Here is a 56,828-nt window from a genome sequence, read left to right as displayed (position 1 = left end):
CGAAGGAGAACAGCACACCGAGGACGAGGGCGAGGACGGCCGCGACACCGGCCATCTCGAGGGTCGCGAGCGCGCCGCGGCCGAGCGAGCGCCAGACCTCGAGGTCGTTGAAGACGTCCCAGCGGCTCAGGTCCCAGAGTCCGGGCTGCACGGCGCCGTTGGCGCTCGCCTTCGGGGCTCCCAGGGCGAGCACGAGGGCGACGACACCGACGGCGATCACGGCGACGCCGACGTAGGAGATGATGCGGGACATCCGCCGGGCCTTGGGGCCTGGCGCATCGTAGAGGACCGAGGTCATCGGAGCACCGCCACTCTCTTCTCGACCCGGCCGGCGATGATGCCGAGGGTCACGGTGATCAGCAGGTAGAAGACGGCCACCGCGAGCAGGATTGCGAGGACCTGGTCGCCGCGGTCGTTGGTGACCTGGCGGGCGGCGCCGAAGAGTTCGAAGACGAAGAAGGCGCCGGCGACGGAGGTGTTCTTCGCGAGGGCGATGAACACGTTGATCAGGGGCGGCACGACCATCCGCAGCGCCTGCGGCAGGATCACGAAGGCGAGCGACTGGCCGAAGCCGAGCCCGATGCTGCGGGCGGCCTCGGCCTGGCCGACGTGCACGCCGTTGATACCGCTGCGCACGGCTTCGGCGACGAACGGCGAGGTGTAGACGGTGAGGCCGATCGCTGCGAGCGTGAAGTAGCCGGGCGAGAACTGCAGGTATGGCAGCAGGAACGCGCAGAAGAAGAGGATCAGGGTCAGGGGTGTGTTGCGGATGATCTCGGTGTAGACCGTGGCGAAGCCGCGGAACGAGCCGATGGGCGAGATGCGCAGGCCGGCAACGATCAGGCCGAGAATGAGTGCGCCCACCCCGGAGATGACGAGCAGGCCGAGGGTGTTTCGAAAGCCTTCGAGGAAGACCGGCAGGTTATCGATGACTGCGTCCATGCCTCAACTCCTCTTCTATGTCTGTGTCTGTGGGTGTCGGTGGGTGCATTCGAACGCGAGGCCGGGCGGATGCCGCATCAGGCATCCGCCCGGCGTCGCGCGGGTTCTAGTAGCGGTTGATGGTCGGCGGGGTGGGGGTGTCGAGGACCTTGCCTGCGGTGGCCTCCCAGGCCGCTGCCCAGGTTCCGTCGGTGAAGGAGGCGTCCAGGGTGTCGTTGATGAAGGCGCGGAATTCGGTGTCGTCCTTCTTCAGCCCGATGCCGTACGGCTCCTTGGTGAATGGCTTGCCGACGACCTCGAATTCGCCGGAGTTCTGGTCGGCGAGACCGGCGAGGATGACGTTGTCGGTCGTGACCGCGACGACTTCACCGCTGCGCAGCGGGCCGAGGCAGTTGGAGTAAGTGTCCGTCGCGATCACGTTGGTCGTGTACGCGGCGATGTTCTTCTCCGAGGTCGAGCCGCTCACGGTGCAGACCGGCTTGCCGGTGAGGTCTTCTGGCCCGGTGATCTTGTTCGGGTTCCCGGCGAGCACGAGCAGGTCCTGTCCGGCTTCGTAGTACGGGCCGGCGAAGGAGACGACCTCCTTGCGCTTGTCGTTGATCGTGTAGGTCGCGATGACAATGTCGACCTGGCCGTTCGTGATGAACGGTTCCCGGTTGGCCGACACGGTCTCGACCCAGTTGATCTTGTCCGCTGCGATGCCGAGCTTGGCCGCGATGAGCTTGCCGATCTCGACGTCGAATCCGACGGGGCCGTTCGGGCCCTTGAGTCCGAACAACGGCTGGTCGAACTTGGTGCCGATGGTGATCTTGCCTGCTTCGGCGAGCTTGGCCATGGTCGTGCCCGGCGCGAACGTCGGGGTGGCGGCGACGGGGGCCGCAGAGGGGGATGCACCGGAGTCGGTGCAGGCGCTGAGCGTGAGAACGCTCGCGAGGGCAATGGCAGAAATCACTAGACCTTTATTGAGTCGCATGGTGTCCTCCTGGGTGCTGTGTGCGGGGATCGCCGGTCGTGTGACCGGCAAGTACTGCGGGAAGAGGATCCTCAGTGCGCGAGGATCTTCGAAAGGAAGTCTTTGGCGCGGGTGGTCTGCGGGTTGGTGAAGAAACGGTCCGGGGTCGATTCCTCGACGATCTCGCCCTCGGCCATGAAGATGACCCGGTTGGCGGCCCTGCGGGCGAAGCCCATCTCGTGGGTGACCACGATCATGGTCATTCCGTCGTTGGCGAGATCGATCATGACCTCGAGAACCTCGTTGATCATTTCGGGGTCGAGTGCGCTCGTCGGCTCGTCGAGGAGGATGACCTTGGGTTCCATGGCGAGGGCCCTGGCGATCGCGACGCGCTGCTGCTGGCCGCCGGAGAGCTGGGCGGGCATCTTGTGGGCCTGGTCGGCGACGCCGACCCGCTCGAGGAGGGCCATCGCCCGGGTCTCGGCGTCGGCCTTGGACAGCCCGCGCACCTTGATCGGCCCGAGGGTGACGTTCTGCAGCACCGTCATGTGCGCGAACAGGTTGAACGCCTGGAAAACCATGCCGACGTCGGCCCGCAGCCGGGCCAGGCCCCTGCCCTCTTCGGGAAGGGCCTGACCGTCGATCGTGATGACGCCGGAGTCGATCGTCTCGAGGCGATTGATCGCCCGGCAGAGCGTGGACTTGCCCGACCCGCTCGGGCCGATGACAACGACGACCTCGCCACGGGTGACGACGGCGTTGATGTTCTTGAGGACGTGCAGCTCGCCGAAGTGCTTGTTGACATCGGTAACGACCACGAGGGGCTCGCCCCGACGCACCGTGATGTTCGACGTAGCCGGCGTGGGATCTGTAGGCTCCATATCCCCCAATCTAGGGGAAATTGTTAGCAGCGCAAACCAATCCGCACGCCGGCGGGCCCGGTTCCCGCGACTAGCTGCGCTGCGCGAAGGCGCTTTCGTACAGGCAGACGGATGCCGCGGTCGCGAGGTTCATCGACTCGGCGTGGCCGTAGATCGGCACGGTGATCGAGCGGTCGACGAGGGCCAGGTCCTCATCGGTCAGGCCGCGGGCCTCGTTGCCGAACAGCCAGGCCGTCGGCGCGAGAAGGAGTCCCTCGTTGCGGGCGGCGAGCAGGTCGGTGCCCTTGATATCGGCGGCGAAGATCTGGAGGCCGGCGAAGCGGGCGCGCTCGCGGACGTCGTCGAGGGTGACGCCGACGGCGACGGGCAGGTGGAAGATCGAGCCCGTGGACGAGCGCACGACCTTGGGGTTGTAGAGGTCGACGCTGCGACCGGTGAAGATCACGGCGTCGGCACCGGCGGCATCCGCTGCCCGGATGATCGTGCCGGCGTTGCCCGGGTCGCGCACCTCTTCGAGGATCGCGATGAGCTTCGGTTCCTTGGCGAAGATCTCCTTGACCGAGGTGGGGAACTGGTGGCAGACCGCGACGAAGCCCTGCGGGGTGACGGTGTCCGCCATCGTCTCGAGGACCTGCTCGGTGACGAATTCGACGTCGACGCCCGCATCGACGGCGGTTTCGGCGATCTCGGGGTGGCGCTCAAGGGCCGTCGGGGTTGCGTACAGCTCGACGACGAGCTCCGGACGGAAGTTCAGGGCCTCGGCGACGGCCTGCGGGCCCTCGAGAAGGAACAGCCCGGTCTCGGAGCGCGCGGCCCGGTTCGACAGCTTCGCAACGGCCCGCACGCGCGGAGAACGGGGATTATCTAACATGCTCCCAGCCTACTTGCCGGGGCTGTGGCGGCGCGGTTGCCGCGCTGACAGCCGGCCATAGCCATCTCATAGCGCCGGCATAGCTGGCCCATGGACGCACTCGGCAAGCTCAAAGGATCAACCTTTGGAGGAGCCATGACCGGCCACATCGTTCCGGGTCACGTGACCCGCCCACCCGTATCCGTGCCGCGCACATCCGGCGCGACCACAGGGTCCAGCACGTCCGGCGCCGCAGCGCCGTCGACGGCGCGCCGCGGACTGATCGCCCGGATCATTCTCGGAGAGCGCACGGACGCCGCCTGGATCCGGCCGTCGTTCTGGGCGCTCCTGATCGTCACCGGCCTGCTCTACCTCTGGAACCTGAGCGAGAGCGGCTGGGCGAACAGCTTCTACGCCGCCGCGGTGCAGGCAGGGTCCAGGAGCTGGACCGCCCTGTTCTTCGGATCTCTCGACTCCTCGAACTTCATCACCGTCGACAAGCCGCCGGCATCGCTCTGGGTGATGGGGCTCTCGGCGCGGATCTTCGGTTTCTCGAGCTGGAGTGTGCTCGTGCCGCAGGCGCTGATGGGCGTCGCGGCCGTCGCCCTCGTCTTCGCGACCGTGCGGCGCAGCCTCGTGGCCTTCGGCCAACGGCTGGGCGCCGTCGGCGGGCTCGTGGCCGGCGCGGTGCTCGCGTTCACGCCCGCCGCGGCGCTGATGTTCCGCTTCGACAACCCCGATGCACTCCTGACGGTGCTGATGACGGCTGCCGCGTACTGCGTGGTCCGCGCGCTGCCCGCCGCGAGCTGGCGCTGGCTCGCCCTCGCCGGCGTCGCCCTCGGCTTCGCCTTCCTGACCAAGATGCTCCAGGGCCTCCTCGTGCTGCCGGCCTTCGGCCTCGCCTACCTGCTCCTGGCGAATACGACCGTCTGGCGCCGCCTCGCACACCTCGGCGTCGCCGCGGGCGCCCTCGTCGTGTCGGCGGGGTGGTGGGTGCTCGCGGTCGCCCTGTGGCCGGCATCCGCTCGCCCATACATCGGCGGGTCCACGGACAACACCGTGCTCGACCTCGTCTTCGGCTACAACGGCCTCGGTCGGATCTTCGGGGCGACCGCAGGCGGCGGCGGAAACGCGGGGGGCGGCACGACAGCCGCGGCCGGCTCGAGCTTCGGCGGCGCGACCGGGCTCAGCCGCCTGTTCAGCAGCGAGATGGGCCTCGAGATCTCGTGGCTGCTGCCGACGGCGCTGCTCGCCCTGGTCCTCGGTCTCTGGGCCACCCGGAAGCGGCACCGTACCGACGGCGCCCGCGCTGCTCTCGTGATCTGGGGCGGCTGGCTGCTCGTGACGGGACTCGTCTTCAGCTACATGAGCGGCACCATCCACCCGTACTACACCGTCGCCCTCGCCCCGGCGATCGCGGGCCTCGTCGGAACCGGCGGCGTCGTGCTCTGGCACGGCCGTTCGCACTGGTTCGGCCGGCTCGGCCTCGCCGCGATGATCGCGGCCGCCGGTGCCTGGGGCTTCGTGCTCCTGTCCGAGAACGCGGACTGGCTGCCGTGGCTGCGCTGGACGCTGCTCACGGTGACCCTGCTCGGCGCGGCCGGTTTCGTCGTCGGTGCCGCATTGAGCTGGCGCCGCCTCACGACCGTCGCGGTTCTGGTCGGCATGCTCGGCGGCCTCGGCGGGAGCGCGGCATACGCGATCGCGACGGCTTCGGTCGCGCACAACGGCTCGATTCCCGCTGTCGGTTCTGTCTCGTCCTCGAGCGGAATGGGCGGCGGCGCGGGCGGCGCGATGGGCGGTGCCCCCACCGGCGACGGCGGCGGCACGAGGCCCGATGGCGGCACGGCGCCGGACGGCGCAGGCGGCACTCCCCCGACGGGAGGCACCGGCGGTCCGGACGGCTCGGGCACGACCGGAACGACGGGCACCGATACCGGCTCCGGCACGAGCGACACGGGCACGGATGCCGCGGCGAACGCCGGCGACTCCGGCTCCGCTCCCTCCGGCGCGGGTTCGGATTCCGCGACCTCGTCCGAGCTCACCGCCCTGCTCACGGCCTCGACGGCTCGCTGGGCCGCGGCGGTCGACGGATCGCAGTCCGCTGCGACGCTCGAACTGTCCACCGGCGTCGCCGTGATGGCGATCGGCGGCTGGAGCAGTGACCCGACGCCGACCCTCGCCGAGTTCCAGGCGTACGTCGCGGCCGGTGACGTCGGCTACTACATCTCCGGAAGCCAGGGCGGCGGCATGGGCGGCGGCGACAGCACCGCGACGGCCATCGCGACCTGGGTGGCCGCGACATACACCGCGACCACGGTCGGCGGCTCGACGGTCTACGACCTCTCGACCCCCGCCGCCTGACCCGGTTCCGGGCGCGGGAACGCAAAAACGGGAGTGGGCCCTGGGGCCCGCTCCCGTTTTGGGTGATGCGGAGTGCTGGTGGAACGAACTGCTCGCGAACTGAACGGCGCTGAAGCGTGAAGGCTAGGCCTTGACCTTCGGTGCGGACGTGTCGGCGGGCAGTGCTGCCTTGGCGCTCTCGACGATGGCGGCGAAGGTGGCCGCTTCGTTGACCGCGAGGTCGGCGAGGATACGACGGTCGACCTCGATGCCGGCCAGGGCGAGGCCCTGGATGAGGCGGTTGTAGGTCAGGCCGTTCTGGCGGGACGCAGCGTTGATCCGCTGGATCCACAGGCGACGGAAGTCACCCTTACGTGCACGACGGTCACGGTAGCTGTAAGTGAAGGAGTGAGTGAGCTGCTCCTTGGCCTTCGTGACCAAACGGGAGCGCTGGCCGCGGTAACCCTTGGCGCGCTCGAGGATGACGCGGCGGCTCTTGTGAGCATTGACCGCTCTTTTTACTCTTGCCATTTTCTTGTTCCTTTAGGGGTACGGGGTCTAGCGACCGAGAAGCTTCTTGATGACCTTGGCGTCGGCCTTGGCCAACACCTGGTCGTGGTTCAGGCGGGACTTGCGCTGGGTGCTCTTGACCTCGAGGTTGTGGCGCAAACCGGCCTGCTGCTTCATGATCTTGCCGCTGCCGGTTACCTTGAAGCGCTTCTTAGTCCCGGAGTGGGTCTTCATCTTAGGCATTTTTTTCCTCCTGTTTCGCTGCCTTATCAGCAGCTCTATGTGCATTGGCCTCTGCCTTGGCCTCTGATTTGTTCTTCAGTGGGCCAATCACCATGACCATGTTTCGACCGTCGATAGTCGGGCTCGATTCGACCGAACCGAATTCCGCGACATCCTCGGCAAATCTTTGGAGCAGTCGTACGCCCTGGTCGGGACGGGACTGTTCACGGCCACGGAAAAGAATCATGGCCTTGACCTTGTCGCCGGCCTTGAGGAAGCCTTCGGCGCGTTTGCGCTTGGTCTCGTAGTCGTGCGTGTCAATCTTGAGGCGGAACCGAACTTCCTTAAGAATGGTGTTCGCCTGGTTGCGCCGGGCCTCCTTGGCCTTCTGCGCAGCCTCGTACTTGAACTTGCCGTAGTCCATGATCTTTGCGACCGGCGGCTTGGAGGTAGGGGCAACCTCGACGAGGTCCAGATCCGCCTCCTGTGCCATGCGCAGTGCGACGTCAATGGCCACGACCCCGATCTGCTCGCCGGCGGGGCCGACAAGACGGACTTCAGGGACGCGGATACGGTCATTTGTACGGGGATCGCTGATGCGTCTCTCCTTCTCTCATGCATCGTGACTACAGCCAGGCAACGGATGCCGCCTGGCGACGAAGAGAGGAAAATCGCGTGCGAAATGGTGGAGCGTTATTGCTCAAACACTGCGTACGGCACCCTGTCTACCTTCGCGCCACTGTTTCCAGTGCCACGACGGCGGAGTGCAAACAACCCGGTAACCTTTGTGAAGCGGTATGCGCGGGTGGGAGATTATCCACTTTCGTACCGAGATAAATACCTCGGAGCCCGGACGAGTCTAACAGAGGAATGCAGTGACCAGTAGCACAAGCCAGGATGCCAGCCAGGAAACCCGCGATATCGCCGATGTGGCCGCCGTGGAGATCATCACGACGGCGTGCGTGCACCTGATGAGCGCCGCTGCGGTGAAGTGCGGGCTCGCCGACGACCCCGACACGCAGATCGACCTCGACGAGGCCCGGAAGCTCATCAACGCCCTCGCCGGGCTCGTGACGGCGGCCGCCCCCGACATCGCCGACATGCACGCGCGGAGCCTGCGCGACGGGCTGCGTTCGCTGCAGCTCGCGTTCCGCGAGGCCTCCGCGATCCCGGACCCGATCGGCGCGGGCCCAGGCGAGAAGTACACCGGCCCGGTCAACTAGCCCGATCACCCTTCCCTGAGGTGTCGCATATCGACGTTCCCGCGACCCGCGAACGTCGATATGCGACACCTGAGCCGGCACGTCAGGTCTGGCAGCGGGGACACCAGTAGGTGACCCGCTGCTCGAGCTCAGAGCTGCCGAGCGTGCCCTGGCGGATGCGGGTGCCGCAGCGTCGGCAGGGCCGGCCGGCACGGCCGTAGACCCAGGACTGTTCGCCGCGGCGGGCGGAACCCGTGGTGATTCGGTCGGTTCTGCCGCGGTTCGCGACGATCAGCCGGTGCGCGAGGTCGACGAGACCGGCGACATCCGTCACGTCGGCCACCGGCCGGGTGGGCAGCACGCCCCGCAGGAAGCAGAGCTCGTTCACGTACTCGTTGCCGAGACCCGCGAGGTTCGCCTGGTCGGCGAGTGCGACCGCGATCGGACGCTCGGGCCGGTCCTCCAGGCGGCGCACGGCCTCGGCGGGGTCCCAGTCGGCGCCGAGCAGGTCGGGGCCGAGGTAGTCGAGCCTGGCGCCTTCCTCCCCGATGGGCAACACCTCGAGCACCCCGAGTTCGAAGCCGACCGCGATCCAGTCGGCCGTCTCGAGCACGGCCCTGGCCTGGAAGGCCGGCCGCTTCCAGGCCGAGCCGTGCCGGTAGAGGTGCCAGGCGCCCTCCATCTTCAGGTGTGAATGGATGCTGGCCTCCCCCACCCGGATCAGCACGTGTTTGCCGCGACTCGTGACCTCGTGCACGGTGTCGCCGGTGAGATCGACGGTCGCATAGGCCGGCACGCGGATGTCGCAGCGGGTCAGGACGGCCCCGCGCAGCGCCGTGTCGAGGTTGTGCGCGGTCAGCCAGACGGTGTCGCCCTCAGGCACGGTCGGCCTCAGGCATGCAGCTTCAGTCCCTTCGGCGTCACGCCGAATCCGGCGGCCTGGAGCGCGCGGCCGAACGGGGTGCCGATCACGAAGGCGCCATTGACCGTCTCGACGCCGAGTTTGGCGATCCGGCCGCTCGTCACCGTGGCGGCGAGGGCACCGGCCGCGGCCGCGAAGAGTGCGTCACGGGCGGCGGCGACGTCGGCACCGATGGGAGCACCAACGGCATCGTCGGCATCGGCGCGGTTACCCGCCGGCACGGCGCCGGCGTCGACATCGTCGGCCCCTCCGACCTGGCTTCCGTCGAAGGCGAGCACGGTCTTGCCGCCGCGTTCGACGTAGAGCGCGAGGGCGCCGTCGACGAGCACGACGATCGCGCCGGCCTTCCGGGCAGCACGGTGAGTGGTGCCGGCCGGCAGGGCCGGCCACGGCAGCACGGCCCCGTACGGGTTGGCCGGGTCGGTCGCGGCGAGCGTGACGACGACCGGCGCCCCCTGCCCTGCCGCGGCGGGACCCGCTCCCCGGCCACCGTGCGCGCCGGACTCCGACTCGGTGAAGGAACGCAACCGGTCGATCGTTCCGGCGGTCGCGAACTGTGCGGCGCCGAGCCCGTCGATGAAGTAGCCGCGCCGGCAGCGGCCGGATTCCTCGAAGCCGCTCAGGGTGCGGTAGACGAGCGCGAAGCCGCCGGTGACGCCCTCCCCCACGACGGCGCCGCGGGTGACGACCCCGTAGCGTTCGAGCAGGGTCTCGCCGAGGGCATGGGCGCGGCGGGTGGGTGAATCGTCGGCGACAGGCACGATCGACCAGCGGCCGGACACCGTCGGCGGTCCGCCGCGCAACGGCATCGCCGACCGGGCAAACCCGCGGCCGCCGTGCAGGCGTGCCCGAGGCACCGCCCTCCGGGTGCTGTGCGCCGTGCGGCCTCCGGAAAGCAGCGCCCGCACCGGGGCGAAGGTGTCGTTGCCGACGAGGCCGGCCCAGACCAGGTCCCAGAGGGCGTCGGCGAGGAGCACGTCGTCCTGGCTGCCGACCGCGTCGGCGAGCTGCCGGAAGAAGAACCCTCCCCCGCCGCCGAGGGTCGCGAGCACCTCGCGCTGCAGCTCCGTGGTCTCGACGAGGGCTGGCGGCGGCAGGGTGAGCGCGGCGGTCTCGGCGAGGTACAGGCTGATCCAGCCGTCGTTGCCCGCGAGGGTGCCTGCCCCCGCCCAGAGCACCTCGCCCGCGTTGGTGAGTTCGTCCAGCATCGCCGGCCGGTAGTCGCTCACCCGGGCGGGCAGCACGAGCGATTCCCAGGCGGACGCCGGGATGCGGGCCCCCTCGAGCTGTTCGATGACGGATGCGACGCCGTCGACGCCGCGCAGCCGTCCGCCTACATGTTGCCAGGACGGCAGGAACCGGCCCATCGTGATTTGATCGACGGGCTCGACCTCGTGGCGGAGCGCCGCGAGGGACCGCCTGCGGAGTCGGCGCAGAACCTCGGCGTCGCACCATTCGCTGCCGGTGCCGTGCGGCCGGTACTCGCCCTCGATCACCCGGCGGGTGCCGGCGAGACGTCGCAGCGCCCCGAGGGCGACGACCGGACCGAGACCGAAGCGGTCGGCGACATCCGCCACCGTGAACGGGCCGTGCGTCCGCGCGTACCGGCTGACCAGGTCGCCGAGCGGGTCTGGCACGGCCTCGGTGAAGGCGGCGGGCACCCCGAGCGGCACCGGAACGCCGAGGGCGTCGCGAAGCCGGCTGGCGTCCTCGATCACGGCCCACCACTGGCGGCCGGCGAACCCGGCCCTGAGTGCCCTGCGTGCGGCGACGAGCTCGAGCAGGCCGGTTTCGGCGTCGGGGTCGTCCTGGGTATCGAGCCGGGCGGCGACCTCCTCGGTCGTGAGGGGCCCGAGCTGGCGGAGGAGGTCGGCGATACCCTCGACGCCCCGCGCGTGCCGGTCGGCGGGCAGGCGCTGGAGTTCGGCATCCGTCTGCTCGATCACGGCGGGGTCGAGGAGCTCTCGCAGTTCGACCCTGCCGAGCAGCTCCGCGAGGAGGCTCGAGTCGAGGGACAGCGCCGTGGCCCGGCGCTCGGCGAGCGGTGAGTCGCCCTCATACATGAACGCGGCGACGTAACCGAAGAGCAGGGTGCTCGCGAAGGGGCTCGGGGTCTCCGTGCGGGTCTCGACGAGGCGGATCGTGCGGCTGTTGATCTTGCGGGTGAGGTCGAGCAGGGCCGGCAGGTCGTACACGTCCTGCAGGCATTCCCGCACGGTCTCGAGGATGATCGGGAAAGTGGGGAACGTGCGGGCGACCTCGAGCAGCTGGGCGGCCTTCTGCCGCTGCTGCCAGAGCGGCGACCGGGTGCCGGGGTTGTACTTCGGGAGCAGCAGGGCGCGGGCGGCGCACTCACGGAACCGGGCGGCGAAGAGGGCGGAGCCGCCGACCTCATCGGTCACGAGCTGCTCGATCTCCTCCGCCTCGAAGACGAAGAGTTCGGCGCCGGGCGGTTCGGCGTCGGTGTCGGGGATGCGCGCGACGATTCCGTCGTCGCTTGCGACGCACCCGCCGTCGAGCCCGTAGCGTTCCCGCACCCGGGCGGCGACCGCGAGCGCCCACGGCGCGTGCACCTGCATGCCGTATGCGGAATGCAGGATCACCCGCCAGTCGCCGAGTTCGTCGCGGAACCGTTCGACGACGAGGGTGCGGTCGGTCGGCAGCTGGCCGGTGGCCGCGCGCTGGTCGGCGAGGAAGACCAGGAGGTTGTTCGCGGCGCGCTCATCGAGCCCCCCGGCCGCGCAGCGGACCCGGGCGGCGGCCTCCGGCAACGCGGAGACCTCCCGGACGAAGGCGCCGACGGCCTCGCCGAGTTCCGCCGGCCGGCCCAGGCCGTCACCCTTCCAGAACGGCAGCCGCCCCGGCTCGCCGAACGCCGGGAGCACGAGCACCCGGTCGTGGGTGATCTCCTGGATCCGCCAGCTCGTCGTGCCGAGTGCGAAGACGTCGCCGACCCGGGATTCGTAGACCATCTCCTCGTCGAGTTCGCCGACACGACGCCCTGTGGTCTGCTCGCCGCCGACCATGAAGACGCCGAAAAGCCCGCGGTCGGGAATGGTGCCGCCGCTTGTGACGGCGAGGCGCTGCGCGCCGGGACGCCCGGTGAGCAGGCCGGTGTCGCGGTCCCAGACGATCCGGGGGCGGAGCTCGGCGAACTGGTCGGAGGGGTACCGCCCGGCCAGGAGGTCGAGCGTTGCCTCGTATGCCGAGCGGGGCAGGCCCTGGAATGGGGCGCTGCGGCGCACGATGTCGAACCAGTCCTCGGCCTGGATCGGCTCGAGCGCCACCGCCGCGACGGTCTGCTGGGCGAGAATGTCGAGCGGGTTCGATGGCACCGCGATCGACTCGATCAGTCCGGCGACCATCCGCTCGGCGGCGACGGCGGCGTGGATGAGGTCGGCACGGTGCTTGGGGTAGATGACGCCGCGGGAGATCTCGCCGACCTGGTGCCCGGCGCGGCCGACCCGCTGCAGCCCGCTCGCGACAGAGGGCGGAGACTCGACCTGCACGACGAGGTCGACGGCACCCATGTCGATGCCGAGTTCGAGGCTCGACGTCGCGACGACGCAGCGCAGCCGCCCGGCCTTGAGGTCCTCCTCGATCATCGAACGCTGTTCCTTGCTCACCGAGCCGTGGTGCGCGCGGGCGAGCAGGGGCTCGGCCCCTGCGCTCTGGCCGCTCGCTCCCATCAGGTCTGCCGGCGGCCGCGCAGGGCCCGCTGAACCGCGTGCTGAGCCTTCACCGACTGAGCCCGCACCGTCTGAGCCCGCACCGGCTGCGCCCGCTGCAGCGCCCTCGGCAGCGGATGCCGGTGCGACCCCTGCCCCGACCGGCGCGAGCTCGCCCGCGGCCTGCTCCGCGGCATCCGCCAGGCGCCCGGCGTAGATCTCGTTGAAGCGCGCGGTCAGTCGCTCGGCAAGGCGGCGCGAGTTCGCGAAGACGATGGACGAGGAATGCGCGAGCACCTCGTCGACAATGGCTTCTTCGACGTGCGGCCAGATCGAACCGGCCTGCGGCGCGGCGGCCGCTGTCGACCCCTCCCGTTCGGGAACGGGGCCCAGCTGCGTCATGTCGTCGACGGGGACGACGACGCGGAGGTCGAAGCGCTTGCCCGCGGCAGGATTGACGATCTGCACGGGGGCGGCGCCGCCGAGGAACCGGGCGACCTCCGCGGCCGGGCGGACGGTCGCAGAGAGACCGATCCGCTGCGCCGGCCGCGCGAGCAGCTCGTCGAGGCGTTCGAGAGAGACGGCGAGGTGGGCGCCGCGCTTGCTCGACGCGACGGCGTGCACCTCGTCGATGATGACGGTGTCGACACCCCGCAGGGAGTCACGGGCGGCGGAGGTGAGCATCAGGAAGAGCGACTCGGGGGTCGTGATCAGGATGTCGGGGGGCGTCTTGACGAGGCTGCGCCGGTCGGCGGCCGGGGTATCCCCCGAGCGCACGCCGACGGTCACCGTGACCGGACGGAAGCCGAGCCGGGCCGCCGCCTGGGTGATGCCGACGAGCGGAGCGCGGAGGTTCCGTTCCACGTCGACGCCGAGCGCTTTGAGCGGGGAGATGTAGAGCACCCGGGTGCGCGGCAGCGGGGCGGCGACCGTCCCTGCGGCATCCGTGGCCGCGGAAGACTCAGGGGCCGGCGTCGCCAGCCGGTCGATGGCCCACAGGAAGGCCGCGAGGGTCTTGCCCGAGCCGGTCGGGGCCACGACGAGCGCGTGCGAGCCACGGGAGATGGCGTCCCAGGCGCCGAGCTGGGCCTCGGTCGGCGCGGCGAAGGCCTGGCCGAACCAGGCCCGGGTGGCGGGCGAGAATCTCTGCAGGACCTCGGTCATCTCTCCATCTTCCCGCCCACCCCTGACAATCGGCCCCAGCGACCGGCCCGGTCAGCGTGACGCGGCGAGCTGCACGCGCAGGGAATCGACCTGGGTGGCGATCGTGTCGCTCGCCGACCACCGCGCGGCGAGCCGGGCGAGCGTCGCGTCGAGTTCGGCGCGGGTCAGGCCGTCGACGAGCTCGAGGCGCACCACGAGCTCTGGCCCGGCGAGCCGGCCGAGCGGGTCGCCGGCGGAGAGCGCGACGCCGAGCACGCTCAGCTCGCTCGTGATCGACGCCGCGAAGGCGTCGGCGACGGCGCGGCTCGCGTAGCTCGGCGTCCAGGGCTGGCCTTGCGCGATCGCCCACAGGGCCGGCCTCCGCACGACATATTCGGTCGGCGCGGTCGGGTCGAGCACGACGAGGTCGGTGTTCTCCTGTGCCGCGGCGAGGGCGATCCGGATGCCGTCGGCCGGCACCGGCCGCGCCGCACTGTTCCACGCGGCCATGGCTTCGGCCGAGGTGAACACCGGGAGCACGTTCCGACCGTCCGGTCCGGCGACCGTGATGACCGAGAGTTCCTGGGTCTTGTCGACGAGGAGACCGGCGTCGGTGTGCCCGGAGTCGCCGAGCGCCGTCACGAGCGGGATCAGCAGCCGGGACGAGCGGATCGCGTCGACGACGGCCTCCTCCCCGGACTCCCGGTCGCGGTAGCGGGCGAGGGCGGCGAGGAGGTCGAGCGGGGCCGATCCGTCGTCGTCGGCGTGGTCGTTGGCTTCGAAGGCACGGCCGGCCCAGGGCTGCCCGGCGGAGTCGGCAGGGACGCCGGCGCGACCGGGGCCTCCCTGGCCTTCTGGGCCCCCGGGGAGGCCGGTCGATCCGAGATTAACGGCCGGCGACATCCAGGGCCTCACCGAGGGTGAAGGCGCCGGCGTAGAGCGCCTTGCCCACGATCGCGCCCTCGAGTCCGAGCGGGACCAGCTCGCGCAGGGCGACGAGGTCGGCCAGGCTCGAGATGCCGCCGGAGGCGACGACGGGACGGTCGGTGTGCGCGAGCACCTGCCGGAGCAGGTCGAGGTTCGGACCCTGCAGAGTACCGTCCTTGGTGACGTCGGTCACGACGTAACGGGAGCAGCCCGCTTCCTCGAGGCGGGCGAGCACCTCCCAGAGGTCGCCGCCCTCCTTCGTCCAACCGCGGGCGGCAAGGGTCGTGCCGCGCACGTCCAGGCCGACGGCGACCTGGTCACCGTGTTCGGCGATCACGCGGGCAGCCCAGTCCGGGTTCTCCAGGGCCGCCGTGCCGAGGTTGATCCGGCTGACACCCGCGCCGAGCGCCGCCTGCAGGGAGGCGTCGTCGCGGATCCCGCCGGACAGTTCGATCTTGACTCCGGAGACCTCGCGGATGACCCGGCTGATCACGTCGGTGTTCGTGCCGCGCCCGAAGGCCGCGTCGAGATCGACGAGGTGGATCCACTCGGCGCCCTGCCTCGCCCAGTCGAGGGCGGCGTCGACGGGGTCGCCGTAGTTGGTCTCGGTCCCGGCCTCGCCCTGGGTGAGGCGCACGGCCTTGCCGTCTGCGACGTCGACAGCCGGGAGCAGGACGAGGCGGGGGGTGGTTTCAGTCACGGTAGTCCTCAGATCAGGGATGGGTGCGGCCGGGCCGCCGAACAAAAGCGAGAGGGGACGGTCAGTCCCGCAGGGTACCGATCCAGTTCTTCAGCAGGCGGATGCCGGCCTCGCCCGATTTCTCCGGGTGGAACTGGGTCGCGGAGAGCGGTCCGTTCTCGACAGCGGCGAGGAACGGTCCGCCGTGTTCCGCCCAGGTGAGCCGGGGCCGCGGGAACGGCGGCGTGACCTCGAGCGTCCACTCCTGGGCGGCGAAGGAGTGCACGAAGTAGAACCGCTCGTCCTCGATGTCGGCGAAGAGGCGCGAGTCCGGGTCGGGGGTGACGGTGTTCCAGCCCATGTGCGGCAGGATCCTGGCGGGCAGCTGGGCGACGGTGCCGGGCCATTCGCCGAGTCCCTCGGTGTCCGAGCCGCGTTCGACGCCGTGCTCGAACAGGACCTGCATGCCGACGCAGATGCCGAGCACCGGCCGTCCCCCGGCGATGCGGCGGTCGACGATCTCGTCGCCGCGCACGGCGGTGAGGGCGCTCATCACGGCGCTGAACGCTCCGACGCCGGGCACGACGAGGCCGGAAGCCTCGAGGGCGGTGCGGCGGTCGCTCGTCAGGGTCACGTCGGCGCCGGCGAGTTCGAGGGCCTTGACGGCCGAGTGCACGTTGCCGGTGCCGTAGTCGAAGACGACGACGCTCGTCACAGGGCGCCCTTGGTCGAGGGGATGCCGGAGACGAGCGGGTCGTAGGCCTTGGCCTGACGGAAGGCGCGGGCGAAGGCCTTGAATTCGGCCTCGGCGATGTGGTGCGGGTCACGGCCGCCGAGCACGGTGACGTGCACGGTGAGGGCTGCGTTGAATGCGATCGCCTCGAAGACGTGGCGCACCATCGAGCCGGTGAAGTGTCCGCCGATGAGGTGGAACTCGAAGCCGGCAGGCTCCCCGGTGTGCACGAGGTACGGGCGGCCGGAGATGTCGACGACAGCCTGGGCGAGGGCGTCGTCGAGGGGCACGAGCGCGTCGCCGTAGCGGGAGATGCCTGACTTGTCTCCGAGCGCCTGCCGGATGGCGAGTCCGAGCACGATGGCGACGTCTTCGACGGTGTGGTGCACGTCGATCTCGATGTCCCCCGACGCGCGCACGGTGAGGTCGGTCAGCGAGTGCTTGGCGAACGCGGTGAGCATGTGGTCGTAGAACGGCACCGAGGTGTGGATGTCGGAGACGCCGGTGCCGTCGAGGTTGATCGTCAGGTCGATGCTCGACTCGCTCGTCTCCCGCTGCAGGTGCGCGATGCGGGCCTGTGCGGTCGATGACTGTGCGGCCGGTGACTGTGAGCTCATGCGGCTAGTTTATTGGCCCGGGCGGTTACGCGTGGCCCAGTGCTTCGAGGGCGTCGAGGAATACGCTCGTCTCGCGCTCGGTGCCGGCCGTGACCCGCAGGTGGCCGGGGATCCCGACGTCGCGCACGAGGATGCCCTCGGCGAGCAGCGCCTCGAAGGTTCCGCGCGGGTCGGAGACCCCGCCGAACAGCACGAAATTGCTCCAGCTCCGCAAGGGGCGGTAGCCCAGCCGGTGCAGCTCGGTGACGAGGCGGTCGCGCTGGCCGCGGATGTCGTCGACCATGCGCAGCATCTCCGGCGTGTGCGCGAAAGCGGCGACGGCCGCGGCCTGGGTCAGCGCGGAGAGGTGGTACGGCAGGCGCACGAGCCGCAGCGCATCCGTCACGGCCGGGTCGGCGGCGAGGTAGCCCACCCGGGCCCCGGCGAATGCGAAGGCCTTGCTCATCGTGCGGGAGACCAGCAGGCGTTCCCTGCCGGGCAGCAGGGTGAGAGCGGATGCCGTCCCCACCGGAGCGAATTCGGCGTAGGCCTCGTCGACGACCACGATGCCGTCACAGGCGTCGTAGACGGCGGCGATCACGTCGAGAGAGAGCGGGGTGCCGGTCGGGTTGTTCGGGGAGCACAGGAAGACGAGGTCGGGATTGACCCGGTTGACCCAGTCGACGGCGCGTTCCGGGGTGAGTTCGAAGTCGGCGTCGCGGTCACCGGCGACCCAGCGGGTTCCGGTTCCCGAGGCGAGCAACGGGTACATCGAATAGGTGGGGGCGAAACCGAGGAGGGTGCGTCCCGGCCCGCCGAAGGCCTGCAGCACCTGCTGGAGAACCTCGTTGGAGCCGTTGGCCGCCCAGATGTTCTGACGGGTGAGACCGTGTCCGAGGTAGCGGGCCATCGCCTCGCGCAGTTCCGTGAATTCCCGGTCCGGGTACCGGTTGATCCCCCGGATAGCGGCGGCCAGTGCTGCGGCGATGTCGACGGCCACGTCCTCGGGGATGCCGTGGGTGTTCTCATTCACGTTGAGCGCGACCGGCACGTGCAGCTGCGGCGCCCCATAGGGAGTGAGCCCGCGAAGATTGTCGCGGAGGGGCAGGTCGTTGAGACTGGTCACTCCCCCCATGTTACCGATGGGCCTCAGCACCGGCGGGTCATATTGCCCGTGGTTCAGTATTTGGCTTGCTCAGTACTCCGGTGGTTCAGTATCCGGCTTGCTCAGTATCCGGCTTGCTCAGTATTCGGCAGGGAGAGCCAAGCGCTGGCCCGGCTGCACGCTCTCGGAGGGCAGCTGGTTCAGGTTGACGATCTCGGCGATGACCTCGCGCGGATCGGCAGAAGGGGCGATGCGCTCGGCAAGCTGCCACAACGACTGGCCCGACTGGATCGTGACGTAGTCGAAGGTCGTCGCACTTCCACCCGCGTCGGCGCTCATGCCGCTGCCGCTCAAGGTGCTGCCGTCTGCGGCGGCGAGGCCGCCGTTGAGGGCGAGGGCAAGCGCGCCGACGACGAGGGGGACGCCGGCGATCGCGGTCAGCACGGCACGACCGCGCCGGGTGATGCGCAGCCGGGTGTGCGCCCCCGGGACCAGCTCGATTGTAGTGCTCATGTCTGCCTCCTGTGTATTCGTATCCGGCTCTCGGCCGGGAGAGCCGGATACGAAGCTATGTTCCGAATATATATTCGATTGTTCGAACAATCAAGACTTTCTCTGGTTATTATTGGGGTGAAGTACACGACACACTCGAATGAATGTCTGCACTTCGCCCCAGGCTGGTTACAGTTTCGATTGACTGGTGTGAACTCAACCAGCGACCACTGACATTCGGATACGGTCGCCTCACGGCATCCACCGGGGCGACCGCCCGCCACCGCCCACCGCCACCGACAGGAGCGACATCGTGACCCAGGACAGCGTGACCCCGGACAGCGAGACCCCGGACAGCGAGACCCCGGACAGCGTGACCCCGTTCGCCGGCAGTTCCCCCGAACGAGGCGGAACACGTCGGAGGAAGAGCCTCAGCGACAAGCAGCGCGCGATCATGGACGTGATCCAGCGCTCTGTCGGCCAGCGCGGCTATCCGCCGAGCATGCGGGAGATCGGTGACGCCGTGGGCCTGTCGTCGCTGTCGAGCGTCACCCACCAGCTCAACCAGCTCCAGCTGAGCGGCTACCTGCGCAGGGACCCGAACCGGCCCCGGGCGCTCGAGGTCCTGATCGAGCTGCCGCAGTCGCCGGAGGACACCGCGGCCGGCGCCGCCGAGAACTTCCAGCAGGGTACCCCGGTGGGCGACGCGGCAATGGTGCCGCTCGTCGGGCGGATCGCGGCCGGTGTTCCGATCATGGCCGACCAGCAGGTCGACGAGATCTTCCCGCTCCCGCGCCAGCTCGTCGGCAAGGGCGAGCTGTTCATGCTCAAGGTCGTCGGCGAATCGATGATCGACGCCGCGATCATGGACGGCGACTGGGTCGTCGTCCGCCAGCAGAAGACCGCGGAGAACGGCGAGATCGTCGCCGCGATGCTCGATGGCGAGGCGACGGTGAAGGTCTTCCGGCAGCGTGACGGCCACACCTGGCTGCTGCCGAGGAACACCAACTTCGAGCCGATCCTCGGTGACCACGCCGAGATCCTCGGCAAGATCGTCGCCGTCCTGCGTTCCCTGTAGCTCCCTGTAGATCCCCCGTGCGCGCCAACTGCGCCGCTTCGCGCCAGGCAAGCCTGGCGCGAAGCGGCGCAAACGGCGCGTCGCGCGCGGCGGGTGTTCGCCGCGAGGAGGATCAGGCGAGGGCGGGCACGCCTGCGGCGAGGCGGGCGCGCACGATGCGGGTCGCCTCGATCATGTTTCCGAGAGACTCGACCGTCTCCGCGTAGCCGCGGGTCTTGAGCCCGCAATCCGGGTTCACCCAGACCTGACCGGCCGGGATGGCGGCGACGGCACGGTCGAGCAGCTCCGTCAGCTCGGCAACGCCCGGCACCCGCGGTGAGTGGATGTCGTAGACGCCCGGGCCGATGCCGTGGTCGAAGCCATTGGCCTGAATGTCCGTCACGACCTCCATCCGGGAGCGGGCCGCCTCGATGCTCGTCACGTCGGCGTCGAGAGCGCGGATCGCCTCGAGCACGACACCGAACTCGGAGTAGCAGAGGTGGGTGTGGATCTGGGTGGCGTCCCGCACCCCGGCGGTCGCGAGCCGGAACGAGCCGACGGACCAGTCGAGGTAGTCTGCGTGGCCGGCCTTCTTGAGCGGAAGCAGTTCGCGCAGGGCCGGCTCGTCGACCTGGATGATGCCGATTCCGGCGGCCTCGAGGTCGGCGATCTCGTCGCGGAGGGCGAGGGCGACCTGGCGCGCCGTCTCGCCGAGGGGCTGGTCGTCGCGCACGAAGGACCAGGCGAGGATGGTGACCGGGCCGGTCAGCATGCCCTTGACCGGCTTCGCCGTCAGCCCCTGCGTGTAGGTCGACCAGTCGACGGTGATCGGCTTCGGGCGGGAGACATCGCCCCACAGGATGGACGGGCGGGTGCAGCGGCTGCCGTAGGACTGGACCCAGCCGTTCTCGGTGACCGCGAAGCCGTCGAGGTTCTCGGCGAAGTACTGCACCATGTCGTTGCGCTCGGGTTCGCCGTGCACGAGCACGTCGAGGCCGATCTCCTCCTGCAGGGCGACGACCCTGGCGATCTCCGCGCGCATCAGGTCGCGGTATTCGGCGTCGCTGAGCACTCCGGTGAGGAAACGGGCGCGGGCACGGCGGATCTCCCCGGTCTGCGGGAAGGAGCCGATGGTCGTCGTCGGCAGGAAGGGCAGCGCGAGTGCGGCCTCCTGGGCGGCGAGCCTGTCGGCGTAAACCCCTCGGCTGTACGAGGCGTCGGTGAGCTCCGCGGCACGGGCCCTCACGGCACCGTCGCGGACGCCGGGGGCGGCGCTGCGGGCGGCGAGTGCGCCGGTCGCAGCGTCCAGTTCGGCGCTGATGGCCTCCCGTCCGTCGGCCAGGCCGCGGGCGAGGGTCACAACCTGGCCGACTTTCTCGTCGGCGAATGCGAGCCAGCTCACGAGTTCGGCGCCGAGCGCGGTCTCGTCCGCGACGGTGTGCGGGACGTGCTGGAGGCTCGTCGAGGTCGAGACGGCGATCCGCGGCGACAGTGCGCCGGCCCCGGTGACCTGAGCGAAGGCATCCGCCAGGTCACCGCGCCAGATGTTGTGCCCGTCGATGACACCGGCGACGAGGGTCTTCCCGTCCAGCCCTGGGGCGGTCTCGGGGAGCGTGCCGCGGACGAGATCAAGGCCGATGGCCTCGATCGGTGCGCCGGCGAGCACGGGCAGGGCGTCGTCGAGGCTGCCGTAGGGGGCAGCGACGAAGATCGCCGGACGCTGGGCGAGGTGCCCGAGGGTCCCGTACGCCCACTGCACGGCGCTGAGGGTCTCGGCGCGGGGCACGTGGATGCTCTCGCTGACGAGGCCGGGTTCGTCGAGCTGCACCCACTCGGCACCGGCGTCGGCGAGGCGCTGCAGCAGGGTCGCGTACACCGGAATGAGGTCATCGAGCCGGTCGAGGGGCTCGAAGCCCGCAGGGGCTTCGTCGCTCGGCTTGCTGAGCAGCAGGAACGTGACCGGGCCGACGATGACGGGCCGGGTCAGGAAGCCGGCGGCGCGTGCCTCCTCGAATTCGCGCACGATCCGGTCGCTCGAGAGGGAGAACTCCGTTTCCGGCCCGATCTCGGGCACGAGGTAGTGGTAGTTCGAGTCGAACCACTTGGTCATCTCGAGCGGGAGGCTGTCCCCCTCGCCGCGGGCGAGGGTGAAGTATCCGGCGAGGTCGATGTGCCCGTCGGCGTCGACGAGTCCGGCGAAGCGGGCGGGCACGGCGCCGACCGTGCAGAGCGCGTCGAGCATCTGGTCGTAGTAGGAGAACGACTCCGGGATGGCGGAGTCGGTGCGGCCGAGGCCGAGGGCGGCGAGGCGGTCGCGGGTGGCCTGACGGAGTCCGGCCGCAGCGGCCTCGAGTTCGACGGCGCTCGATGTGCCGGCCCAGAAGGATTCGACGGCCTTCTTGAGTTCTCGGCGCGGGCCGATGCGCGGATAGCCGAGGATCGTGCCTGCGGGGAACGGGGCAGTGCTGGTCATAACGTTTCCTTTGCGGTTGGGCGGTGCAGCGGATGCTGGCGGGTGGTGTGTGGGGCGGATGCCGCGGCGTGCAGGGTGCTTTCGGGCGCGACGGAAACCCGAGGCGCCCGTATGGCGGTCGGTGGAGCGGGAGCGGCGATGGCGTCCGGGGCGGGGCGGGGCGCCAGGCCGGGTTACACGATCGTGGGCAGTGCCGTCGGCGTCCGGACCGGAGCCGGCGCGCCGAGCAGGCCGCAGCCGTCGAGCACCTCCAGTACGGTCTCGTGCTGATTGAAGGCGTAGAGGTGCAGACCGGGCGCTCCCCCGGCGATCACCTGGCTGGCGAGGTCGACGGCGTGCTGGATGCCGATCTCACGCTGTCCTTCCTTGGTCGGTTCGATCTCGAGCCGGATGGACAGGTCTGCCGGCATCTGCTCACCGGAGAGTTCGATGATCCGCCGCAGCCTGGCCGGGCTGGTCACCGGCATGATGCCGGGCAGGATCGGGAAGAGCACTCCGGCTTCCCTGGCGCGCTGGACGAAGCTCAGGAAGTGGTCGGCGTGGAAGAAGAGCTGGGTGATGCCGAGGTTCGCGCCCGCGGCCTGCTTGGCGAGCAGGGTGTCGATATCCTGCGCCGATGAACGTGACCGGGGGTGGCCGTTCGGGAACGCCGCAACGGCGATCCGCACCTTCTCGTGGCCGGGCTTGACGGCGCGTGCGGCGGGGATACCGGGGATGATCGTCTCGCGGTACGGGGACTTCTCGGCCTGAACCCGGTGGATGAGCTGCACGAGTTCGGCGGCGCTGCCGAAGTCGCCGAGGAACGCCTCGCCCTCCTTCGTGCCTGCCGGGGGGTCGCCGCGGAGGGCGAGGAAGCTGCGCACTCCGGCGTCGAGGAATTCGCGGATCAGCCGGTTCGCCTCGTCGTGGGTGGAGCCGACGCAGGTGAGGTGGGCCATCGCTTCGACGTTCGTCGTGCGGAGGATTCGGCTGAGAACGTCGAGCGAGGAGCGGCGTGAGGATCCGTTGGCCCCGTAGGTGACCGAGAGGAAGTCGGGGCCCGCCGCTGCGAGATGGTCGATCGTCGTCGCGAGAGCGGATGCTGCGGCATCCGTCTTCGGCGGATACAGCTCGAACGAAAAGGGGATGCGCCGTGTGCGGGCGGAGTCCGTTGGAGTGGACATTCATTCCTCATTCGACAGTAGCCAGTGTGTGCACTGAATGGCCGGGCGGCCGCGGACCGCCAGAAAGCCTTGGCGGGTGTTCGCGGGCGGGTGCCGGGCTCGGCTGTCGCTCCATGCCGGCGGAAGAAATCCGCCGGCAACGATTGAAGAAAACTCTAGCAATCCCTTAATCGGATTGCACGAGTGTGACCGTTCGTTACCTGGTTCAGCTTGCGACGGCGGGCACGGCGGCCGCCGGTGCGACGGCGAACGGTGCGAACTGGGACTGGATCTCCGTCGTGACGAGGGCGCGCACCCGGGTGCCGGTTTCGGCGTAGTCCGTCGTGAGCACCGTGCCCTGGGCGTGCAGCATCGCGATCAGGTCGCCACGCTCGTAGGGAATGAGCAGGTCGAGTTCGATGGACGGGCGCGGAAGCAGTCCGGCGATCGCGGCGAGCACCTCGTCGACGCCCTCACCCGTGCGGGTGGAGACGAAGATGCCCTTCGGCCAGAGGCCGCGCAGCACGAGACGATCGTCGTCCGTGACGAGGTCGCTCTTGTTGAAGACGACGAGCTCAGGGATCTCCCGGGCGCCGACCTCACCGATGACCTCGCGGACCGTCGCGAGCTGGCTCGCCGGGTCGGGGTGGGAGGCGTCGACGACGTGCACGATGACGTCGGCGTCGGCGACCTCTTCAAGGGTCGACCGGAAGGCCTCGACGAGTTGGTGCGGCAGGTTGCGGACGAAGCCGACGGTGTCGGTCAGCGTGTACAGCCGGCCGTCGCTCGTTGTCGACTTCCGGACGGTCGCGTCGAGCGTGGCGAAGAGGGAGTTCTCGACGAGCACGCCGGCCCGCGTGATCCGGTTGAGCAGGCTCGACTTGCCGGCGTTGGTGTAGCCGACGATGGCGACGGAGGGCACGGCGTTGCGCTTGCGGTTGGCGCGCTTGGCCTCGCGGGCCGGCTTCATGGCCAGGATCTGCTTGCGCAGCCGGGACATCCGGGTGTGGATGCGACGACGGTCGAGTTCGATCTTCGTCTCGCCGGGGCCGCGGGAACCCATTCCGGCACCGGTTCCGCCGACCTGGCCACCGGCCTGGCGCGACATGGAGTCACCCCAGCCGCGGAGGCGGGGCAGCAGGTATTCGAGCTGGGCGAGTTCGACCTGCGCCTTGCCCTCCCTGCTCTTGGCGTGCTGGCTGAAGATGTCGAGGATCGTGGCGGTGCGGTCGATGACCTTGACCTTGACGACGTCCTCGAGGGCGCGCCGCTGGCTGGGCGCGAGTTCGGTGTCGGCGATGACGGTGTCGGCGCCAAGCGCCTTGACGATGCCGGCGAGTTCCTGCGCCTTGCCCTTGCCGAGGTAGGTGCTCGTGTCCGGGGTGGCGCGGCGCTGCATGAGGCCGTCGAGCACGGTGGCGCCCGCGGTCTCGGCGAGGGCAGCGAGTTCGCGCATGGAGTTCTCGGCGTCCGCGACGGTGCCCTGGGTGTAGAGGCCGATCAGGATGACGTTCTCGAGGCGCAGCTGCCGGTATTCGACCTCGGTGACGTCCTCGAGCTCGGTGGAGAGGCTGGGAACGCGGCGGAGGGCGTTGCGGTCTTCGCGGTCGAGCTGGGCGCCGTCATGGCCGTCATCGTGTTCGTCGGCGCGGGGCTCGGCGTCGAGGGCCTGGGCGCTCCCGCTGCGGAACAGGGAGTAGCCGGCGGCCTTGGAATCGGCACTGGCAAGGACCCGTGCCACAACGTCGTCGTCCGGGGTTTCAACTGGTTCAATCATTCCTTTAACCTTACTTCCTCGAAGAGCGGTAGGTTCCCTCTATGCCCTCCGACCATTACTTCACCCCTGCCCCCGACAGCAAGCTCAGGCTGCAGCAGGTGACCGTGCACCTGGGCGGTCAGGCGCGGGAGGTCACGACCGCCAATTCGGTGTTCAGTCCCGACCACATCGACACGGGCACCAAGGTGCTCCTCGAGAACACGCCGGCGCCGCCGCCGGGGGGCGACTTCCTCGACCTCGGCTGCGGCTGGGGTCCGATCAGCTTCCACCTCGCGCTCGCTTCGCCGCGCGCCACGATCTGGGCGGTCGACGTCAACGAGCGCGCCCTCGACCTCGTACGGCTGAATGCCGAGAAGCTCGGGCTGACGAACATCACGGCCGTCACACCCGACCAGGTTCCCTCGCACGTGCAGTTCCGCACGATCTGGTCGAACCCGCCGATCCGGGTCGGCAAGAACGAGCTGCACAACCTGCTGAGTAGCTGGCTACCGCGCCTCGAGCCCGATTCGGATGCCTGGCTCGTCGTGCAGCGCAACCTCGGGTCCGATTCCCTGCAGCGCTGGCTCGACGGCGAACTCCCCCACGACTTCGCGGTCTCCCGCTTCGCGATCAGCAAGGGCTTCCGGGTCCTCCGCGTCAAGCGCCACGGCGACCCCACCCTCTAACCGCGAGAGCACTCCCCCGCTGAGCCCGCGCCCGCAAGGTTCCGCGAGAGCGGAGATATGGCCCTTTCGCGGACCGCGAAGGGGCCATATTCGTACTCTCGCGGCAGGGACGGGCGAATCCCCGACCTGGGGGCCTTGGTCAGTTGAGGCGGAAGACGCCGTCGTAGACGAGCTCGGCCGGCCCGGAGAGCGCGACGTGCTCGCCGTCCTCTGCAGGGAACATCCGCACGCCGAGCGTGCCGCCGGTCACCTCGACGCGCCACTGGTTCGGGGCTCCCGCGCCCGCCCAGTGCCGGGTCGCGAGGGCGGCCGCTGCGGCTCCCGTGCCGCAGGAGAGCGTCTCGCCGCTGCCGCGTTCGTGGACGCGCATCCGGATGTGTCCGACGCCGTCGACGACCAGGGGGTCGCCCGGCACCACGAATTCGACGTTGGCCCCGTCGGCCGGTTCGGGGTCGAGCTGCGGGATGTAGCCGAGGTCCGCGCTCTCGAGTTCACCGAGGTCCGCGAGGGCGACCACGACGTGCGGGTTGCCGACGTTGATCCCGAGACCGGGCCGGGCGACGGCGAGGTTCCTGGCACGGACGAGCGGTTCGCCGCCGTCGAGCCGCCAGCGGCCCAGGTCGACCTGGTAGCCCGCAGCGTTCCGCTGCACGTCACGGACGCCCGCGCGCGTTCCGACGACGAGGGTGTCCCCGCCGGGCACGTCGGCGAGGCCCTGTTCGGCGAGGAACCGGGCGTAGACACGGATGCCGTTGCCGCACATCTCGGAGAGCGTCCCGTCGGCGTTCCAGTAGTCCATGAACCACTCGGCCTGGTCGTCCTCCGCGAGGGCTGGGGCGCCGGCCTCGAGGCTGCGCGAGCGGACCGCGCGGATGATGCCGTCGGCGCCGATGCCGAAGCGGCGGTCGCAGATCGCGCGGATCTGCGCCGGGGTCAGCTCGATCTCCCCGTCCGGATCGGCGAACAACACGAAGTCGTTGCCCGTGCCCTGGCCCTTGGTGAAGTTGAGATCGATGCCCATCAGACCAGTGTAGGGAGCAGACCGGGCACCACAGACCCACACTCCCCGTCGAATCGGTTCCGGGTCAGAGGTGCGAGCGGGCAGCCTCGACGCGGTCGGGGGCGTCGTAGTCGATCCAGTGCGTGTCCTGTGAGCGCTTGAACCAGCTGACCTGCCTGCGCGCGTAGCGACGGGTGAGCTGTTGGGTCTGCTCGATCGCCTCGGCCTGGCTGAGCCGGCCGCTGAGCTGGCCGAGCGCCTGCGCGTAGCCGATGGCGCGGCTCGCGGTCACCCCGGTTTCGAGGCCGGCCGGGATGAGGCCCCGCACCTCGTCAAGGAGACCGCCGGCCCACATCCGGTCGACACGGGCATCGAGGCGCGCGGTGAGTTCCTCGCGCGGCGCCCTCAGGCCGAGGGTCACGGCCGGACGCCAGTACACGGGCTCCCCCGGTAGGGCGGCGAGGTGCGGCGCTCCGGTGAGTTCGACGACCTCGAGCGCGCGCACGAGGCGGCGGCCGTTGCTCGCGCCGATCCGGGAGGCGGCGCCGGGGTCGACGACCTTCAGGCGCGCATAGAGGACGCCGGGGCCCTGCTCGACCAGGTCGGCCTCGAGCCGGGCGCGCAGTACCGGGTCGGTCGCCGGGAACTGGAAGTCGAAGACCACGGAGGAGACGTAGAGCCCGGATCCGCCGACGAGGATGGGCACGGCCCCGCGGGCGGCGATGTCCTCGATCGACGAACGGGCCTCGGTCTGGTAACGGGCGACCGCGGCCTCGTCGGTCACGGCGAGCACGTCGAGCAGGTGGTGCGGGATCCCCCGCTGCTCGTCGGCTCCAAGCTTGGCGGTGCCGATGTCCATGCCGCGATAGAGCTGCATGGCGTCCGCGTTGACGATTTCGGCCGGGGTGCCCTCTGCCCTGAGGCTCTCGGCGAGGTCGAGCGAGAGCTCGCTCTTGCCGGTGCCGGTCGGTCCGACGATGACGACAAGCACCCGGTTAGCGCTCACCGTCGTCGACGGCATAGATCGGTACCGTCGAGCTGGCATTGACCGCCGGGATCCGGCCGGAAGCGGTCGGAACGGCGGGCACCGGAGCAGGGCCCTGGGCCGCGGCGGAGGCCGCAACAGGATGCGGCGTGGCAGAGTGCGGCGTGGCAGAGTGCGACGCGGCGTGCGGGGCCGCGGGACGAAGGCCGAGCGTGGGCATCCCGAGCGAGACGGAACCAGCAGCGGAGGTGCCGGCGTGGCTCGGCACGCCGCAGGCATCCGCCTCGGCACGGTCCCAGGCGTCGCCGGCCGTGGTCCGGCGGATGCGCAGCGGCGCCCCGTCCGGGGAGTCGGCGATGAGGTGGAACGGTGCGGCCTGGGTCACCGTCACCGTGACGAGGTCCCCGGGACGCGGGCGCTCCGAACCGTCCGGCACGTCGAAGTGCACGAGGCGGCTGTCGGGCGCACGCCCGCTCATCCGATGGGTGTCCGAGTCCTTGCGGCCCTCCCCGTTCGCGACGAGCAGTTCGAGCTCCCGGCCGATCACGGCCTGGTTCTCTTCCCACGAGATGCGTTCCTGAAGCACTGCGAGGCGCTCGTACCGATCCTGGACGATCTCCTTGGGCACCTGGTCGGCCATCTCCGCGGCCGGTGTGCCCGGGCGGATCGAGTACTGGAAGGTGAAGGCCGTCGCGAACCGTGCCCGTTCGACGACACGGAGGGTCTCCTGGAAGTCCTCCTCCGTCTCGCCGGGGAAGCCGACGATGATGTCGGTGCTGATCGCCGCATCGGGCATCCGCGCACGAACCCGGTCGAGGATTCCGAGGAAACGCTCGGATCGGTAGGACCGGCGCATGGCTTTGAGCACCCGGTCGGAACCGGACTGCAGCGGCATGTGCAACTGCGGCATCACGGCGGGAGTGTCGGCCATGGCCTCGATGACGTCGTCGGTGAACGCGGCGGGGTGCGGGCTCGTGAAGCGGATGCGCTCGAGTCCCTCGATCTTCCCGGCGGCGCGGAGAAGTTTGCCGAAGGCGAGGCGGTCGCCGAATTCGACGCCGTAGGAGTTGACGTTCTGGCCGAGCAGCGTGACCTCGATGGCTCCGTCGTCGACGAGGGCCTGGATCTCGGCGAGGATCTCGCCCGGCCGACGGTCCTTCTCCTTGCCACGCAGGGCGGGGACGATGCAGAAGGTGCAGGTGTTGTTGCAGCCGACGGAGATGGAGACCCAGCCGCTGTAGCTCGAGTCGCGCTTGGTCGGCAGTGTCGAGGGGAAGGTCTCGAGGGCGTCGAGGATCTCGAGCTGGGCCTCGCCGTTGTGCCGGGCGCGTTCGAGCAGGCTCGGCAGCGCACCCATGTTGTGGGTTCCGAAGACGACGTCGACCCACGGCGCCTTCCCAAGGATGACGTCCTTGTCCTTCTGGGCGAGGCAGCCGCCGACGGCGATCTGCATGCCCGCGTGGCGCCGTTTGATCGACGCGAGCTGGCCGAGGTTGCCGTAGAGCTTGTTGTCGGCGTTCTCGCGCACCGCGCAGGTGTTGAGGACGACGATGTCGGCTTCGGCCCCGTCGGCGGGAACGTACCCGGCCGCCTCGAGGGAACCGCTCAGCCGTTCGGAGTCGTGCACGTTCATCTGGCAGCCGAAGGTGCGCACCTCATAGGTGCGTGCCCGGCCGTCGTCGTCGCGGGCCGCCGGCGACGGGGCGATCAGGGTCTTCGTGCTCAGGGTCATAGTGACTCCAGTTTACGCGACCGCGCCGGACCTTCCCGATTCGGCTACTGGAACCGCACGCCGGACGAGCCGCCGCCGTTGCGCGAGTCGAGCGCGGCCTGGACCGCTTCGCGCACGACCGAGGACGGGTAACCCTTGCGCATCAGAAATGCATTGAGCCGGCGATCGATGGTGCGATCGTCGAGGCGGCCCAGCTGCTGCACGCGCTTGATCGCGACCTCGATGGCCCGTTCGGTCTCGTCGTCGGGCATGGCGTCGAGCGTCTCCGCGATGAGCTCCTTGTCGAGGCCGCGGCGGCGCATCTCGGCCTGGACGCCGGAGCGCCCAAGGCCCTTGCGCTCGTGCTGGCTGTAAACGATCTGCTCGGCGAGCTTCGCTTCGTCGAGATAGTCGAGGCGGATGAACCGTTCGACGATCTCTTCGATCTCGCTCTCCGGAAGGTCGAGTCCGACGAGCACGCCGCGGGCCTCGGAGATGGACAACGAGCGACCGCGAAGCCGCTGCAGGAGGACCTGCTCGGCGTGTTCGCTGTCCGGGTCGACGGCGTGGTCGAGGTCTCCGGTATCGACCGCACCCGAGGCGACCCCGCCGGAGTCAACCTCGGAGACGTCCCCGGCAGAGGAGGATGCCTGGGCGCCCGGCAGGTAGCTCACCGTCGCGAGAGTGCCCCGACGCTTGGCCGGGGCTCCGGTGGCCGCCGCGGCGGCCGGCTTGATGTCCGGCTCGGCCTTGGGTTCGAAGTGCACCATGCTTACGCGCCCTTCCGGGCGGCGAGCCTGGCCTGGGTGGTCTTCGGCTGAGTCACGTCGTCCCCTGCCGCCGCGCGGGCAGCGGTCGCGGCCTCCTTCGCGGCGAGCTCCGTCGCAGCTTCCGCGGCGGCGGCGGCCTTCTTGGCGGCTGCGCCTTCCGGCGAGATGCCGAGCTTGAAGAGGATCTTGCTCTCGATCTCGTTGGCCATGTCCGGGTTCTTCAGCAGGAAGTTCCGGGAGTTCTCCTTGCCCTGCCCGAGCTGGTCGCCGTCGTAGGTGTACCAGGCGCCGGACTTCTTCACGATTCCCTGTTCGACACCGAAGTCGATCAGGCTGCCCTCGCGGGAGATGCCGATGCCGTAGATGATGTCGAACTCGGCCTGCTTGAAGGGCGGCGCCATCTTGTTCTTGACGACCTTGACCCTGGTGCGGTTACCGACGGCTTCTGTGCCGTCCTTCAGGGTCTCGATCCGGCGGATGTCGAGGCGAACCGAGGCGTAGAACTTGAGTGCCTTGCCGCCCGCGGTGGTTTCCGGGCTGCCGAAGAAGACACCGATCTTCTCGCGGAGCTGGTTGATGAAGATCATCGTGGTGTTGGTCTGGCTGAGCCCGCCGGTGAGCTTGCGGAGGGCCTGCGACATCAGCCGGGCCTGGAGGCCGACATGGGAGTCGCCCATCTCGCCCTCGATCTCGGCGCGGGGCACGAGGGCGGCGACGGAGTCGATGACGATGAGGTCGATCGAGCCGCTGCGCACGAGCATGTCGGCGATTTCGAGCGCCTGCTCCCCCGTGTCGGGCTGGGAGACGAGGAGGGCATCGATGTCGACGCCGAGCTTCTTTGCGTAATCAGGGTCGAGCGCGTGCTCGGCGTCGATGAACGCGGCGATGCCGCCGCCCTTCTGGGCATTGGCGATGGCGTGCAGGGTGAGCGTGGTCTTACCGGAGGACTCCGGACCGTAGATCTCGACGATGCGCCCGCGCGGGAGCCCGCCGATGCCGAGGGCCACGTCCAGTGCGATCGAACCGGTGGAAATGGTTTCGACCGGTGCCCGGTCGTCGCTGCCGAGGCGCATGATCGAACCCTTGCCGAACTGGCGGTCGATCTGGGCGAGCGCGGTGTCGAGCGCCTTCTCGCGGTCTGCTGCTGATGCCATGGTGGGTCTCCTTCGGTCGTGCGTTTCGGCGCCTATAGGCTGTCGCGAAACACTCACCGGGAGGACCCCGGTGCGTGCTCTGGGACAAGGCATTCGCTGTCTGTCACTGACGAAGGCGACTGTACGCCGCACCCCCGACATTGATCGGGAAGCGCTACGACGGTGGACACTTCTGCACTGACTCCTGCTGGTGAGGAGCCTACCAAAGGTCGAACACGTATTCGAGCACCGACGCGCCGAAACGGGTGCGTCGTCGAAGTCCGGAGGAAGACTACGGGCGCGGCGCCGGCACCCCTGCGCCGAACCAACGGCTCTTGGGCACGTCGGTCTCCGCGCACAGCGCGAGCCAGACGTCGCGCGCCGGAACACCGCCGGCCAGGGCCTGGTCGGCGGTGTTCCCGAGCGAGGTGAGCACGAGGTCGCGGGTCAGCACACGACCGTACGACTCGCCGAATTCGTCTTTCAACGCCTGACGGAATTCACTGAGTCTCACGAAGCCACCTCAACGGCGGGGAAGGAGGGGATGGGGAAGGCCGGGGTCAACGAACCATCATGCCGGTGTCGTACGTCGCGACGAGCTCGTCGGGAACGGTGTCGGGGAAACGATCGATTCCCTCGATGACGGCGAGGCGGTCTCCCACCTCACGCATGATGACCGAGATCGGGGTGTCCAGCGCGTCAGCGACGGACGCCAGAATCTCGGATGACGCTTCCTTCTGGCCGCGCTCCACTTCGCTCAGGTAACCCAGGGCCACGCTGGCCTTGCTGGCGACCTGACGCAGTGTGCGCCCTTTCTGAAGTCGGAAGTCCCTGAGCACATCGCCGATTTCCTGTCGTACAAGAATCATCGGAACCTCCTTCTATTACTTATCAAGTGCAGCCTTATCAAGTAAAGCTACTTCGGTCATGCCGGTGGCGGATGGATAACAGTACTACATCCACCCGACTCCTGCAGACTACCCAGAACGACTGGGGTTTGCTTGTGAATATGTACTGTGTAACCCAGCGTTTACGCGAACTATTCCGTCGGTAACGTGGCTATCAGCCCACGCACAGCTTCGACGGCCGCCCGGACCGTTTTCGCCCGGATCGCGGCGCGGTCACCGGTGAGGGTGAGCAGGACCGCCGAGGATTCGGTTCCGATTGAGAGGCCGAGATAGACCGTCCCCGGTTGCCGGTCGCCCTGGGGGTCCGGACCGGCGACACCGGTCGTCGCGACCCCGATATCCGCGCCGCGGCCGCCGAGGGTGAGCCGCCTGCGCGCGCCCGCGGCCATCTGGCGCGCGACCTCCGGATCGACGGGGCCGTGCGCGGCGAGGAGTGCGGGGTCGACGCCGAGGAGGGTGTGCTTGAGTTCGGTCTGGTACGCGACGATGCCGCCGGCGACGACGACGGATGCCCCGGGGATCCTGATGAGTTCGGCCGCGAGTGCTCCCCCGGTCAGGGACTCGGCCACGGCGATGGTGAGGCCCCGGCTGGTGAGTTCGAAGATCAGGGCCGCGGTCGGATCATCCGCTTCGGTCGCATTCACCGTCACATCGGTCGGCTCGGGCACATCAGTCGGATCGGGCACATCGGTCGTATGGATGGTCACGGCAGGTCAGCCGTCGTGCCGGGACTGGCGCGAGACACGCCGGGCGGCGACGAGGTAGTCGATGCCGGTCGACACGGTCAGCACGAGCGCGACGGCCATGGCCGCGTAGTTGACCCAGTGGATCCAGTCGCCGAGCACGAGCCAGAGCGGCACGAGGAAGAGCGAGATCGCGACGGACTGCATGATCGTCTTGAGCTTGCCGCCGCGGGAGGCCGGGATGACCCGGTCGCGGAGCATCACGAAGCGGAACGCCGTGATGCCGAGCTCGCGGACCAGGATCACGATCGTGACCCACCACCACAGTTCGCCGAGGATCGAGAGGGCGACGAGCGCTCCCCCGGTGAGCACCTTGTCGGCGATCGGGTCGAGCAGCTTGCCGAGGTCGGTGACGAGGTTGTACTTGCGGGCGATCGCTCCGTCGATCCCGTCGGTGGCGATCGCGAGGATGAACAGCACGGCGGCCGCCCAGCGCAGCGCGCCGTCCTGGCCGGCGTCGGCGAGCAGCATCCAGATGAACAGCGGGGCGAGCAGGATCCGCACGACCGTGATGAGGTTGGGCAGGTTCCAGTTGCTGGGGTGTGCGACGGGTTCGGATGCTGTGGCCATGATCAGTCCCTGCCGGTGAGGTTCCAGGCATCCTCGTCTGCTGACGACGCCTCTTCCTCAGGGTAGCCCTCGCTCATTTTCGCGACCGGGTCGCCGGCGTAGCGGGGGTCGGGCTGGGAATCGCGGCGGGCATCCGCCTCGTGGGCGGCGTTGGCCTGGCGGGCCGCCGTTGCGGCGTGGTGCTCGTCGTCGGAGCCGCGGAGCAGGGCGAGCACGCTCGGGAGCTGTTCGACGGTGACGAGCACGTCGCGGGCCTTCGACCCCTCGGACGGGCCGACGATCTCGCGGGACTCGAGCAGGTCCATCAGCCGGCCGGCCTTGGCGAAGCCGACGCGCAGCTTGCGCTGCAGCATCGAGGTCGAGCCGAACTGGGTCGACACGACGAGTTCGGCGGCGGCGAGGAGCACCTCGAGGTCGTCTCCGATGTCGGAGTCGATCTCCTTGCGCGGCGCCTCCATCGAGACGTCCGGCCGGTAGTCGGGGCGGGCCTGCTGGGTGACGTGCTTGACGACCCGTTCGATCTCCGCCTCGCTGACCCAGGCGCCCTGCACGCGGATGGCCTTGGATGCGCCCATCGGCAGGAAGAGCGCGTCGCCCTGGCCGATGAGCTTGTCCGCGCCCGGCTGGTCGAGGATGACCCGGGAGTCGGTGACGCTCGTCACCGCGAACGCGAGGCGGGACGGCACGTTGGCCTTGATCAGGCCGGTGACGACGTCGACGCTCGGACGCTGGGTGGCGAGCACGAGGTGGATGCCGGAGGCACGGGCGAGCTGCGTGATCCGCACGATCGAGTCTTCGACGTCGCGCGGGGCGACCATCATCAGGTCGGCGAGCTCGTCGACGACGACGAGCAGGTACGGGTACGGCTTGAGGGTGCGGGCGCTCCCGGCCGGAAGCACGATCTCGTTGCCGACGACGGCCTTGTTGAAGTCGTCGATGTGGCGGAAGCCGAAGCTGGCCAGGTCGTCGTAGCGCATGTCCATCTCTTTGACGACCCACTGCAGCGCTTCGGCGGCCTTCTTCGGGCTCGTGATGATGGGCGTGATGAGGTGGGGCACGCCGGCGTATGCGGCGAGTTCGACCCGCTTCGGGTCGATCAGCACCATGCGCACGTCGCTCGGCTGGGCGCGCATCAACAGGCTCGTGATCATCGAGTTCACGAAGCTCGACTTACCGGAACCGGTCGAACCGGCGACGAGCAGGTGGGGCATCTTGGCGAGGTTGGCCACGACGAATCCGCCGCCGACGTCCTTGCCGACGCCGATGGTCATCGGGTGGGTGCTGTTCGTGGCCGCCGCCGAGCGGAGCACGTCGCCGAGGGTGACGATCTCGCGGTCGGTGTTCGGGATCTCGATGCCGATCGCGCTCTTGCCGGGGATCGGCGAGAGGATGCGCACCTCGTTGGACGCGACCGCGTACGAGAGGTTCTTGCTGAGGGCGGTGACCCGTTCGACCTTGACGCCGGGGCCGAGTTCGATCTCGTACTGGGTCACGGTCGGGCCGCGGGAGAACCCGGTCACCCGGGCGTCGACCTGGAACTGGGTGAGCACCTCGGTGATCGACGTGACGATGACGTCGTTCGCCGCCGAGCGCGCCTTCGCGGGAGGTCCGGCGGTCAGGGTCGTGTTCGACGGCAGCTCGTACGGCACGGCCGGGTGATCGCCGGTGTCCGGGTGCAGCGGATGCCCGTCCTCGCCGGGCACCGCACCGGTCGCCCCTGCGGCACCCAGGCCGTCGAGTCCCGGAAGCACCTCGGTGAGTCCCGCCGCCGCGGCCGAGCCTGGGCCGCCGGTCGCCTCGTCGTCGTGCAGGCCGAAGTCCGAGCCGCGCGGCACATCGATCTCGCCGGTGAAACGCTTGATGGCGTCCTCGGCGCGGAGCAGGTCCTCGAGTACCTCTGTGCCGTAGTGGTCGCCGCCGGAACCGCCGCCGGACAGCCCGACCGAGAACGGCGTGGCCGGTGTCGGCACCGGGGACCCGTCCGCGGGCGCGATGGCGCTGTCGAAGCCGCCTCGGCCGTCGCCGCCGAGAAGGGTGCTGAGGGGATCGTCGCCGGCCCCGGACGGGCCGTCGCCCGCCTTCGAACCGTGAGCGCCGGCATCCGACACGAGGGCGCCACCGAAGTCAGGGTCTTCCTCGCGCTTGCTGTTGTTGCGACGCCACCAGGGCAGGGCGCTGTTGCCGTCCGGCTCGCCGTCGAGACCGTCGAGTTCGACCTGGGCGGTCTTCTCGGCGCGCTCGATCTTCGCGGTCTTCGCCGCCGCGCGCTCGTCCTCCGTGGAGAGCTCCGCGCCGAACAGCCAGGCGTAGAGCTCGCGCGAACGCTGGCCGATCCGGTTCGGCGGGGTCTTCGTGATGATCAGCAGGCTCAGGGCGAGCAGCAGGATGATGATGGCGGTGGCGCCGATGGCTGTCGTGAGGGCGATCAGCGGGGCTGCGATCATCCAGCCGATCACGCCGCCGGAGAGGGCGAGCACGTTCATGCCCTGGGTGGGCGTCGGCTGGCCGCCGTAGACGTGGCAGAGCCCCGAGACGGAGACGAGCAGCAGGCTCAGGCCGATGCCGATGCGCCCGTTGTCGTGCACAGAACTGGGCTTGCGGAACAGCCAGATCGCGAAGACGAAGAGGATCACCGGCAGGGCGAACGCGACCCGGCCGAAGAGCCCGCCGAAGGTCCAGGCGTCGAAGTTGCGGGCGATCGCGTTGTCGATCAGGAACCATTCCACGACCGCGCCGGCAACGGCGAGCAGCACGAGGAAGAACGGCAGGCCGTCGCGGCGTTCCTCTTTGGAGAGCTTTTCCGGGCCGAGTGCGCGAGCGGCGGCGCCGGCGACATGGGCGAGGGCGAGCCAGGAGCGCACGAAGAGGCCGGGTTCGGCCTCCGCTGCGGCGAACTTGACCGTCTTCTGTGCTGTGGTGCGGGCAGCCGGCTTGCGCGCGGGCGTACCGCGGGCCGGCGTGGTGCGGGCGCGCCCGGTCGACTTAGTGCTCGTGGCCATGAAGTCCACGGTACCGCCGAGCCACCGATTCCGCGTGAGCCCACGCGGTCCTGGTCGTGGCGCCGCACACGCGAGCGCCTCCGGCGACCCTAGGCCTCGATGACGAGCGGCACGATCATCGGGCGGCGGCGGAACGTGACGTTGACCCACCGGCCGACCGTGCGGCGCACGATCTGCTGCAGCGCGTGCGGGTCGCGGACCCCGTTCTCGGCGGCCTCGCCGAGGGCGGCGCGAATCTTGGGCAGCACCGCATCGAAGACAGAGTCGTCCTCCGCGAAGCCCTTCGCGTGGATCTCCGGGCCGACGATGACGTTGCCGGTCTTGGCGTCGACGACGATGATGATCGAGATGAAGCCCTCCTCTGCGAGGGTGCGCCGGTCCTTGAGGTCGGCCTCGGTGATCTCGCCGACGGTGGAGCCGTCGACGTAGACGTAGCCGAGGTCGAGCTGGCCGACCTTCCGCACGACGCCGTCCTTGAGGTCGAGCACGGTGCCGTCTTCGGCGAGGATGACGTTCTCCGGCGGCACCCCGGTCTCGGCGGCGAGCTTCGCGTTGGCGACGAGGTGCCGGTATTCGCCGTGCACCGGGAGCACGTTCTTGGGCTTCAGGATGTTGTAGCAGTAGGTGAGCTCGCCCGCGGCGGCGTGGCCGGAGACGTGGACCTTTGCGTTGCCCTTGTGCACGACGTTGGCACCGAGCTTGGTCAGGCCGTCGATGATGCGGTAGACCGCGTTCTCGTTGCCGGGGATGAGTGAGCTCGCGAGGATCACGGTGTCGCCGGGGCCGACCTCGACCTGGTGGTCCTGGTTGACCATCCGCGCGAGCACGGCCATCGGTTCGCCCTGGGAGCCGGTCGACATGTAGACGATCTTGTCGTCGGGGATGCTGCCGGCCTTCTTGAAGTCGACGAGCACCCCTTCCGGCACGGTCAGGTAGCCGAGATCGGCTGCGATGGTCATGTTGCGCACCATGGAGCGGCCGAGCAGGGCGACCCGGCGTCCGTTGGCGTGCGCGGCGTCGAGCACCTGCTGCACCCGGTGCACGTGGCTGGAGAAGCTCGCGACGATGACGCGGCGCGGAGCCCGGGCGATGACGTCGTCGAGGACGGGACCGATCAGCCGCTCCGAGGCGGTGAAGCCGGGGACATCCGCGTTGGTGGAGTCGACGAGGAAGAGGTCGACTCCCTCAGTGCCGAGCCTGGCGAACTCGCGCAGGTCGGTCAGCCGGTGGTCGAGAGGGAGCTGGTCCATCTTGAAGTCGCCGGTGTGCAGCACGGTGCCGCCCGCGGTCTTGATCGCGACGGCGAGGGCATCCGGGATGGAGTGGTTGACCGCGACGAACTCGAGGTTGAACGGGCCGAGCCGCTCGGTCTGCCCCTCGGCGACCTGGAGCGTGTACGGCACGATCCGGTGTTCCTTGAGCTTGGCTTCGATGAACGCGAGGGTGAGCCCCGAACCGATCAGGGGGATGTCCGCCCGCAGCTTGAGCAGGTACGGTACGGCGCCGATGTGGTCCTCGTGCCCGTGCGTCAGCACCACGCCGAGAATGTCGTCGAGGCGGTCCCTGATCGGGCTGAAGTCGGGCAGGATCAGGTCGACGCCCGGCTGGTGCTCCTCGGGGAAGAGCACGCCGCAGTCGACGATCAGGATCTTGCCGTCGATCTCGAACGACGTCATGTTCCGGCCGATCTCGCCGAGGCCGCCGATCGGGATGATCCGGAGCGTTCCCGGTTCGAGTGTGGCCGGTTCGTAGACGTCGATGGGCATGGGCCCTCCTCGTGGTTCGGTGTGCTGACTAGCGGGTGGTTCCGGCGATCTTGGGCAGGGCCCCGCCGGCGGCGGCGTTGCGGTCCGGGCGGAAGTTGGAGAAGTCCACACCGGGGATGTTCTTGACGAGGTCGATCTCGTCCTCGATCTCGGCGGCTTCCCATTCCTCCGGGCCGACGAGGGGCAGCCGCACGCGGGGGCTCGTGATGCGCCCGAGGCCGTGCAGGATGTACTTGGCGGCGACGGTTCCGGGCACGTGGGTCATCACGGCGCGCACGAGCGGCTCGAGCTGCTTGTGTGCGGCGGTTGCGGTCTTGAGGTCGCCGGCGTTGACCGCGTCGACCATCTGCCGGTACGGGGTCGCCGCGATGTTCGCGGTCACGCCGATCAGTCCGGTCGCGCCGATCGACAGGTGCGGGAGCACGTTGGGGTCGTCGCCGGAGAAGTAGAGCAGGTCGGTCTGGTTGAGCACGCGGCTCACCTGGGCGAGGTCGCCCTTGGCGTCCTTGACGGCGAGGATGTTGGGGTGCTTCGCGGCGCGCAGCAGAGTCTCGTATGCGATCGCGACGCCGGTGCGGCCGGGGATGTCGTAGAGGATCACCGGCAGGTCGGTCGCGTCGGCGATCATGCGGAAGTGGGTGAGGATGCCGGCCTGTGTGGGCTTGTTGTAGTACGGGGTGACGATCATGTTGCCGTCGGCGCCGGCCTTCTCGCTCTGCCTGGCCAGCTGCATCGCGTGCGCGGTCTCGTTCGAGCCACCGCCCATGATGATCTTCGCGCGGCCGGCCGCGACGTCCTTGCCGACCTCGACGAGGCGCAATTTCTCCGCGTCGGTGAGGGTCGAGGTCTCCCCCGTTGTTCCGGTCACGACGATGCCGTCTGCTCCGGCCGTGATCACGTCGTCGATGTGCTTCGCCACGCCCGCCCAGTCGACCTCACCGTCGGCGGTGAAGGGGGTTACCAGGGCGACGAGGACCTGGCCGAACGGATTCTCAGACATAGACACGTGGACAGGCTATCGCCTTGCCGGCGTCCGGCGGCAGTCCCGGCCGCGTTAACCGGCCTTCTGGGCGCACGACTCGTCGGGATGCCCGAAGATCAGCCAGCCCGGAAGATCGCTGAGGAAGGCCGACCGTACCGCGGCGCTGCGGGCGAGGGTCCAGTCGACGCGCGCCCCGATCTCGGTCTCGTATTTCTCCCACTCGAACCAGTTGATCATGTGCAGCCTGGGGAACCTCGTCGCCGTGTCGGCCGAGAACACCTGGCGCCACCACGCCCGCTTGATCGCCAGTTCCTGGGCCGGATCTCCCCCGGACACCACGAGCGCCGCGGTTTCCGGGATCGCGACGGGTTTGCCGTGCCCCTCGCCGTAGACGCCGTAGAAGTCGGGCGTGGCGGTCTCGTCGCCGGCGAGCCCTGCGTAGGTTCCGGTGAGCTGGGCGGCGAACTTGCCGGGCTCCGGCACTTCGTCCTCGCCCCAGGGGTATGCGGATCCCCAGTGGTACAGGGACATGCCGACCCAGTCCACCACGTCGTCTCCGGGGTAGTACGGCAGGTAGGGGTCGTCCCTGATGGTGAGCGTGCCGTCGCCGTCTGTGTCCAGGGCGGTGAAATCGGGCGTGCCGGGCTTCGCCGCGTACACTCCACCGGCGAAGGGATAGCCGCCGCCGTAGTTCGGCGCCCACATCATCGCCGAACCAGGGGCGTCGCGTTTCACGGCGTCCGCGACCCTGCGGAACGCCGCGACATACTCCGTCGGCTGCTGGCCCCACTCGTACCAGGACCCGTTCATTTCGTGGGCGAAGCGCACGACGACGGGTACGCCGCGGTTGTTGAGTCCGCCGAGCAGGGCGCCGAGGTTGTCGGCAACGGCAGGGGTGATGGCGGCGAGACCCGCGCGAGGTTCGAGGGTGAGCAGGAGTTCGCCGCCGTTGGCGAGCACCTGGCCCGCTGCGGCCCCGACGTTGGCGCGGTCGTCCGCACTCATCGGCAGGCCGGAGAAGGAGACGGCGACCGCGGGACGGAGGCCGCTACCGCTGAATTCGGCGAGGGTCTCGGCGCCCCAGTCCAGGTTGACCCCGAACAGAACCCCCGTGTGTGGAACCAGGTCGGCCGTCGATGTGACCGCGCACGAGACCGTCGGAGACGCGGAGCCCGGTGCCGCTGTGCAGCCGGCGAGGAGCGCTACGACGCTGACGACTGCGCCGACAGCGGCGGAATGGCGGAGCGCGCGGGAGGGACGCGCCCGGGAATTGCGAGGCACGGGTCCCACCCTAACGGGGGGTGCCGTCCGTAATCTCTCGTCACACGAAGATTCCTCGCTCGAGTCCCGCGTAACGTCGACCCCATGAACCCCTTCGGCGCCGCACTCGTCGTGGTCGCCCTCGTCGCGGTCGCGACCGTGCTCGGCCTCGTCTACCGCTCGCGCCAGGGGTTGTTCCGCGACGTCGCCGACACCGAAACGACCGTGCTGACCCCTGCGGATGTCGGCAGCCAGGTCCCCTTCGGCCCCGCGGCCACCCTCGTGCAGTTCTCCACGGAGTTCTGCAGCCGCTGCCCCGGCACCCACCGACTCCTCAGCCAGATCGCCGATGGCCGTCCCGGCGTTGCCCACGTCGACGTCGACCTCACGCACCGGGCCGACCTCGCGAACCGCTTCGGTGTGCTGCAGACCCCGACGACGCTCATCCTCGACGGCGCGGGTCGCGTGCACGCCCGCGTCGGCGGCGCGCCGCACCGGGCGGATGTCCTCCGTCACCTCGACCATCTCGCCGGGCCCGAATCGGCGAACCCCCTCACCGCGTCACACCTGCCAGGGAGCCCCCATGCCCAGTGATTCCTCCGAGAACCGCGCAACCACGCCGAGCCCCGCCGCTCCGCCCCGTCGCGCGCCCGTCGACCCCCGAGGCCCGCGGTTCAGCGCCGCCATCACGGCCGTGCTCCTGCTCGTCGTGATCTTCCTCTCCCTGACCGGGGCATCCGTCGCCGCTCTCGTGTTGCTCGCCGCGATCGCGGCGCTCTTCGCCTGGGGAGCATTCGCAGGCGTCGGCCGGCACCCGTACGGCCTGCTGTTCAAGCGATTCGTACGTCCCCGCCTTGCACCGCCCGCCGAACTCGAAGACGCCGCTCCGCCGACCTTCGCCCAGGGGGTCGGCCTGTTCGTGACCGTCATCGGCGTCGTGCTCGGACTGTTCGGTCTCGCCCCCGCAGTCGGGATCGCCGCCGGTTTCGCGTTCATCGCGGCGTTCCTGAACTCGGTCTTCGACTACTGCCTCGGCTGCCAGCTCTACCTCCTGCTCGTGCGCGCCCGGATCCTCGGTCGCTCCCCCGCCGCGGCCTGACGCGCGTGGACCGGGCTCCCTGTCAACTCCCAGACTGAGCCTGTCCCTCTGAGTGGATGCCCGGTTAGGCTGGGGCTTTCACACCCAGGAGGTAACACCATGGCACTGACCAGCGAAGCGTCAACCGTCTGGACCGGAGACCTCAAGTCCGGCCATGGCACCGTCTCACTCGACTCCTCCCACGCCGGCGAGTTCCCGGTGACCTGGAAGGCACGGAGTGTCGGGAGCCCGAACACCACCAACCCGGAAGAGCTCCTCGGCGCCGCGCACGCCGCGTGCTTCTCGATGGCCCTCGCGAACGGGCTCGGCGCGGCCGGGCACACGCCGGAGAACATCCAGACCACCGCTGCCGTGACCTTCGAGGCCGGAGTCGGCATCGTCGGCAGCCACCTGCTCGTCAGCGCGAGCGTGCCCGGCCTCACCGAGGAACAGTTCGCGGCATTCGCCGAGGATGCGAAGGCGAACTGCCCGGTGTCGAAGGCCCTCGCCGGGATCCCGATCACGATCGAAGCGGAACTGGCCTAGGCGCAGGAGCGCCCGATGCGCGTACTGATCGCCGGAGCCTCCGGGCTCATCGGAACCGAACTCGTCCGCCAGCTCGGCGAAGCCGGGCACACCGTCGCCCGGCTCGTGCGCCATCCGGCCACCGGGCCGGACGAGGTGACCTGGAACCCCGCCGTCTTCGACATCGACCCTGCAGCCCTCGACGGGGTCGACGCGGTCGTCAACCTCTCGGGGGCCTCGCTCGCCCGTCTGCCGTGGACGAACGGCTACCGGACCGAGATCCTGGCCTCCCGGACCCACGCGACCCGTACCCTCGTCGAGGCGATCAGGAGGACTCCCACCCCGCCGGCCGTGTTCCTGAGCGGCTCGGCTGTCGGCCTGTACGGCAACCGGCCCGGTGAGATCCTCACCGAACGGTCCGCTCCCGCCGACGATTTCCTCGCTGCCGTCGTCGAGGCCTGGGAGGCCGAGGCCCTGCGCACACCGGCGCCGACCCGGGTCGTCCTGCTCCGCACCGGGCTCGTGATCGCGCGCGGCGGGGCGTTGAAACCATTGCTCCCCCTCGTCAGGCTCGGCCTCGGCGGCCCGCTCGGCCGCGGCATCCAGCACTGGCCGTGGATCAGCCTGCACGACGAGGCCGCCGCGATCGTGCACCTGCTCGGCTCCACCCTCAGCGGCCCGGTCAACCTCGTCGGACCGGCCCCGGCCTCGGCGAACGACGTGATCCGGGCCGTCACGGTCGCCCTGCACCGCCCGTTCCTCCTGCCGGTGCCGGAGTTCGCGCTGACATTCGCGCTCCGTGACGCCGCCCGCCAGCTGCTCCTCGCCGACCAGCGGGTGAGCAGCGCCCTGCTGCAGGGCGACGGCTTCGTGTTCCGGCACGGCACGGTCGCCGAGGCCGTCGACGCGATGCTCGCCGAGGCGTGACCCGGCTGCGCGGCTCCACCGAGTGATGTCGCCGCCACGCCCCACCCTCATCCGGGGGTGATTTTGCCTCGTTTTCCGCTACGCTGAGGCACAGGTCGCACCATCGTCGAGGGAGGCCGTCAGGCCAGACGTCGGGGGTAGCAGGTGCAGGTTTCCAGAGCACGCGGCTCCCGATCCCGTGTTCGACGGGTGGCCGCAGTGCTTGCCGTGGTTCTGGCGCTGGCGCTTCCCCTTGCCATGCCGGCAACGGCCGCACGGGCCACCCCCACAACCTCGGCCACCGCCACCGCTACGGCCACGGAATCGGCAACGGCAACGGCGGAACCTGCGCCGACGCCCGCCGTGACGGTGACGCCGGCGCCCGCGACGGACGGCGCTCCCGTCAGCCTCGAGCCGACCGCCGGAGCGTACTTCGGGTCGATCCTCGACTGGAGCGGTGACAGCGCCACCGAGCAGGCGTCCCGCCTCGGCTCCCCGAGCGCTTTCTACGAGCACTCCGTCTCGATGCCGATGTCCGATGCCGACACGAGCTACAGCGCCCAATTCCTGCAGAAGACGAACGGTGCCGGCTCCCTCCCGTTACTCACCATCCGACCGACGACGAGCCTTCTGGCGATCACTGCGGATGCCGCGACCCGGCTGGTCGACGGCATCGCGGCCGCGCGGGGCACCGGCACCGCCCCGCTGTACCTGCGCTTCGCCCCCGACATGAACAGCACCTGGGTGTCCTGGGGACAGCAGCCCTCCGCATACCGCCAGGCCTTCGCCGCCGTCGCCGACGTCGTGCACCGCCGTCTGCCCGGGGCCGTGATGGTGTGGTCGCCGAACTGGGGAGGCGGGTATCCGTTCACCGGGACCCGGGCCGCGGACACCGACACGCTCCGCGAGCTCGACACCAACCGGGACGGCTCCGTCGACGGCGGCGACGACGCGTACGCCCCCTACTATCCCGGCGCCGTCGCCGACTGGGTGGGGCTCTCGGTGTACCACGACGACACCGCGGGAGGCGACGCCCGCAACACCGTTCCGCGCGACGGCGAGCTGCTCGCCCGCCTCGGCTCCCCCGCCGCAGACGCCGCAGGCGACGACGACTTCTTCGGCCGGTATTCGACGGCGACCGGCACGCCGTTCCTCCTGGAGACCGCGGCGTTCTACAGTCCCTCAGCGGGCGGCCCCGGCGAACTCGCGATCAAGCAGAACTGGTGGCGCCAGGTCTTCGCCGCCGTCGCCGACCCGCGATACGCCACGCTCAAGGCCGTGCTCTGGCAGGACACCACGGCGAACCGTGCGGTCGTCGGCGGGACCTTCGTCGACTGGAGCGTGACACTCGGCGACAGCACCCGGGCCGCCTTCGCTGCCGACCTTGCCGCAAGCGACCTCACGCTCGGCCCGCTGTTCGCGCCGACGACGACGAACGAGGCCGGGGCATCCGCCACCGGACCGGGGGTGACCATCGGCGGCTGGTGGGCCTGGCTCGTGGCCGTGCTCGTGATCGCCGCAGTCACGCTGCTTTTCGCGCTCGCGGTCGCGCGGCGCGGCCGGTCGGCGCTGAGCTATGACGGCCCGGCCGACCGGGACCTGCGCATCGACCTGATGCGCGGCCTCGCGATCGTGTTCGTCGTGGTCAACCACATCGGCCTGGTCTCCCTGTTCCAGGAGATCACCCAGGAGGCCATCGGAATCGTCTCCGGCGCCGAGCTGTTCGTGTTGTTCGCCGGCGTCGTGCTCGGCATGGTCTACCGGCCCAAGATCGCCATGAGCGGCATCGGCGAGGTGGTCATCCGAACCAGCCGGCGCGCCTGGAAGCTGTACTACACCGCCCTCGCCGTAGTGATCCTGATCTTCGCGGTGAGCCTGCTGCCCTTCGTCAACGCCGGCTACCTCACGACGTTCACCGACCAGGGCACCGGGGCGCGAGGCAGTTCGGCGTCGGGCCACGTCTACGACCTCTATGCCAACGCCGGGCAACTGCTGACCTACCCGGTGAACCCGCACATCCTCCTCGACCTGGCACTCCTCCGGCTCGGGCCGTGGCAGTTCAACGTGATGGGCCTGTACGTCGTGCTGCTCCTGGTCTGCCCGCTCGTGCTGTGGGCGTTGTCGAAGCGGTGGTGGGTGCCGGTGCTCGCGCTCAGCTGGGGCTTGTACGTGTTCAACGCGCTCGCGGGGGTGCGTCTGTTCCCCTCCGAGTTCGAGGACTCGTTCCCGCTCCTGACCTGGCAGGTGCTCTTCGTCACGGGAATCGTGGCCGGGTACCACCGTGTCGCCCTGCTCCGCTGGTTCGCCTCGCGGTGGGGCCTCGTGGCCGCTGCGGTGATCGTGCTGCTCGCGACAGCGTTGATGTTGTTTTCCTGGAGCAACCCGTATCTCCCCAGCGCCTTCTCCGTTCGCCTCGGACTCGTTCCTGACGCGCTCTTCCGCTCGATCTACGGCGCATTCTTCGGGCGCACCAACCTCGAGCCCGGTCGTCTCCTCAACGTGATGCTCGTGGTCGTCAGCCTCTACGCCCTGGTCAGCGCATACTGGCGTCCGATCCGGCGCGCCCTCGGCTGGTTCCTGATCCCGCTCGGGCAGGCCACCCTCTACGTCTTCATCATGCACGTGTTCTTCGCCCTGATCGCCGCCAACATCCCGGCGCTCCAGGACGGGAACGTGTGGCTGAACACCGGCGCATACGTCGTCATCCTGGCGCTGCTCTGGGTGATGGTCAGGACGAAATTCCTGTTCCGGATCGTGCCGCGATGAATCGTGCCGCGATGAGAGGGGTGCTCCGATGAGCCGGATGCTGGCACTGCGGATCGTGGTCGTGCTCACGCTCGCGCTCGGTATCAACTACGTGGCGTGGCGCTGGATGTTCTCGCTCAACTGGGACGCGTGGTGGATCGCCGTCGCCCTCGTCGCCGCCGAAACGTACAGCCTGATCGACGTCAGCCTCTTCGGCATGATGATGTGGCGCGCGTACACCCGCCCGGCACCGCCGGCGCCTCCCGCGGACGCGACCGTCGACGTGCTGATCGCCACGTACAACGAGCCGATCGACCTCGTGATGACGACGGCACTCGCCGCGCGGGAGATCACCTTCCCCCATCGCACCTGGGTGCTCGACGACGGCGCCCGGCCGGAGCTCGCAGCGGCGGCGGCGGCAGCCGGCATCGACTACCTCTCGCGGGGAACCGAATGGATCGACCGGCCGCGCCACGCGAAGGCCGGGAACGTCAACAACGCGCTGATGGAGACCCAGGGCGAATTCCTGCTCATCCTCGACGCCGACCAGATCCCCCGGCCGGAGATCCTCGACCACACCCTCGGTTACTTCACCGACGACAAGGTCGCGCTCGTGCAAACCCCGCAGGTTTTCAGCAACGTCACTGTCGAGGACCCGCTCGGCAGCCAGGCGCCCCTGTTCTACGGCCCGATCCAGCAGGGCAAGGACGGCTGGAATGCCGCCTTCTTCTGCGGATCGAACGCCGTGCTGCGCCGCGAGGCCCTGATGCACCTCGGCATTCTCGGGTACGTGCGCGAGGTGGAGGGTTCCGTGCGCACCGCGCTCCGCGACGCGAGCCGTGTGGTGCGGGGCGCCCGCCGGCATCCGGCCGCCCGCAACCCCGCGGTCGCGCACGCCCTCACGGAAGTCTCCCACGCGATCAGGCAGGCGCGTGCCGCGATCCGGCGCGACGAGCCGCTCGCCGAAGTCACGTTCGTGCTGCACGAGCGGGTGGATGCCGCGGCCGCCGGCATTGTGGTCGGCGAGGTGACGTCGCTCGCGGACGACCTGCGCGAGATCAGCGAATTGGCCGGCACACCCGAATCGCCGTACCTGCTCGACATCGATGAGACGGTCGCGAGGCTCGCCACCCGCGAGCTCTCACCGTTCAAGGCCCTCGAGGCCGTACGCTCCGCCCTCGACACGATCGCGATCGACCGCGGCCACGAGGCCCAGCCGGTGATGCCGCTCGCGACCATCTCGGTCACCGAGGACATGGCCACGTCGATGCGGCTGCACGGCCTCGGCTGGAAGAGCGTCTACCACAACGAGCTGCTCGCGGACGGGCTCGCCCCCGAAGACGTGGGCACGATGCTCACCCAGCGGCTGCGCTGGGGCCAGGGCACCATGCAGGTCTTCCTCAGGGAGAACCCGCTGCTGCAGTGGAAGATGAGCCTGCCACAGCGCCTGATGTACTTCGCCACGATGTGGAGCTACCTCTCCGGTTATGCGGCGGTCATCTATTTCGCGGCGCCGATCGTGTTCCTCGTCTTCGGGATCCTGCCGGTGTCCACCAATGCCTGGGACTTCTTCCTGAGGTTCATCCCGTTCATGATCGCCAACCAGCTCCTGTTCTTCGTGGCCGCGCGGGGTATCCCCACCTGGCGGGGCCAGCAGTACAGCCTCGCCCTGTTCCCGGTGTGGATCGACGCCTGCACCACCGCCTTCAACAACGTCGTGCTCGGCATCCCGCTCAACTTCGCCGTGACGCCGAAGACAAGGCAGGCTCACACCGGACAGCAGTGGCACCTGATCAAGCCGCAGATCACGGTGATGGTGATGCTCGTCGTCGCGATCATCGTCGGTTGTGTGCGCCTGTTCGTCAACGGCGCCGAACCGATCGGCACCGGGGTCAACATCGGCTGGGCCGTCTACGACCTCGTCGTCCTGAGCGTGTTGTTCAAGGCGGCCACCTACCAAGGCTTCACCCCTGAGGCCGCACCAGAGGAGCACCCAGAGCAATGAATTTCCGGACTGAAACGATAGCCGGCAACGTGGCGGCCATTCGCGCGGACGGCCGACTCAACATGGTCTCCGCGCCGCTGTTGCGCGAGGTGGTGTCCGCAGCGATCGCCGCGGGGACGGTGCGGATCGTCGTCGACCTGAGCGGGGTCGACTTCATGGATTCGTCAGGGCTCGGAGCCCTCATCGGCGGCCTGAAGGTCGCCCGGCAGGCCGGCGGGGACCTCCGCATCGCCGGTGCGACGCCGCAGGTCGCGCTCGTGTTCGAGCTGACCCATCTCGACCGCATCCTGCAGAACCACGCGACCGCAGAGACCGCATACCGTGACTGATTCCGACACCACCCTGGCGCTCAGCACTCCGCCCGACGATATCGACACCGTGCAGGACTTCGTCCAGCGCGTGCTTGAGCCCCACTCCGACATCGTCGACATCGACCGGTTCGCGTTCGAGACGGCCCTCGTCGAGCTGGCGTCGAACGTCATCCAGCACGCCGCCGCGGGAACCGGCATCACCTGCGTGCTGTCGATCCACGCCGACGACCACGAGCTCAGCGCCCGGATCAGCGACACCGGAACGGCCGGAGCGGTAACGCTGAGCGGACCTGTGCTCCCCGACGACCTCGCGGAGTCGGGCAGGGGGCTCGCGCTCATCCAGATGCTCGTCGATTCCGTGCACTTCGAACGGGTCGGAGACCGCAACGTCTGGACCATCTCCCGCGCCAGGCATCCGCTGCCCTGACGAATCAGACGGAGTCTTCAGGCGAGAGTCAGGCTGCGGCGCGCTCGAGCGTGATCGCTGTGCGGATGGCGCCGCGGGCGCGTTTCCGGTCCCCGGCGGCGTCGTACGCGAGGCCCAGCCGGAACCAGGCCTTCCAGTCCTCCGGTGCCGCGTCGACCGCGTCGCGGTACTGCGGGAAGTCCGCGTCGGCCGCGTCCCTGACCGGGCGGCCGCTCGCGCGGATCGGCAGGGTCTCGACCGGGAGTTCTCCGCTCGCCTCGAGCAGGCGAACGAGCCTGGCCGAGCGGGATCCGAAGGTGACCTCGAGCACGAGCGCCCAGATCCCGATCAGGGGCAGAACCAGCAGCGCCACGCCGATCGCGATGCCGACGGGTGCGCCACTCTGCAGGAAGAGCACCGCCCGCCACCCGACGAGCACCAGGTAGAAGGCGAGCAGGATCGCCATCATGCCGGCGCCGATGCGGCCCTTCATTCGAAGATCTCGGAGTCGGCGTCGATCTCGGGGACGCTGTCGAGGTCGGGCTCCGCTGCGATCGCGACGATCGCCGCCGGCGGGGTGGGGGGCGCGCCGAGGCCGAGGTCGACGACCTGGTCGAGGCCGACGGTCACGCCGACGGCAGTGCGGGCAGCGTCGAGGGCGAGCAGAATGCCGCGCCGGTACGCGTTGGCGGACAGCGTGTTATGGGAGATCGTGACCGTCTCCCCCGCGCCGCCGAAGATGACGTCCTGCCGGGCGAGCACGCCGTCGAGGCGCAGGCTGTGCACGGGCACGCTCGACACCTGCTGCCCGCGTGCTCGCTGGTCGTTGTGCGGTGCAGACACCGGGCCGAGCTCCGTGCGTGCGAGACCGATGAGCTCGGCGGTGCGGACCGCAGTCCCCGAGGGAGAGTCGACCTTGGCGGCCTGGTGCGTTTCGACGATCTCGATCGAGTCGAAGAGCCGGGCGAGCATGGCCGAGACGGCGGTCGCGACGACGGAACCGATCGAGAAGTTCGGCACGATCACGACGCCGGTGTCACTCCGGCCGCGGATCCGGCGCTCGAGCGTCGTGATGCGGGACTGGGACCAGCCGGAGGTGCCGACGAGCACCCGGATGCCGTTGTCGACGGCGAAGTCGACGACGCTCTGGCTCACGCCGGGCAGGGTGACGTCGACGACGACATCCGCCCCGAGCATGTCGGACAGCGGGCTGCGCGAGTCGAGGCCGGCGTGCAACTCGTACCCGTCGGTCTCCTCGACGAGCCCGCTGATCAGTCGGCCCATCGTGCCCGTAACGCCGACGATGGCCACCCGTGTTGTCATACGACTAATCTACCAAGCGGCAATCCGGCAATCCGGCATCCGGCATACGGGCCCCGCACGACCCGGCGCGAACTGGGCTCACCGGGTTCCCCGACGTAGCCTTGTGGCATGCCAGCCACCCCGAAAGCACCCGGCCCCGTCTTCCGCGAGGTATCCGTGACGGATGCCGGTTCCCTCGCCCTCCTGACGGCCTACTTCAGCGATCGGCAGTCGAGCTTCCCCGTCGAGCAGGGTGCCTACCGAACGACCTTCCCGGTGGCCGGGGACTTCCTGCCGCCGAACGGTGTCTTCCTGCTCGTCGGCGAACCCAGCGGGAACCCGGAGCAGGCCTGGGTCGGGTGCGGCGGCATCCGTCGGATCGGGGACACCCCGGGCGGCGGCGCCCGCTACGAGGTCAAGCACCTCTGGCTGCAGCCGGGCACACGCGGGAGGGGCTGGGGCCGGGCCTTGCTCGCCGAACTCGAGCGGCGGGCGCGATTGTTCGGCGCCGCCGAGCTCGTGCTCGACACGAACGCGAGCCTGCGGGCCGCCGGAGCGCTCTACCGGAGCGCCGGCTTTGCGGATTGCCCGCCGTACAACGACAACCCGAACGCCACCAACTGGTACCGGAAGGGCCTCGCTCGCGACTAGTACAGAGCCCCGCTCGCGCCTGAGAGAGAGTCTCGCTCGCGCCTAGTACAGCAGCGGGTCAGGCAGTCCGGTGCGCATCTCCACGGGCAGGTGCCCGGTGTCGTTGTGGGTGACGAGCGTCCACGGGCGGCCCGGCTTCTGCAACAGCACGGTGAGGCCGCAGTTGGCCTGGTTGATGCTGATCCAGCGCCAGTCCGGAGCACCCAGCACTGCGCGCACGAACCAGCCGATGACGAAGTTGTGCGTGATCAGCAGTTCGTGGCGCTCGCCTCTGCGGGGCTGCAGGAATTCGGCGACGGCGTCGTCCATCTGCGCACGGCCGGCTTCGATCTCCTCCTCGGTGACGGCACCGAAGAACGGGGCGTATGCCGCGGGCGTCTCCGGCGCCATGCCGGTCGGGATGCAGTCGAACAGCAGCGGGGAGGGAACCGGGGTGAGCGAGGGCAGCCGCCCGGCGACGATCTCTGCGGTCTCGGCCGCGCGCTGCAGGGGCGAGTGCCAGGCGTCGGTGAACGGCACGCCGCCGAGGCGTTCCGCGATCAGCTGCGCCTGCCGTTTGCCGCGCGCCGAGAGCGGCCCGTCGGGCAGGCCGTGTTCGGCATCCTGTTGCTCGCCGTGACGAACCAGGTAGATGTAGTGGGGCAACGGGTTCTCTTTCGGTTCGGGGCGTTCGGCCGGACGGCCGGGCGGTACAGGGCCAGGTGACCCGTTGGATCAGGGCCGGACGCCTGGAGGCACGATTCCCGCGAAGACGTCGTCGTCGAGCGCGCCGACGGCGGCGATGGACAGCGGGCCGGCCGCGAGGTCGACGGCGAGGGCCTGCACGTCGTCCGCGGTGACCAGGGCGAGCCGGCGCAGCGCCTCATCGAGGTCGACGAACTCACCGAGGGTGATCTCGGCGCGGCCGAGCCGGGACATCCGGGTGTCGGAGTCTTCGAGGGCCAGCGAGGAGGCACCGGAGAGCTGCCCGTTGGCGCGTTTCATCTCGTCCGCGGTGACACCGTGTTCGGCGAGCCGGTGCAGTTCGCTCAGGAGAAGCTCGGCGACCTGGCCCGCCTTCGCCGGGGTGCAGCCGGCGTACATGCCGAAGAGGCCCGCGTCGGAGTAGCCGGGGGCGAAGGAATAGACGGAGTACGCGAGCCCGCGCTTCTCGCGCACCTCCTGGAAGAGCCTCGACGACATGCCGCCGCCGAAGATGGAGGTCAGAACGCTCATCGTGACGCGGCGATCGTCGGTCGCGAGGAGTCCGGGGAACCCGAGCAGCAGGTTCGCCTGCTCGAGCGGGCGGCGCACGACTGTGACCGCGCTGCCCTGGTGGATCTCGGCGGGTCGCCCGTTGCGACGCCCGACGGGGGCGGCGTGTTCGCCCAGGTCCCAGCCTGCGGAGTAGAGCGCCCGGGTCACGTCTGCGACGAGCACGTCGTGGTCCACGGCGCCCGCGACCGTGACGACGAGGTCCTGCGGGCGGTAGTTGGCGCGGTAGTGCGCGAGCACGGCCTCCGGGGTGGCCGCCCTGATCGTGTCGGGGTTGCCGCCGATCGGGCGTCCGAGCGGATGCTTGCCCATCACGGCCTCGAAGAAGCGCTCGTTCGCAACGTCCGCCGGGTCATCGTCAGCCATGGCGAGTTCCTCGAGGATCACGCCGCGTTCGGTCTCGAATTCGACCGGGTCGATTGTGGACGAGGTGAGCATGTCGGTGAGCACCTCGACGGCCATCGGCAGGTCGCGGTCGCGGACCTTCGCGTAGTAACAGGTGTATTCCTTCGCGGTCATCGCGTTGTGCTCGCCGCCGACGGAGTCGAAGGCAATCGCGATGTCGAGGGCGCTGCGCTTGGCCGTGCCCTTGAAGAGCAGGTGTTCGAGGAAGTGGGTGGAGCCGTAATGCCCGGGCGCTTCGTCGCGGGAACCGACGGCGACCCAGTAGCCGATCGTCAGGCTCCGGCTGCCGGGGACGTGCTCGCTGAGAATGCGCACACCGCTCGGGAGGACGGTCCGGCGCACGACGGATTCGCCGGCGGCTCGGAAGGACAACTCGGCGAGTGTGAGGGGAAATTCAACGGCGCTGTTCATGACACCACCACCCTACGTCACGGCACCGACGGCATCAGGGTGCCTCGCGGAACCGAATTCGAGCGGCGGGCGGCGTCGGCGTCAGCGGCCGGCAGCGAGCCCCGTCACCCGCTCGAGGTCGACCATGTCGCTGCGGGTGAGCCGGATTCCGGCGGCCGCGATGAGGGAATCCACCTGGTCGGGCTGGCTGGCCCCTGCGACGGGCGCCGTGACCCCGGCCTGCGCGAGGAGCCACGCGAGCGCGATCGATGCGGCCCCGGTGTCGTGGTCGGCCGCGATCCGGTCCACCACGCTGAGGACCCTCAGCCCGGGCCTGCTGAGGTGCTTCGCGGCGCGGGCATCCCTCGTCGTGCTGTGCAGGTCGGCCTTGGAGCGGTACCGGCCGGCCAGGAAGCCGTGCGCGAGGGAGAAGTAGGGCAGGACCGCGAGGCCCTGGGCCCGGGTGACGAGGGACAGCGAGGACTCGAAGCCTCTGCGCTGCAGCAGGCTGTACTCGGTCTGCAGGGCGACGAAGCGCGGCAGGCCGTTCGCGGCGAGGATGCGGGCCTCCATCAGGCGCTCCCCGGAGAAGTTCGAGGCGGCGAGGTACCGCACCTGGCCGCTGCGCATCAGCACGTCGACGGCGCCGAGGCTTTCCTCGAGCGGCACGGTCGGATCGTCGAAGTGGAAGTGCAGCAGGTCGATGTAGTCGGTGCCCAACCGGTCGAGGGACGCCTGGACCGCGCCGATGATACTCCGGGAGGACAGTCCGGGGTTGTCCCGGTTCTTGCCGATCTTGGTGGCGATCACGGTGCTGTCGCGCGCCTTGCGGGAACGCAGCCAGGAGCCGATGATCACTTCGCTCCGTCCGGAGGTGTAGCTGTCCGCGGTGTCGAGGAAGTTGCCGCCGAGTGCACGGTGCCGGTCGAGGATACGGTGGCTCGTCTCGCCGTCCGCGGTCCAGCCGAAGACGCTCGAGCCGAGGGCGACCGGGTGCACGGAGAGGTCTGTATCCGCGATGGTGCGCCGGGCGCCGACGAGAGGGAGGCGCCCGTCCGGCTGGACCGGGATCGAGACGGAGATCGGCGGCGGCCCCTGGAGCGGGTGCGCGGTCACGTGGGCAGAGGCCGGGTGAAGAGCACGCTCGGAATCCTGAATGCCTGACTGGATCATCCGTCACTCCTTACTGCTTACCGCGACTGCTGGGTGTGGCCCCAAAACTGAGAGTAACCCGCGAATCGGCGCACGGAAAGGACACGCCCGAACCGTTATCAAAACGGATGCTGGGCGTCTGCCGCGAGGTCGCCGCGCCACGCCGGATAGAGTTGTACGGGAACGATTCCGGTTACGGCCTTCTGAGCAGGCGTGAGCCCGAACGAATCAGCCGCGAAAGAAGGATCCATGACGCAGCCCACCACCGGCGTGCCGACGACCGGCGCACCCGCGACCGAGATCACCGCAGAGGCGCGCAGGCGGCGCACCTTCGCCGTGATCAGCCACCCCGACGCGGGAAAGTCGACCCTCACCGAGGCGCTCCTCCTGCACGCGCACGCCATCACGACGGCGGGCGCGACCCACGGCAAGGCCGGCCGCCGTGGGACCGTGAGCGACTGGATGGCGATGGAGCAGGCCCGTGGCATCTCGGTGACGAGCGCGGCAATCCAGTTCGAATACCGCGACAGCGTGATCAACCTCGTCGACACCCCCGGCCACGCCGACTTCTCCGAAGACACCTACCGGGTCCTGTCGGCCGTCGACGCCGCCGTGATGCTCGTCGACGCGAGCAAGGGCCTCGAGGTGCAGACCATGAAGCTCTTCGACGTCTGCCGTCAGCGCAACCTGCCCGTGATCACCGTGATCAACAAGTGGGACCGGCCCGGCCTCGACGCTCTCGCCCTGATGGACGAGATCCGCACCCGCACCGGACTGCTCCCGACACCCCTGACCTGGCCGGTCGGAGTGGCCGGCGACTTCCGCGGCGTCATCGACCGGTCGACCGAAGAGTTCATCCGCTTCACCCGCACGGCCGGCGGCGCGACCGCCGCAGACAGCGACCGGGTGCCGTTCGAGGTCGCCGCGACCGAGGAGGGCGAGGCCTGGGTCACCGCGACCGAAGAATCCGAACTGCTCGGCGAGGAAGGCCAGGACCACGACGAGGCCACGTTCCTCGCCAACCAGACCACCCCCGTGCTGTTCGCCGCGGCCGTGCTCAACTTCGGCGTGCAGCACATCCTCGACACCCTCGTGGACTTCGCCCCTGCCGCGGAGGCGCGTGTCGACGCGGCCGGCGGGCACCGCCCGGTCGCCTCACCGTTCTCCGGCTTCGTGTTCAAGGTGCAGTCGGGCATGAACGCCTCGCACCGGGACTACGTCGCCTTCGTGCGGGTCTGTTCGGGCCAGTTCCGTCGCGGAATGATCGTCACCCACGCCGCAAGTGGCCGGCCCTTCGCGACCAAGTACGCCCAGCACCTCTTCGGACGCGAACGCGAAGTGGCCGACGAAGCCTGGCCCGGCGACATCGTCGGGCTCGTCAACGCGTCGGCACTCCGGGTCGGCGACTCCATCTTCGAGAGCGAACCCGTCGAGTTCCCGCCGCTGCCGATGTTCGCGCCCGAGCACTTCCGTGCTGTGCGCTCCGCGGACAGCAGCAAGCACAAGCAGTTCCGGCGCGGCATCGACCAGCTCGACCACGAGGGCGTCATCCAGGTGCTCCGCAGCGACCTGCGCGGCGACCAGGCCCCGGTGCTCGGCGCCGTCGGCCCGATGCAGTTCGAGGTCGTCGAGGAACGCATGACGCACGACTTCGGCGCCGCGATCCGTTCGGAGTCGCTCCCCTACCAGATCGCCCGCCGCACCAACCGGGAGAGCGCCGAGATCCTCGGCCACGACCGGCAGGTCGAGGTGCTGATGCGCTCAGACGGGACACTCCTCGCCCTGTTCAGCACCCCGTGGCGGTTGCGCAACACGGTCCGCGACCACCCGGAGCTGATGCTCGAAGACCTCGCCGCCGGCGCCCTGGAGCCGGCGCCCTCGGCCTAGTCATCCCCCGGCCGCATCGTTCACCGGAAGCCTCGTTCAAAACGGGCTCGGGTCGTCGGTGTCGTCGGGTTCGGGGTCCAGGTTCCAGACATCCACGAACGGGACCGGTGGTTTCGGTTCGGGTTTGGGTTTCCGGGGTGGTCTCATGTCGGCGGAGGGTTCGACGATGTAGCTGTACCCGGCGGGTGAGGTCCATTCGATGCGGCCGTCGCCGAGGTGCCTGGGCGTCCACCGGGTGTAGCTCTTGACCGCGTGGTGATACGGGCAGAGGTGGGCGAGGTTCATCGCGTCGGTCTCCCCGCCGTGCTGCCACTCCGCACTGTGGTCGAGGTCTGATCGTTTGGCGGAGCGGCGGCACCCGGGGAAGGTGCAGGTTTCATCCCGTACCTCGAGCCACTTCTTCAAAGCCGCGGGCGGTTTGTAGGTGTCGCGTCCCATCGAGAGCACCACCCCGGTTTCCGGGTGGGTGAGGAGCCGGGTGAAGCTCGGCGCCCCGGCCGCGAGACGCCTCGCGGTGTCGGGGTCGATGGGTCCGTACCCGGCCAGGTACCCGGGCTCCTCGCTCTTCCCCAACAAGGTCAGCACCGGAACGGTCACGTTGACCTGCGCGGCCACCCCTTTGCCCAGTCCATCCGGGGTGACCCCGCCGATCAGGACGTCGGTGAGCACATCGGCCGCGATCTGGGTCAGGGTGCGTGACTCCTCCGGGCCCTGCAGGGTCAGGGCGGTGTCGAGGGTGCGGTGGTAGGCGGCCTGCACCTTCTCGGCATCCCCGGTCAGGTACAGCGACGCCATGCCGTCGTTGAGGGCCTGGAACACCACATGCCGGTCCTCGACGCTTTTCTGGTGCCTCGCGGTGATGGTTTCCGGGTGGGTGCGCTCCCGCACTCTTCGGGCCCGGTCGGCGAGCTTCGCCACGGTCAGCACTTCCGCGTCGGGCACGAGGACTTCCTCGAACACGGCCCGGGCCCGGGCGGACGCTTCCGGGTCATCATCGACTCGGATGCCCCAGGCCTGCTCCATGATCACCTGCGCGTGCCGGTAACTGATCACCCCGGAGGCCAGGGCGTCCCGGGTCACGGGGAGGTCCTCCGCGAGGATGCGGCTGGCTTCGATCAGGGTCTCCGCCGTCCGGCGCGGGAGCCGCAGCAGAGCGCCGACCTCGCAGGTGAATTCCTCTTTCGTGGCTTCCTCCGGCGACCACGGCGGGCGCGGCCCGCCGGCGCGTTCTGCGGCCTCCGCGCGGGCCCGCCCGACATCGGCGAGCACCCGCTGGGCGGTGTAGATCGCGGCGGCCCGGCGAGCGGTGGCCTGATTGATTTCCCGGTCCGCGTCCTTGATCGCGTCATAGAAATCGGCGAGGGGCGGCTTCACCAGGCTGAGGTGACGGGGGTTCAGGTACGGGTCGGGAGGGGTCCCGGGCGGGGGCTCCGCCGTGCTTTCCGAGCGAATTTCTGAGGGTTCTTCAGCTGTCATACCGGTCACTCTACGGAAGACCACCGACATTCCACCGGCATCCGCACGCCCATGAATCACCTGTGGACAACCTGGTCAAGGAGCATTTTTGTGGAGAACTTCTCTGACAGGCGCTAGCTGTACCCGGCCATGACGTTGGTGACACTTTCGGGCTTGTGAAGAAGGAGGACCTCCGGGCTTAGTGGAGGTATCTGAAATCTTCACAAGTCACGGAGGTCCTCATGGGT

52 protein-coding genes (1 of these 52 running past the window's edge) are annotated in these 56,828 nt (G+C 69.4%); 14 read left to right on the top strand and 38 right to left on the bottom strand.

What is annotated here, in order from left to right:
• The 5 genes from E3O46_RS13270 to E3O46_RS13250 form a co-directional block, all read right to left on the bottom strand.
• Positions 1–253, bottom strand: partial view of an amino acid ABC transporter permease gene (locus E3O46_RS13270; RefSeq protein WP_241987419.1) — the 5' end (the start) only. It extends 527 nt beyond the left edge of the window; 253 of the gene's 780 nt are visible here — the first part of the coding sequence; the start codon lies at positions 251–253; the stop codon falls past the left edge of the window.
• 41 nt (positions 254–294) lie between these two features.
• Complete coding sequence (locus tag E3O46_RS13265) at positions 295–942, bottom strand: amino acid ABC transporter permease (RefSeq protein WP_134446999.1); 648 nt, start codon at positions 940–942, stop codon at positions 295–297.
• A gap of 106 nt (positions 943–1,048) precedes the next feature.
• Positions 1,049–1,915, bottom strand: a complete 867-nt coding sequence (locus E3O46_RS13260; protein ID WP_134559719.1) for a glutamate ABC transporter substrate-binding protein — start codon at positions 1,913–1,915, stop codon at positions 1,049–1,051.
• Between the two features lie 71 nt (positions 1,916–1,986).
• Positions 1,987–2,775, bottom strand: coding sequence for an amino acid ABC transporter ATP-binding protein (locus E3O46_RS13255; protein ID WP_134446995.1), 789 nt, complete (start codon positions 2,773–2,775; stop codon positions 1,987–1,989).
• Between the two features lie 70 nt (positions 2,776–2,845).
• The gene (locus E3O46_RS13250) at positions 2,846–3,646 is read right to left on the bottom strand and encodes a TrmH family RNA methyltransferase (protein ID WP_134446993.1); all 801 of its coding nucleotides are present in this window, start codon (positions 3,644–3,646) and stop codon (positions 2,846–2,848) included.
• Positions 3,647–3,781: 135 nt separating this feature from the next.
• Here E3O46_RS13250 and E3O46_RS13245 point away from each other — a divergent pair, with 135 nt between their 5' ends.
• A complete protein-coding gene (locus E3O46_RS13245; RefSeq protein ID WP_134561842.1) occupies positions 3,782–5,989 on the top strand; it encodes a glycosyltransferase family 39 protein in 2,208 nt (735 codons plus the stop codon).
• Positions 5,990–6,112: 123 nt separating this feature from the next.
• Here the strand turns inward: E3O46_RS13245 and rplT are convergent, their stop codons facing one another.
• The 3 genes from rplT to infC are packed head-to-tail and all read right to left on the bottom strand — an operon-like array spanning position 6,113 to position 7,298.
• Positions 6,113–6,499, bottom strand: a complete 387-nt coding sequence (gene rplT, locus E3O46_RS13240) for a 50S ribosomal protein L20 (RefSeq protein WP_134446990.1) — start codon at positions 6,497–6,499, stop codon at positions 6,113–6,115.
• A gap of 27 nt (positions 6,500–6,526) precedes the next feature.
• Positions 6,527–6,721 (bottom strand): 50S ribosomal protein L35, encoded by a 195-nt coding sequence (gene rpmI, locus E3O46_RS13235; protein ID WP_134446988.1) that lies wholly within the window; start codon positions 6,719–6,721, stop codon positions 6,527–6,529.
• Positions 6,714–7,298, bottom strand: a complete 585-nt coding sequence (gene infC, locus E3O46_RS13230) for a translation initiation factor IF-3 (protein ID WP_134446986.1) — start codon at positions 7,296–7,298, stop codon at positions 6,714–6,716. Before infC ends, rpmI begins: the two co-directional genes overlap by 8 nt.
• A 277-nt stretch (positions 7,299–7,575) precedes the next feature.
• Here infC and E3O46_RS13225 point away from each other — a divergent pair, with 277 nt between their 5' ends.
• A complete protein-coding gene (locus E3O46_RS13225; protein ID WP_134446984.1) occupies positions 7,576–7,923 on the top strand; it encodes a DUF1844 domain-containing protein in 348 nt (115 codons plus the stop codon).
• A gap of 82 nt (positions 7,924–8,005) precedes the next feature.
• Here E3O46_RS13225 and E3O46_RS13220 read toward each other — a convergent pair whose 3' ends face one another.
• The 8 genes from E3O46_RS13220 to E3O46_RS13185 form a co-directional block, all read right to left on the bottom strand.
• Positions 8,006–8,785, bottom strand: coding sequence for a DNA-formamidopyrimidine glycosylase family protein (locus tag E3O46_RS13220; RefSeq protein WP_134561841.1), 780 nt, complete (start codon positions 8,783–8,785; stop codon positions 8,006–8,008).
• A gap of 8 nt (positions 8,786–8,793) precedes the next feature.
• Positions 8,794–13,656 carry an Lhr family ATP-dependent helicase gene (locus tag E3O46_RS13215; protein ID WP_134561840.1) on the bottom strand — a complete coding sequence of 1,621 codons (4,863 nt, stop codon included), beginning with the start codon at positions 13,654–13,656 and terminating at the stop codon, positions 8,794–8,796.
• Between the two features lie 51 nt (positions 13,657–13,707).
• Positions 13,708–14,538 carry an SseB family protein gene (locus E3O46_RS13210; protein ID WP_134559727.1) on the bottom strand — a complete coding sequence of 277 codons (831 nt, stop codon included), beginning with the start codon at positions 14,536–14,538 and terminating at the stop codon, positions 13,708–13,710.
• Complete coding sequence (gene priA, locus E3O46_RS13205; protein WP_134446977.1) at positions 14,522–15,262, bottom strand: bifunctional 1-(5-phosphoribosyl)-5-((5-phosphoribosylamino)methylideneamino)imidazole-4-carboxamide isomerase/phosphoribosylanthranilate isomerase PriA; 741 nt, start codon at positions 15,260–15,262, stop codon at positions 14,522–14,524. Before priA ends, E3O46_RS13210 begins: the two co-directional genes overlap by 17 nt.
• A 61-nt stretch (positions 15,263–15,323) precedes the next feature.
• Positions 15,324–15,956 (bottom strand): imidazole glycerol phosphate synthase subunit HisH, encoded by a 633-nt coding sequence (hisH, locus tag E3O46_RS13200; RefSeq protein WP_134561839.1) that lies wholly within the window; start codon positions 15,954–15,956, stop codon positions 15,324–15,326.
• A complete protein-coding gene (gene hisB / locus E3O46_RS13195; RefSeq protein ID WP_134446973.1) occupies positions 15,953–16,591 on the bottom strand; it encodes an imidazoleglycerol-phosphate dehydratase HisB in 639 nt (212 codons plus the stop codon). Before hisB ends, hisH begins: the two co-directional genes overlap by 4 nt.
• 25 nt (positions 16,592–16,616) lie before the next feature.
• On the bottom strand, positions 16,617–17,696 hold the full coding sequence (locus E3O46_RS13190; protein WP_370294541.1) for a histidinol-phosphate transaminase: 1,080 nt from the start codon (positions 17,694–17,696) through the stop codon (positions 16,617–16,619).
• Between the two features lie 117 nt (positions 17,697–17,813).
• Positions 17,814–18,188 carry a LysM peptidoglycan-binding domain-containing protein gene (locus tag E3O46_RS13185; RefSeq protein WP_134446971.1) on the bottom strand — a complete coding sequence of 125 codons (375 nt, stop codon included), beginning with the start codon at positions 18,186–18,188 and terminating at the stop codon, positions 17,814–17,816.
• A 433-nt stretch (positions 18,189–18,621) separates the two neighbouring features.
• Between E3O46_RS13185 and lexA the strand changes: the two genes are divergently transcribed.
• Positions 18,622–19,245, top strand: a complete 624-nt coding sequence (gene lexA / locus E3O46_RS13180; protein ID WP_241975417.1) for a transcriptional repressor LexA — start codon at positions 18,622–18,624, stop codon at positions 19,243–19,245.
• Positions 19,246–19,357: 112 nt separating this feature from the next.
• Here the strand turns inward: lexA and metE are convergent, their stop codons facing one another.
• The 3 genes from metE to hflX all read right to left on the bottom strand — a co-directional run bounded on the left by metE (position 19,358) and on the right by hflX (position 24,616).
• Entirely contained in the window at positions 19,358–21,697 is a 2,340-nt protein-coding gene (metE, locus tag E3O46_RS13175) for a 5-methyltetrahydropteroyltriglutamate--homocysteine S-methyltransferase (RefSeq protein WP_134561838.1), read from the bottom strand.
• Between the two features lie 173 nt (positions 21,698–21,870).
• Positions 21,871–22,860, bottom strand: coding sequence for a methylenetetrahydrofolate reductase (locus E3O46_RS13170; protein WP_134559734.1), 990 nt, complete (start codon positions 22,858–22,860; stop codon positions 21,871–21,873).
• Between the two features lie 205 nt (positions 22,861–23,065).
• On the bottom strand, positions 23,066–24,616 hold the full coding sequence (gene hflX, locus E3O46_RS13165; RefSeq protein ID WP_134446965.1) for a GTPase HflX: 1,551 nt from the start codon (positions 24,614–24,616) through the stop codon (positions 23,066–23,068).
• Between the two features lie 41 nt (positions 24,617–24,657).
• On the opposite strand from hflX, the gene E3O46_RS13160 reads away from it, so the two are divergent.
• A complete protein-coding gene (locus E3O46_RS13160) occupies positions 24,658–25,281 on the top strand; it encodes a class I SAM-dependent methyltransferase (protein ID WP_134559737.1) in 624 nt (207 codons plus the stop codon).
• Between the two features lie 139 nt (positions 25,282–25,420).
• Here E3O46_RS13160 and dapF read toward each other — a convergent pair whose 3' ends face one another.
• The 13 genes from dapF to E3O46_RS13095 form a co-directional block, all read right to left on the bottom strand.
• The gene (gene dapF / locus E3O46_RS13155) at positions 25,421–26,302 is read right to left on the bottom strand and encodes a diaminopimelate epimerase (RefSeq protein WP_134446962.1); all 882 of its coding nucleotides are present in this window, start codon (positions 26,300–26,302) and stop codon (positions 25,421–25,423) included.
• A 64-nt stretch (positions 26,303–26,366) separates the two neighbouring features.
• Positions 26,367–27,302, bottom strand: a complete 936-nt coding sequence (miaA, locus tag E3O46_RS13150; RefSeq protein ID WP_134446960.1) for a tRNA (adenosine(37)-N6)-dimethylallyltransferase MiaA — start codon at positions 27,300–27,302, stop codon at positions 26,367–26,369.
• Positions 27,277–28,998, bottom strand: coding sequence for a tRNA (N6-isopentenyl adenosine(37)-C2)-methylthiotransferase MiaB (miaB, locus tag E3O46_RS13145; protein WP_166790680.1), 1,722 nt, complete (start codon positions 28,996–28,998; stop codon positions 27,277–27,279). The genes miaA and miaB overlap by 26 nt, the downstream gene beginning before the upstream one ends.
• 44 nt (positions 28,999–29,042) lie before the next feature.
• Entirely contained in the window at positions 29,043–29,747 is a 705-nt protein-coding gene (locus E3O46_RS13140; protein WP_134561837.1) for a regulatory protein RecX, read from the bottom strand.
• Between the two features lie 2 nt (positions 29,748–29,749).
• Positions 29,750–30,901 carry a recombinase RecA gene (gene recA, locus E3O46_RS13135; RefSeq protein ID WP_134446953.1) on the bottom strand — a complete coding sequence of 384 codons (1,152 nt, stop codon included), beginning with the start codon at positions 30,899–30,901 and terminating at the stop codon, positions 29,750–29,752.
• A gap of 271 nt (positions 30,902–31,172) precedes the next feature.
• Positions 31,173–31,394, bottom strand: coding sequence for a DUF3046 domain-containing protein (locus tag E3O46_RS13130; RefSeq protein WP_134446951.1), 222 nt, complete (start codon positions 31,392–31,394; stop codon positions 31,173–31,175).
• A gap of 46 nt (positions 31,395–31,440) precedes the next feature.
• A complete protein-coding gene (locus tag E3O46_RS13125) occupies positions 31,441–31,749 on the bottom strand; it encodes a helix-turn-helix domain-containing protein (RefSeq protein WP_134446949.1) in 309 nt (102 codons plus the stop codon).
• Positions 31,750–31,919: 170 nt separating this feature from the next.
• Entirely contained in the window at positions 31,920–32,432 is a 513-nt protein-coding gene (locus E3O46_RS13120) for a CinA family protein (protein ID WP_134447028.1), read from the bottom strand.
• A 69-nt stretch (positions 32,433–32,501) separates the two neighbouring features.
• On the bottom strand, positions 32,502–33,101 hold the full coding sequence (pgsA, locus tag E3O46_RS13115) for a CDP-diacylglycerol--glycerol-3-phosphate 3-phosphatidyltransferase (RefSeq protein ID WP_134446947.1): 600 nt from the start codon (positions 33,099–33,101) through the stop codon (positions 32,502–32,504).
• 2 nt (positions 33,102–33,103) lie between these two features.
• On the bottom strand, positions 33,104–36,100 hold the full coding sequence (locus E3O46_RS13110) for an FtsK/SpoIIIE family DNA translocase (protein ID WP_134559741.1): 2,997 nt from the start codon (positions 36,098–36,100) through the stop codon (positions 33,104–33,106).
• Between the two features lie 89 nt (positions 36,101–36,189).
• Positions 36,190–37,866 carry a ribonuclease J gene (locus tag E3O46_RS13105; RefSeq protein ID WP_134559743.1) on the bottom strand — a complete coding sequence of 559 codons (1,677 nt, stop codon included), beginning with the start codon at positions 37,864–37,866 and terminating at the stop codon, positions 36,190–36,192.
• Between the two features lie 28 nt (positions 37,867–37,894).
• On the bottom strand, positions 37,895–38,872 hold the full coding sequence (dapA, locus tag E3O46_RS13100; RefSeq protein ID WP_134559745.1) for a 4-hydroxy-tetrahydrodipicolinate synthase: 978 nt from the start codon (positions 38,870–38,872) through the stop codon (positions 37,895–37,897).
• A gap of 48 nt (positions 38,873–38,920) precedes the next feature.
• Positions 38,921–40,129 carry a glycoside hydrolase family 26 protein gene (locus E3O46_RS13095; protein ID WP_241987418.1) on the bottom strand — a complete coding sequence of 403 codons (1,209 nt, stop codon included), beginning with the start codon at positions 40,127–40,129 and terminating at the stop codon, positions 38,921–38,923.
• Positions 40,130–40,213: 84 nt separating this feature from the next.
• Between E3O46_RS13095 and E3O46_RS13090 the strand changes: the two genes are divergently transcribed.
• The 8 genes from E3O46_RS13090 to E3O46_RS13055 all read left to right on the top strand — a co-directional run bounded on the left by E3O46_RS13090 (position 40,214) and on the right by E3O46_RS13055 (position 48,105).
• Positions 40,214–40,702, top strand: coding sequence for a TlpA family protein disulfide reductase (locus E3O46_RS13090; RefSeq protein WP_134559749.1), 489 nt, complete (start codon positions 40,214–40,216; stop codon positions 40,700–40,702).
• Positions 40,692–41,207 (top strand): DUF4395 domain-containing protein, encoded by a 516-nt coding sequence (locus E3O46_RS13085; protein ID WP_134561835.1) that lies wholly within the window; start codon positions 40,692–40,694, stop codon positions 41,205–41,207. Before E3O46_RS13090 ends, E3O46_RS13085 begins: the two co-directional genes overlap by 11 nt.
• Positions 41,208–41,306: 99 nt before the next feature.
• Entirely contained in the window at positions 41,307–41,732 is a 426-nt protein-coding gene (locus tag E3O46_RS13080) for an OsmC family peroxiredoxin (RefSeq protein WP_134446935.1), read from the top strand.
• Between the two features lie 15 nt (positions 41,733–41,747).
• Positions 41,748–42,638, top strand: a complete 891-nt coding sequence (locus E3O46_RS13075; RefSeq protein WP_134559753.1) for a TIGR01777 family oxidoreductase — start codon at positions 41,748–41,750, stop codon at positions 42,636–42,638.
• Between the two features lie 207 nt (positions 42,639–42,845).
• On the top strand, positions 42,846–45,383 hold the full coding sequence (locus E3O46_RS13070; RefSeq protein ID WP_241987417.1) for an OpgC family protein: 2,538 nt from the start codon (positions 42,846–42,848) through the stop codon (positions 45,381–45,383).
• A 28-nt stretch (positions 45,384–45,411) separates the two neighbouring features.
• On the top strand, positions 45,412–47,367 hold the full coding sequence (locus E3O46_RS13065; RefSeq protein WP_134561834.1) for a glycosyltransferase: 1,956 nt from the start codon (positions 45,412–45,414) through the stop codon (positions 47,365–47,367).
• Entirely contained in the window at positions 47,364–47,696 is a 333-nt protein-coding gene (locus E3O46_RS13060) for an STAS domain-containing protein (RefSeq protein ID WP_134559758.1), read from the top strand. The genes E3O46_RS13065 and E3O46_RS13060 overlap by 4 nt, the downstream gene beginning before the upstream one ends.
• A complete protein-coding gene (locus E3O46_RS13055) occupies positions 47,689–48,105 on the top strand; it encodes an ATP-binding protein (RefSeq protein ID WP_166788320.1) in 417 nt (138 codons plus the stop codon). The genes E3O46_RS13060 and E3O46_RS13055 overlap by 8 nt, the downstream gene beginning before the upstream one ends.
• 28 nt (positions 48,106–48,133) lie before the next feature.
• On the opposite strand, the gene E3O46_RS13050 is transcribed toward E3O46_RS13055, so the two are convergent.
• Together E3O46_RS13050 and dapB are read right to left on the bottom strand one after the other, a co-directional pair.
• Complete coding sequence (locus tag E3O46_RS13050) at positions 48,134–48,577, bottom strand: tetratricopeptide repeat protein (protein WP_134559762.1); 444 nt, start codon at positions 48,575–48,577, stop codon at positions 48,134–48,136.
• Positions 48,574–49,407 (bottom strand): 4-hydroxy-tetrahydrodipicolinate reductase, encoded by an 834-nt coding sequence (gene dapB / locus E3O46_RS13045; RefSeq protein ID WP_134446930.1) that lies wholly within the window; start codon positions 49,405–49,407, stop codon positions 48,574–48,576. Before dapB ends, E3O46_RS13050 begins: the two co-directional genes overlap by 4 nt.
• A 108-nt stretch (positions 49,408–49,515) precedes the next feature.
• Here dapB and E3O46_RS13040 point away from each other — a divergent pair, with 108 nt between their 5' ends.
• Positions 49,516–50,037, top strand: a complete 522-nt coding sequence (locus E3O46_RS13040) for a GNAT family N-acetyltransferase (RefSeq protein ID WP_134559764.1) — start codon at positions 49,516–49,518, stop codon at positions 50,035–50,037.
• A gap of 42 nt (positions 50,038–50,079) precedes the next feature.
• Here E3O46_RS13040 and E3O46_RS13035 read toward each other — a convergent pair whose 3' ends face one another.
• From E3O46_RS13035 to E3O46_RS13025, 3 genes are all read right to left on the bottom strand, one after another.
• On the bottom strand, positions 50,080–50,682 hold the full coding sequence (locus E3O46_RS13035; RefSeq protein WP_134446926.1) for a histidine phosphatase family protein: 603 nt from the start codon (positions 50,680–50,682) through the stop codon (positions 50,080–50,082).
• Between the two features lie 69 nt (positions 50,683–50,751).
• Complete coding sequence (locus E3O46_RS13030; RefSeq protein WP_134446924.1) at positions 50,752–52,107, bottom strand: M16 family metallopeptidase; 1,356 nt, start codon at positions 52,105–52,107, stop codon at positions 50,752–50,754.
• An 81-nt stretch (positions 52,108–52,188) separates the two neighbouring features.
• On the bottom strand, positions 52,189–53,259 hold the full coding sequence (locus E3O46_RS13025; RefSeq protein ID WP_134446922.1) for an aldo/keto reductase: 1,071 nt from the start codon (positions 53,257–53,259) through the stop codon (positions 52,189–52,191).
• A gap of 228 nt (positions 53,260–53,487) precedes the next feature.
• On the opposite strand from E3O46_RS13025, the gene E3O46_RS13020 reads away from it, so the two are divergent.
• Positions 53,488–55,125, top strand: coding sequence for a peptide chain release factor 3 (locus E3O46_RS13020; RefSeq protein ID WP_134446920.1), 1,638 nt, complete (start codon positions 53,488–53,490; stop codon positions 55,123–55,125).
• Positions 55,126–55,161: 36 nt separating this feature from the next.
• Here the strand turns inward: E3O46_RS13020 and E3O46_RS13015 are convergent, their stop codons facing one another.
• A complete protein-coding gene (locus E3O46_RS13015; protein WP_166791078.1) occupies positions 55,162–56,601 on the bottom strand; it encodes an HNH endonuclease signature motif containing protein in 1,440 nt (479 codons plus the stop codon).
• Positions 56,602–56,828: the final 227 nt, after the last annotated feature.

Origin of the sequence: Cryobacterium glucosi (genome assembly GCF_004402235.1) — a bacterium.
GTDB classification, from domain to species: domain Bacteria; phylum Actinomycetota; class Actinomycetes; order Actinomycetales; family Microbacteriaceae; genus Cryobacterium; species Cryobacterium glucosi.
Note: the sequence above shows the minus strand (reverse complement) of the source record. Positions and strands in the feature narration are given on the sequence as shown.

Excerpts from the sequence above, each read along its gene's own strand:
- E3O46_RS13265 (WP_134446999.1), bottom strand. The coding sequence starts at position 942 with ATGGACGCAGTCATCGATAACCTGCCGGTCTTCCTCGAAGGCTTTCGA.
- E3O46_RS13260 (WP_134559719.1), bottom strand. The coding sequence starts at position 1,915 with ATGCGACTCAATAAAGGTCTAGTGATTTCTGCCATTGCCCTCGCGAGC.
- E3O46_RS13255 (WP_134446995.1), bottom strand. The coding sequence starts at position 2,775 with ATGGAGCCTACAGATCCCACGCCGGCTACGTCGAACATCACGGTGCGT.
- E3O46_RS13250 (WP_134446993.1), bottom strand. The coding sequence starts at position 3,646 with ATGTTAGATAATCCCCGTTCTCCGCGCGTGCGGGCCGTTGCGAAGCTG.
- E3O46_RS13245 (WP_134561842.1), top strand. The coding sequence starts at position 3,782 with ATGACCGGCCACATCGTTCCGGGTCACGTGACCCGCCCACCCGTATCC.
- rplT (WP_134446990.1), bottom strand. The coding sequence starts at position 6,499 with ATGGCAAGAGTAAAAAGAGCGGTCAATGCTCACAAGAGCCGCCGCGTC.
- rpmI (WP_134446988.1), bottom strand. The coding sequence starts at position 6,721 with ATGCCTAAGATGAAGACCCACTCCGGGACTAAGAAGCGCTTCAAGGTA.
- E3O46_RS13215 (WP_134561840.1), bottom strand. The coding sequence starts at position 13,656 with ATGACCGAGGTCCTGCAGAGATTCTCGCCCGCCACCCGGGCCTGGTTC.
- E3O46_RS13210 (WP_134559727.1), bottom strand. The coding sequence starts at position 14,538 with ATGTCGCCGGCCGTTAATCTCGGATCGACCGGCCTCCCCGGGGGCCCA.
- hisB (WP_134446973.1), bottom strand. The coding sequence starts at position 16,591 with ATGAGCTCACAGTCACCGGCCGCACAGTCATCGACCGCACAGGCCCGC.
- E3O46_RS13185 (WP_134446971.1), bottom strand. The coding sequence starts at position 18,188 with ATGAGCACTACAATCGAGCTGGTCCCGGGGGCGCACACCCGGCTGCGC.
- lexA (WP_241975417.1), top strand. The coding sequence starts at position 18,622 with ATGGACGTGATCCAGCGCTCTGTCGGCCAGCGCGGCTATCCGCCGAGC.
- metE (WP_134561838.1), bottom strand. The coding sequence starts at position 21,697 with ATGACCAGCACTGCCCCGTTCCCCGCAGGCACGATCCTCGGCTATCCG.
- E3O46_RS13170 (WP_134559734.1), bottom strand. The coding sequence starts at position 22,860 with ATGTCCACTCCAACGGACTCCGCCCGCACACGGCGCATCCCCTTTTCG.
- hflX (WP_134446965.1), bottom strand. The coding sequence starts at position 24,616 with ATGATTGAACCAGTTGAAACCCCGGACGACGACGTTGTGGCACGGGTC.
- E3O46_RS13160 (WP_134559737.1), top strand. The coding sequence starts at position 24,658 with ATGCCCTCCGACCATTACTTCACCCCTGCCCCCGACAGCAAGCTCAGG.
- dapF (WP_134446962.1), bottom strand. The coding sequence starts at position 26,302 with ATGGGCATCGATCTCAACTTCACCAAGGGCCAGGGCACGGGCAACGAC.
- miaA (WP_134446960.1), bottom strand. The coding sequence starts at position 27,302 with ATGCCGTCGACGACGGTGAGCGCTAACCGGGTGCTTGTCGTCATCGTC.
- miaB (WP_166790680.1), bottom strand. The coding sequence starts at position 28,998 with ATGACCCTGAGCACGAAGACCCTGATCGCCCCGTCGCCGGCGGCCCGC.
- E3O46_RS13140 (WP_134561837.1), bottom strand. The coding sequence starts at position 29,747 with ATGGTGCACTTCGAACCCAAGGCCGAGCCGGACATCAAGCCGGCCGCC.
- recA (WP_134446953.1), bottom strand. The coding sequence starts at position 30,901 with ATGGCATCAGCAGCAGACCGCGAGAAGGCGCTCGACACCGCGCTCGCC.
- E3O46_RS13125 (WP_134446949.1), bottom strand. The coding sequence starts at position 31,749 with ATGATTCTTGTACGACAGGAAATCGGCGATGTGCTCAGGGACTTCCGA.
- pgsA (WP_134446947.1), bottom strand. The coding sequence starts at position 33,101 with ATGGCCACAGCATCCGAACCCGTCGCACACCCCAGCAACTGGAACCTG.
- E3O46_RS13110 (WP_134559741.1), bottom strand. The coding sequence starts at position 36,100 with ATGGCCACGAGCACTAAGTCGACCGGGCGCGCCCGCACCACGCCGGCC.
- E3O46_RS13105 (WP_134559743.1), bottom strand. The coding sequence starts at position 37,866 with ATGCCCATCGACGTCTACGAACCGGCCACACTCGAACCGGGAACGCTC.
- E3O46_RS13090 (WP_134559749.1), top strand. The coding sequence starts at position 40,214 with ATGAACCCCTTCGGCGCCGCACTCGTCGTGGTCGCCCTCGTCGCGGTC.
- E3O46_RS13085 (WP_134561835.1), top strand. The coding sequence starts at position 40,692 with ATGCCCAGTGATTCCTCCGAGAACCGCGCAACCACGCCGAGCCCCGCC.
- E3O46_RS13080 (WP_134446935.1), top strand. The coding sequence starts at position 41,307 with ATGGCACTGACCAGCGAAGCGTCAACCGTCTGGACCGGAGACCTCAAG.
- E3O46_RS13075 (WP_134559753.1), top strand. The coding sequence starts at position 41,748 with ATGCGCGTACTGATCGCCGGAGCCTCCGGGCTCATCGGAACCGAACTC.
- E3O46_RS13065 (WP_134561834.1), top strand. The coding sequence starts at position 45,412 with ATGAGCCGGATGCTGGCACTGCGGATCGTGGTCGTGCTCACGCTCGCG.
- E3O46_RS13060 (WP_134559758.1), top strand. The coding sequence starts at position 47,364 with ATGAATTTCCGGACTGAAACGATAGCCGGCAACGTGGCGGCCATTCGC.
- E3O46_RS13050 (WP_134559762.1), bottom strand. The coding sequence starts at position 48,577 with ATGAAGGGCCGCATCGGCGCCGGCATGATGGCGATCCTGCTCGCCTTC.
- dapB (WP_134446930.1), bottom strand. The coding sequence starts at position 49,407 with ATGACAACACGGGTGGCCATCGTCGGCGTTACGGGCACGATGGGCCGA.
- E3O46_RS13040 (WP_134559764.1), top strand. The coding sequence starts at position 49,516 with ATGCCAGCCACCCCGAAAGCACCCGGCCCCGTCTTCCGCGAGGTATCC.
- E3O46_RS13030 (WP_134446924.1), bottom strand. The coding sequence starts at position 52,107 with ATGAACAGCGCCGTTGAATTTCCCCTCACACTCGCCGAGTTGTCCTTC.
- E3O46_RS13025 (WP_134446922.1), bottom strand. The coding sequence starts at position 53,259 with ATGATCCAGTCAGGCATTCAGGATTCCGAGCGTGCTCTTCACCCGGCC.
- E3O46_RS13020 (WP_134446920.1), top strand. The coding sequence starts at position 53,488 with ATGACGCAGCCCACCACCGGCGTGCCGACGACCGGCGCACCCGCGACC.
- E3O46_RS13015 (WP_166791078.1), bottom strand. The coding sequence starts at position 56,601 with ATGACAGCTGAAGAACCCTCAGAAATTCGCTCGGAAAGCACGGCGGAG.